Consider the following 57,671-nt stretch of genomic DNA (forward strand, 5'->3'; position numbering starts at 1 on the left):
CATCGTGCCATCAACCTCCCCGCAGATGGGGGTCCGGCACTCCATCAATTCCGGCCAATTGACTTGTAGATACCGGTTGTTGGCGATTTGCACTCGACGAACCTCCGCCGCCTTCCGTTACTCGGTAAATCGTTTGGTAAACTAATTACTGACGATTTCTTGACGCACCCTTGACTCAATCTCGACGGAGGAGCGATCCCATCGGACACGCAGAGACCCTCATAGCCATGGGTGGCGCCTTCCTGGCCGCCGCCGTTCTCGCCCGACTGGGCGGCCGTATCGGTCTGCCCACGATCCCCCTGTTCATCCTGGCCGGAATCCTCCTCGGCCCGCACACACCCGGCATCGTGCTGGTCAAGGACCCGCACGAGCTGGAGATGCTCTCCGCGCTCGGCCTGGTGCTGCTGCTCTTCTACCTCGGTCTGGAATTCCACCTCGACGACCTCAAGGCGGGCGGCCGGAAGATGGCGCTCGCCGGCGGCGCCTATCTCCTGCTGAACGTGGGCGCCGGGCTCGGCTTCGGCTTCGCGCTGGGCTGGGGCACCTCCGAGGCGCTGGTGCTCGCCGGTGTGCTCGGGATCTCGTCCTCGGCGATCGTCACCAAGGTGCTCGTCGACATGGGCCGTATCGGCAACCCCGAGACGAAGCCCATCCTCGGCATCATCGTGGTCGAGGACATCTTCCTGGCCCTCTACCTCGCCGCGCTCCAGCCGATCCTGTCCGGCGCGGACAGCGCGTCGGCGGCGGTCATGGACGGCGGGAAGGCGTTCGGCTTCCTGCTGCTGCTCGCCCTGGCCGCCCGGTTCGGGACGAAGGTCGTCGGCCGGTTCATGAACACCAAGGACGACGAGCTGCTCGTCATCACCTTCCTCGGCGCGGCGGTCCTGGTGGCCGGTGTCTCCGAGTGGTTCGGGGTCGCGGACGCCATCGGCGCGTTCATGGTCGGCCTGATGCTGGGCGCCACCACGTCGGGCGACCGGATCCGGGAGCTCGTCCACCCCCTGCGGGACGCGTTCGGCGCGATCTTCTTCTTCGCCTTCGGCCTGTCGATCAACCCCGGTGATCTGCCGACCGTCCTGTGGCCCGTCCTCGCCGCCGTCGTCGTGACGCTGGTGATGAACGTCGCCGCAGGGGTGAGCGCGGCGAAGATCTTCGGCTTCGGCGCGGGACCGGCCGCCAATATCTCCACGACCCTGCTCGCGCGCGGCGAGTTCGCGCTGATCCTCGCCACCATGGCGGCGGGAGCGGGCCTCGACAGCCGGCTCGCGCCCTTCATCGCGGGGTACGTCCTGCTCCTCGCCGTCCTCGGCCCGCTGGCCGCCGGCCGCTCGCACTGGCTCGCCCGGATCCTGCCGGGCGGACGCCAGGACGGGGACGGTGACGGACCGGGGAACACCCCGGGCGCCGGTGGCGCGTCCCGCGCCGACGGCCGGGGCAGCAGGGACGGCCTGGACACAGAGGCAGCCGTGACGAGCTGACCGGCGATGCCCGCACTGTTACCGGATACCTGTTTACCGGACACCTGTTCCGTTACGGATGTCCCTGTCCACCGAACCATCACGCCGGCGTCCACCGGACGACCACACCGGTATCCACCGGACGACCACACCGGCTCAGGCCGGGAGGCCGGGCGGGCTCGACGGAGTCTGCCCGGCCTCTCTGCAGATCAGGAGCAGTGCGCGGTCGTCGTTCACGTCCTTCGCCACCGCCTCGATGAGATGCCAGGCCGCGCCGTCGAACCCCGGGGCGACATAGCGGTCGGCCTCGCCGGTGAGGCGGTCGATGCCCTCGCCCAGATCCCGGCCCGGCGCCTCCACCAGTCCGTCCGTGAAGAGCATCAGCACGTCGCCGGGGCGCAGGGAGCCCTTGACCGGGTCGAACTGCGCCCCTTCGTACACACCGAGCAGCGGGCCCTCCCCCGACTTCTCCTCCCAGCGCCCGCTGCCCGCGTGGAGCTGGAGCGCGGGGAGATGTCCGGCGGAGAGCAGCTCGTAGTCGCCGGAGTCCAGGTCGAGGACGAGGTGGATCGAGGTGGCGAAACCCTCGTCCCAGTCCTGGCGGAGCAGATAGCCGTTGGCGGCGGGGAGGAAGGCGTTCGGCGGGAGCGAGCCGAGCAGCCCGCCGAAGGCGCCGGACAGGAGCAGGGCGCGCGATCCGGCGTCCATCCCCTTGCCGGAGACATCGGTGAGGACGACCTCCAGGGTGCGTCCGCCGTTGGTCCTGGCGGCGACCACGAAGTCGCCGGAGAAGGACTGGCCGCCGGCCGGGCGGAGCGCCATCTCGCGGTGCCATCCCGTCGGCAGCCAGGGCAGCGCGCTCTGTACGCGGATCCGCTCGCGCAGGTCGAAGAGCATGGTCCCACCGCGCCGCCAGGGCACCCCGACCCGCGCCCTGAACTGGGCGATCAGCAGCCCGAAGAGGCCGCAGGCCGCCACCACCAGGACCGTGCCCGGCGTGACCGTGGCCGCTCCGTCCGGGTACGGGCCGAGGACCATCGACTCGACGATCAGCGCGGCCGCGGCCGCCGCGTACAGGCTGAGCAGGCTCGCGGGGCGCAGCACCAGGCCGCCCGCCACGATCGGCAGGACGAGCGCGGAGGGCGCGCACCAGACGGGTATCGCGATCGTGGTCAGCGCGATGGCCGGGACGGTCAGCAGCAGCCCGACGAGCGCGATCCAGTCGGAGCCGTCGCCGCGGAAGTAGTCGACGGCGGATCTGCGCACACCGATCCGGGCCCGGTGCAGCCTCCTGCGCATCCGGGCCGAGTACGCATCCGCTCTTGCGACACCGGCCATCGTGGTGGACCCTACCGAGCCGCCCGGCCGCCGCGCAGGGGGACCCCCGTGACATTGTGTTCGAAATCGGGTCGCCTCGGCGTCCGAGGCCTGGTACTGATGGCATATGACACTGGATCTGAGGGTGCCGAGCCAGTCCGAATACGCCTCCTGGCAGGGGGCGTTGGAGCTCGCGTTCGGGGGTGTTGAGGGAGGTATCGGGGACCCGGACCTGCTGCGCGATGTGGCCGAGATCGAGCGGGCGATCGGTGTCTGGGACGGGGACGAGTGCGTGGGGACGGCCGGGGCGTACAGCTTCCGGCTCTCGGTGCCCGGTGGCGCCCAGGTGCCGACGGCGGGCGTGACGCGGGTCAGCGTCGCGCCCACGCACCGGCGGCGCGGGGTGCTCACCTCGATGATGCGGCGCCAGCTCGACGACGTCCGGTCCTGGGGCGAACCGCTCGCCGTGCTGACGGCGTCGGAACCGATGATCTACGGACGGTACGGTTACGGCGTCGCGAGCCACGCGCTCACCGCGGAGATCGACACGTCCCGGGTACGGATCCAGGCGCCCGGGGGCGGTGACGGGCAGGGCGACGAGATACGTCTGCGCCGGGTACGGCCGGACGACCCGGAGGTACGGGAGGCGTGCGAGGCGCTGTACGCGGCGGAGGTCGCGCGGCGCCCGGGGATGCTCGGCCGCCGCCCCGGCTGGGAGCGGCTGCCCGTCGTCGGCACGGGCGTGGCGCGCGACGGCCTCTCCCCCCTCCAGTGCGTGCTGGCGGAGCGGGACGGCGAGGTGGTCGGGTTCACGCTCTTCCACAACCGCCCGGAGTGGGACATGGCGGGTCCGAAGGGCACGATCGAGCTGCAGGATCTCCACGCGGCCGACCCGGTGGCCTACGCCGAGCTGTGGCGTTTCCTCTTCGGGATCGACCTGACGTCGGCGGTACGGGTGCGCAGCCGGCCCGTGGACGATCCGTTCCGGTATCTGGTCTCCGACCTCCGCCGGTGCGCGCTGCGGATGCGGGACGACCTGTATCTGCGGCCGGTGGAGCTGGCCCCGGCGCTGGAGGCGCGGACGTACCGGACACCGGTGGATGTGGTGCTGGAGGTGACGGACGCCTTCTGCCCCTGGAACGAGGGGCGCTGGCGGCTCAGCGGCGACGCGAAGGGCGCGACCTGCGCGCGGACCGCCGACGCGCCCGACCTGGTGGTCTCGGTGAACGAGCTGAGCGCCGTCTACCTGGGCGATACGTCCCTGACCGCGCTGGCGGGCGCGGGGCGGGTGCGGGAGATACGGGCGGGCGCGCTGGACGCGGCGTCGGTCGCGTTCGGGTCGGATGTCGCGCCGTGGCTGCCGCACGGATTCTGAGCGCCTGCCCCTCCTGACCGGGGGGCGCTACCTCCGCTGGCAGCCGGGGCACCAGAAGAGGTTGCGGGCGGCGAGCGTCGCGGTGCGGATCTCGGCGCCGCAGAGCAGGCAGGGCATCCGGGCGCGGCGGTAGACGTAGACCTCGCCGCCGTGGTCGTCGACGCGCGGCGGGCGGCCCATCGCCTCGGGGGTGTGCTCGGGGCGGACGGTGTCGATGCGGTTGTGCCGTACGCCCTCGCGCATGAGGGCGACGAGGTCCGCCCAGATCGCGTCCCACTCGCGGCGGGTGAGGTCCTGGCCGGCCCGGTACGGGTCGATGCCGTGGCGGAAGAGGACCTCGGCGCGGTAGACGTTGCCGACGCCCGCGATGACCTTCTGGTCCATGAGCAGGGCGGCGACGGTCGTACGGGAGCGGGAGATCCGCGCCCACGCCTTCTCGCCGTGGCCGTCGGCGGCGCCGTCCCGGACGCGCAGCGGGTCGGGGCCCAGCCGGTCGTGGACGGCCTGCTTCTCCGGAGCGGTGATCAGGGCGCAGGTGGTGGGGCCGCGCAGGTCCGCGTAGTGGCCGCCGCCGGTCAGGCGCAGGCGGACGGTGTCGGCGGGCGGCGGGGCCGGGTCCGTACCGAAGCCGAGTTTGCCGAAGAGCCCGAGGTGTACATGGACCCAGCCCCAGCCGGCCGCCCCGGTGCGCCCGGCGTGCTCCGGCTCGTCCGCTCCTCCGCGATCGCCCGTTCCTCCGAAGCCGAGGAAGAGGTGTTTGCCGTGCGCGTCGACGCCGGTCATCACCTGGCCGTCGAGGAGGGCGGCGCTGTCGGAGAACTTGCCCTGCGGGCTGGAGACCCGTACCGGCCGGCCGCCGAAGCGGGCGAGATGGTCCTCGGCGAGGCGGTGGATCGTATGCCCCTCGGGCACGGTGGCTCCTCGGCTTCCTCTGTGGCGCGGCATGACTGTGCCGCCGGGGGCGGTCCCGGCGGCACGGGTGGGGCTACTTCTCCGGCTGCGGGTGGTGGGCCGGGACCGGGGGCAGTTCGCGGGTCGTCTCGTACGCGGTGAGCATGTCGATCCGGCGTGTGTGGCGCGCCTCGCCGGAGTACGGGGTGGCGAGGAAGGTCTCGACGAACTTGGTCGCCTCGTCCTGGGTGTGCATCCGGCCGCCCACGGAGATGACGTTGGCGTTGTTGTGCTCGCGGCCGAGCGCGGCCGTCTGCTCGCTCCAGGCGAGGACGGCCCGGACGCCCTTGACCTTGTTCGCGGCGATCTGCTCGCCGTTGCCCGAGCCGCCGATCACGATGCCGAGGCTGTCCGGGTCCGCGGCCGTGCGCTCCGCGGCGCGCAGGCAGAACGGCGGGTAGTCGTCCTGGGCGTCATAGATGTGGGGGCCGCAGTCCACCGGGTCGTGGCCCTGGGCGGTGAGCCACTCCACGAGGTGGTTCTTGAGTTCGAAGCCTGCATGGTCGGAACCGAGGTACACGCGCATGGTGCGAAGTGTGGCACGCGCGGCGGGGCCCGCGCATGGCTGGGGCAGGGATGGGTAGCGGTGCTCCAGATCAACGCTCCATTACGGAGCGCCGGGCCCGGGTAAAGATACGGAATTGCCACTTCCGTCAACAGCGAGGCAAACGCTTGAATGCGGGAGCTCGTCATTCGGGTTACCAGCAGACGTAAGGATTCTCGCATGACCTCCCTGCCGTCCCCCACGAAGGAAGGCGGAATGCCCAGCGAGCCTGGGAATCCGAACTCCTCCGACGGCCTGCACGCCGGTCTCAAGAACCGGCACCTGTCCATGATCGCGATCGGCGGTGTGATCGGCGCCGGCCTGTTCGTCGGTTCCGCCTCCGGCATCGCGGCCGCCGGACCGGCCATTCTGCTCTCGTACGCCCTGGTCGGCGCGATGGTCGTGCTCGTCATGCGCATGCTGGGCGAGATGGCCGCCGCGCGGCCCAGCTCGGGCTCCTTCTCCGCCTACGCGGATCAGGCGCTGGGCCGCTGGGCGGGCTTCTCGATCGGCTGGCTGTACTGGTTCTTCTGGGTGGTGGTGCTGGCGGTCGAGGCGACGGCGGGCGCACAGATCCTGGAGGGCTGGATTCCCGCCGTTCCGCAGTGGGCGTGGGCGCTGATCGTGATGCTCGTGCTGACCGGGACCAATCTGGCGTCGGTCTCGTCGTTCGGCGAATTCGAATTCTGGTTCGCCGGGATCAAGGTCGTGGCGATCACCGGATTTGTCGTCGTCGGGCTGCTTGCGGTCTTCGGGCTGCTGCCGGGCTCGGACAACCCGGGTGCCGGATTCGGGCATCTCACGGACGCGGGCGGGTTCTTCCCCCAGGGGCCCGGCGCGATCCTGACCGGGGTGCTGATGGTCGTGTTCTCCTTCATGGGCAGCGAGATCGTCACGCTGGCCGCCGGCGAGTCCTCGAACCCGCAGCGCGCCGTCGCCAAGGCGACCAACAGCGTGATCTGGCGGATCGCCGTCTTCTACCTGGGCTCCATCTTCGTGGTGCTGACGCTGCTGCCCTGGAACGACAAGTCGATCACCAAGGACGGCTCGTACGTCGCGGCCCTGAACTCGATCGGGATCCCGCACGCGGGGCAGGTCATGAACGTCATCGTGCTCACGGCGGTGCTGTCCTGTCTCAACTCCGGCCTGTACACGGCGTCCCGGATGGCGTTCTCGCTCGGCCGGCGCGGGGACGCGCCCGCGTCGTTCGCGCGGACGAGCGGGCGCGGCGTGCCGCAGGCGGCGATCCTGTCGTCGGTGGCCTTCGGCTTCGTCGCCGTCTTCTTCAACTACCAGTGGCCCGACACGGTCTTCGCGTTCCTGCTGAACTCGTCGGGCGCGGTGGCCCTCTTCGTCTGGCTGGTGATCTGCTTCACACAGCTGCGGATGCGCGCGATCATCCTGCGCGAGTCGCCGGAGAAGCTGGTCGTACGGATGTGGCTCTTCCCGTATCTGACCTGGGCGACGATCGCGATGATCTCGTTCGTGCTGGTCTACATGCTCACCGACGAGGCGGCGCGGGAACAGGTGCTGCTGTCGCTGCTGGTGGCGGCCCTCGTGGTGGCGGTCGCGCTGGTGCGCGAGGCGCGGCAGCGGCGGTCGGACAGCGAGGCCACCGTGGCGGCCGGTGAATAGCTGACGGCTTCTGTCAGGTATGGCGTCGAGGCTCTCCGCATCGCATCTGTCGCACCCGAGCGAAGCGGAGAGCCTCACCCATGTCCGAAACCCCTCGCGCCGCCGCTGTCCTGCGCCCCGGCGATCCCGGTTACGACGCCGAACCCGCCGCTCTCCCGACCGGTTTCCCGGTCCGTCGCGAGCTGCTGGCCGGCGCCGTCCCGTACCCGCTGGGTGGCGGTCCTGGCTGCTGAGGCATCCCCTGCGGTCCGTCAGCCCTTGTTGCCGAGGAGCTTCCAGGCGGCGGGCAGCGCGCCCATGGCCAGCGCCGCCTTGAGCGCGTCGCCGAGCAGGAAGGGCACCAGGCCCGCGGAGAGCGCGGCGGCCGGTGACATCCCGGCGGAGAGCGCGAGGTAGGGGACGCCGACCGCGTAGATCACGGCGGAGCCCAGCACCATCGTCCCGGCGGTGCGGAGTACGGAGCGGTCGCCGCCGCGGCGGGCCAGGGCGCCCACCACCGTGGCGGCGAGCAGCATGCCGAGGACATAACCGAAGGAGGCGCCGCCGGGGCCCGAGGAGCCCGCCGAGAACCAGGGGACCCCGGCCATGCCGACCAGGGTGTAGACGGCGAGGGAGAGGAAACCGCGGCGGGCGCCGAGCGCGGTGCCGACGAGCAGCGCGGCGAAGGTCTGGCCGGTCACCGGGACCGGGGAGCCGGGGACGGGCACGGCTATCTGGGCCGCGAGGCCGGTCAGGGCGGCGCCGCCGAGGACCAGGGCGATGTCCCGGGTGCGGCTGGCGGGGAGGAGGTCGGCGAGAACCGCTCCGGTACGGGGGGCTGCGGCAGCAGTGCTCATGGGGACTCCGCGGATCGGGCGTGGGCGTGGCGGGGCGCCGTGGTGGGCGCCGGGGACAGCCCGACCGTAACCCACGCGTGCCCGGCGTTTCACCGTCAGCCGTCCACAAAGCGGAGGTCAGCGCGTTGTCGGAGGTGTCACACCCGCGCACCCGTTGCGCCGGGGGCGTTCCGTGCGCCGGCGGCGATGTCACGCGCCTCCTTCACCCCCTCTTGCTGCTAGCGTGCAGTTGCATAAGATGTGCAATAAGAGAGCCGGAGGGGCCCGCCATGGCCGTGTACACACTTCCCGAGCTGCCGTACGACTACGCGGCGCTCGAACCGGTCATCGATCCGCAGATCGTCGAGCTGCACCACGACAAGCACCACGCGGCCTACGTCAAAGGCGCCAACGACACCCTCGAACAGCTGGAGGAGGCGCGCGACAAGGAGTCGTGGGGAGCGATCAACGGGCTGGAGAAGAACCTCGCGTTCCATCTCTCCGGCCACATCCTCCACTCCATCTACTGGCACAACATGGCGGGCGACGGAGGCGGTGAACCGCTCGCCGCGGACGGCGTCGGCGAGCTGGCGGACGCCCTCACCGCGTCCTTCGGTTCCTTCGCGGGCTTCAAGGCGCAGCTCACCAAGGCCGCCGCCACCACCCAGGGCTCGGGCTGGGGCGTGCTGGCGTACGAGCCGGTCGGCGCGCGGCTGATCGTGGAGCAGGTCTACGACCACCAGGGCAACGTCGGCCAGGGCTCCGTGCCGATCCTGGTCTTCGACGCCTGGGAGCACGCCTTCTACCTCCAGTACAAGAACCAGAAGGTGGACTTCATCGAGGCCATGTGGAACGTCGTGAACTGGCAGGACGTGGCGAAGCGTTACGCGTCCGCCAAGGAGCGCGCCCACAGCCTCCTGCTCGCGCCGTGACGGTCTAGGGACCTGACGGTCCAGGCACCCATGGACGTCCTGCTCGTGATCGTCTTCTCACCCTTCACGCGCGGACGGAAGGACGAAGGGCCCCCGGCGAGGACATGACTCGCGGGGGCCCTTCGGTGATCGCGGACGGGCGGTGAAGCGGCTACTCGAAGCTGGGGGCCGCCGTGCGGGTGCGCTTGATCTCGTAGAAGCCCGGGATCGACGCGACCATCAGCGTGCCGTCCCAGAGCTTCGCGGCCTCCTCGCCCTTGGGCGCCGGCGTGACCACCGGGCCGAAGAAGGCGATCTGCTCGCCGTCCGCGCCGGGGACCGCGATGACCGGGGTGCCGACCTCCTGGCCGACCTTGTCGATGCCCTCCTTGTGGGAGGCGCGCAGCTCGGTGTCGTACGCGTCGGACTCGGCGTACTCGATCAGCTCGGCGGGCAGCCCCACGTCCGCCAGGGCCCCGGCGATGGACTCGCGGTTCGTCCCCTCGCCCCGGTTGTGGATGCGCGTGCCGAGCGCGGTGTACAGCTTTCCGACCACCTCGTCGCCGTGGAGCTGCTGCGCGGCGACGACCACGCGGACCGCCCACCAGGACTTGCCGCCGGGGAGCATGTTCTCCCGGTACTCCTCGGGGAGCTGGTCGAGCTTGTCCTCGTTGAGCACCCCCAGGCTCATCACGTGCCAGCGGACCTCGATGTCACGCACCTTCTCCACTTCGAGGACCCAGCGGGAGGTCATCCAGGCCCAGGGGCACAGGGGGTCGAACCAGAAGTCGACAGGAGTCTTCGCGGACATTTCTCTCCTCATATGGCGGGTGGACGCACCTCGAAGTCGTCAACGCGTGGCCCGGCCGAGGTCATTCCCCGCTCCCCGCGCCGCCCCGTTGTCGGCGGCCCGTGCGAGGATCGTTGCTGTTTCGGAGAGCGAGACCCGCGACGAAGCACGCAACAGAGGAGAGACCCGTGCCCGGTGAGAACCTGTCCCGCGACGAGGCCCGCGAGCGGGCCGACCTGCTGTCCGTAGACGGGTACGAGGTGGCCCTCGACCTGCGTTCGGCGGTCGGCGAGGCGGACGGGGACGGGCCACGGACCTTCCGCTCCGTGACCACGATCCGCTTCCGCTGCGCCGAGCCGGGCGCGGCGACCTTCGCCGACCTGATCGCGCCGAGCGTGACGGCGGTGACGCTCAACGGCCTCGACCTGGATCCGGCGGCCGTCTTCGACGGTTCGCGGATCACACTGGAGGACCTGCTCGCGGAGAACGAGCTGACGGTGGACGCGCGGTGCGCGTACAGCCGTACGGGTGAGGGCATGCACCGCTTCGTCGACCCGGAGGACGGCGAGGTCTATCTGTACACGCAGTACGAGCCCGCCGACGCCCGTCGGGTTTTCGCCAACTTCGAGCAGCCGGACCTGAAGGCGCCGTACCGCTTCGAGGTGACCGCGCCCGAGGGGTGGACGGTACGGAGCAACGGGGAGGGGACGCTCACCGACGGTAGGTGGCGGTTCGCGGAGACGAAGCCGATCTCGACGTACATCACGGCCGTCCTGGCGGGTCCGTACCACGAGGTGACCGACTCCTACCGGCGTACGTTCGCGGACGGCACGGTGCTGGAGATCCCGCTGGCCGCGCTCTGCCGCAAGGGGCTGGCCCGGTACTTCGACGCGGAGGACGTCTTCCTCGTCACCAAGCAGGGGCTGGACTTCTTCCACGACCACTTCGACTACCCGTACCCCTTCGGGAAGTACGACCAGGCGTTCGTGCCCGAGTACAACCTCGGCGCGATGGAGAACCCGGGGCTGGTGACCTTCCGCGAGGAGTACATCTTCCGCGGCCAGGTCACCTCGGCGTCGTACGAGCGCCGGGCCAATGTGATCCTGCACGAGATGGCGCACATGTGGTTCGGCGATCTCGTCACGATGACGTGGTGGGACGACCTGTGGCTGAAGGAGTCCTTCGCCGACTTCATGGGCTCCTTCTCGATGGTGGAGGCGACCCGCTTCACCGACGGCTGGATCACCTTCGCCAACAACCGCAAGTCCTGGGCGTACCGCGCCGACCAGCTGCCCTCCACGCACCCGGTCACGGCGGACATCCGCGACCTGGAGGACGCGAAGCTGAACTTCGACGGGATCACGTACGCCAAGGGCGCGTCCGTGCTGAAGCAGCTCGTCGCGTACGTCGGACGGGACGCGTTCCTGGAGGGCGCCCGGCGCTACTTCAAGCGGCACGCGTACGGCAACACCCAGCTGGGCGATCTGCTCGCCGTCCTGGAGGAGACGTCCGGGCGGGAGCTGGCGGGCTGGTCGCGGGCCTGGCTGGAGACGGCCGGCGTCAACTCACTGACGCCGCAGCTCACCTGTGACGCCGAGGGCCGGATCACGGAGCTGGCCGTCGTGCAGGACGCGGCCCCCTCCCGAGCGCGGGTACCAGGGCACGCGACGCCACGGGGGAACTCGGAGCAGACCCTGAGGCCGCACCGGGTGGCGGTCGGGCTCTACCGGCGGACGGCCGACGGCGACCTGGCGCGGTACGCGCGCGCCGAGGCCGATGTGGACGGGGCGCGTACGGTCGTCAAGGAGCTGGCGGGGGCCGAGCGGCCCGAGCTGGTCCTCGTCAACGACGACGACCTGACGTACTGCAAGATCCGCTTCGACGCCGGGTCGCTGGAGACCCTCCGCGACCACCTCGGCGATCTCACGGACCCGCTGGCCCGCGCCCTGTGCTGGTCGGCGCTGTGGAACCTCACCCGGGACGCGCTCATGCCGGCCCGGGACTTCATCGGGCTGGTGTTCCGGCACGCGGGCCGCGAGTCCGACATCGGCGTGCTCCAGATGCTGCACGCGTGGGCGCGGTCGGCGCTCACCCATTACGCGGCGCCCGCCTGGCGCGAGGAGGGCGCGCTGCTGCTGGCGCAGGGCGCGCTGAGCGAGCTGCGGACGGCGGAGCCGGGCAGCCAGCACCAGCTCACGTGGGCGCGCTTCTTCGCGGCGGTCGCCGAGTCGGAGTCGGACCTCCAGCTCCTGCGGGGCCTGCTGGCGGGCACGGCGAAGATCGACGGGCTCAGTGTCGACCAGGAGCTGCGCTGGGCCTTCCTGGAGCCGCTGGCGGCGCACGGGCAGGCCGACGAGTCGGTCATCGACGCCGAACTGGCGCGGGACGACACGGCGTCGGGCAAGCGCCACCAGGTGCGCTGTCTGGCGGCGCGCCCGTCCGCGGCGGTCAAGGCGCAGGCGTGGGCGCAGGTCGTCGAGTCGGACTCGCTGTCGAACGCGCTGGTGGAGGCGACGATCGCGGGCTTCGCCCGGCCCGGTCAGCGCGAGCTGCTGGCGCCGTACGCGGAGAAGTACTTCGCGGCGATCGAGCGGGTGTGGACGGAGCGTTCGATCCAGATCGGCATGTACGTGGTGCGGGGGCTCTTCCCGGCGCTCCAGGACGACCGTACGACGCTGGAGGCGACGGAGTCCTGGCTCGCGGCGCACCGGAACGCGGCCCCGGCGCTGCGCCGGCTGGTCCTGGAGGCGGCGGACGACATGGCGCGGTCCCTGCGCGGCCAGGAGTGCGACGCGGCGGCCGCGGGCTGACGGACAACGCGGCGGGCGGAAAGACGGTCTGTCTGATCGGCAGTCGAACACCCTTACTTTAGTACGAGGTTGTCCGGATTTGCCGACAGATTCGTCACGGCGGTTAGTCCCCCCGCCTCGCGGGGGGAGACACCCGGACATGAACAACAACACCCCGGTCTCCCCCCGCCCCTTCCCTCTCAGCCCCCTCCCCCGGCTCTCCGCCGATGTGCGCTCCCGGGTCCTCTCGTCGGCGCAGCTCAGGGAGTACGGCGTACCGGCCGGGCGGGCGGCCGCGCGGTGCCGGGCCGGTGGTCCCTGGCAGCAACTGCTGCCGGGGGTCTTCCTGTTGCACGCGGGGCCGCCGACCGCGGAGGAGCGGCTGCACGCGGTGCTGCTGTACGCGGGCCGGCCGACCGCGGCGGCCGCCGGGGAGGTGCCCGTACAGCCGGGGCCTTCCGCCGCGCAGGACACGGCTCCGGCCACGGCCCCGTACAGCACGGTGATGATCACGGGGCTCGCGGCGCTGGCGCTCTACGGGTTCGCGTCCGCTCCGCCGCTGCTCGCGCTGGAGCGGATCGACGTGCTCGTGCCGCGCACCCGGCGGCTGCGCTCCACCGGGTACGCCCGGCTGATCCGGGCCCATGTGCTGCCGCTGCCCGAGCTGATCGGCGGACGGCCGGTGGCTCCCGTGGCGCGCGCGGTGGCCGACGCGGTCGCGCATCTCTCGGACGCGCCCTCCGTGGTGGAGGTACTCGCGGAGGCGGTACGGAGCGGGCGCTGCGACCCGGCGACGGTCGTACGGGAGCTGAGCCAGTCCGGACTGCTCTCCCGGCAGCATGTGGTGGACGCCGTGGACACGCTCCTCACGGAGGGGCGGGCGCTGGCCGAGGGGCGGCTGTACGAACTGGTGCGGTCGTACGGGCTGCCGGAGCCGGTGTGGAACGTCGATCTGCGGCTGCCCGGCGGCCCCCACCTCGGCGGGGTGGACGCCTACTGGCCGGAGCGGGCGGTCGCGATCGAGCTGGACACGCGGGCGCCGCGGCCGGGCGGCCGTCCGGGCCCCGGGCGGGAGTTCCCGGGGCCGGACCTCCCGGTGTCCGGTCTCGCGGTGTCCGACCTCGCGGTGTCCGACCTCGCGGTGTCCGGTCTCGCCGGACCTGACCTGCCGGGATCCGATCACCCGGGGCCCGATCTCTCGGACGACGAGCAGTGGTCGGCGACCGTACGCAAGCGCGAGCACCTGGAACTGCTGGGCATCACCGTCGTCCATCTCACGCCGAAGAAGCTCCGTGAGTCGCTGGAGCAGCAGGCGACCGTGGTCCGTACCGCGCTGATGGCGGCGGACGACCGGGATCCGGCGGCGCGGGTGGTGGTCCTGCCGCGGTGAGCCCCGCGCCGGGGAGGGCCTGCCCCCCGGCGGGCCCTCAGCCGCAGAACTCGGCGTCGTTGACCTTCTGGATGTCCCCCGCCCAGTCGCCGTTGAAGTTGAGGGCGAGCGCGTGCCGGCCGTCCTCGGTCGTGACCGCGCTGGACTGCGAGCCGTGGATCTCTCCGTCGTGGCCCCAGACCTCCTTGCCACAGGAGAGCTCCAGCCGCATCAGGCCGAGCCCGTAGCCCGGTCCGGAGGTGTTCGGCTTCCCGTCCGTCACCGACACGGTCTCCCTCATCTCGGCGAGCTGGCGCGCGGGCAGCAGTTCGCCCCTGAGCAGTGCGGTGACGAAGGTGTTCAGATCGGCCGTGTTCGAGATCATCTCGCCGGCCGCGCCCGCGACCGAGGGGTTGAGCCCGGTGACGTCCTCGACCTTCGGCACCGGGCCGGCGGCGAGGACGGCGTAGGCGCGGCCCGAGGGCATGGGCAGCCGGACGGCGGTGTCCGGCAGGCTGGTGGCGCGCAGCCCGAGCGGGCGCAGGATACGGCGCTCGACCTCGTCGGCGTACGGGTGTCCCGTCACCTTCTCCACGATCATCCCGGCGAGGACGTAGTTGGTGTTGGAGTACTTCCAGCCGGTGCCGGGGGCGAAGTACGGCCGGTGTGCCAGGGCGAGGTCGGCCAACTGGCGTGGCGTCCAGGTCTCGTAACGGTGCACCAGGAACTTCTCGGTGAAGATCCTGTCGCGGAACTCCGGGTCGGCGGTGTAGTTGAAGAGCCCGCTGGTGTGGTTGAGGAGTTGGCGGACGGTGACGGCGCGTCCGTCGTTGCCGTTGCCGCGCACCACGCCGGGGAGCAGCGATTCCACGGTGTCGTCGAGATCGATCCGGCCCTCCGCCTCCAGTTGGAGGACGACGGTGGCGACGAACGTCTTGGTGAGGGAGCCGACGCGGAAGCGGTCCGGCGCCCGGCGTTCGCGGCCGGTGGTCAGATCGGCGGTGCCCGCGACGCCGTACCAGGCGCCACGCCGGTCTCCGACCTGCGCCACCACCCCGGGGACGCCCTCCTCGACGAGGTCGTCGAGGGCGCGCTGGGTGGCACGGTGCCCGGGGCCGCCGGGGCCCGTTCCGCCGGTCCCGGGGGGTGGCGCGGCCACGGCGGTGCCCGCCTGCGCGGTGCCCGCGAGGACCGCGGCCACCAGTGTCACGGCGGAGGCGATACGGACCGTGCGTAATCTCACGTGAACTCCTCGTGTCTGCGAGCGCGGTCGGCGATCAGGACCCGGTCGGTGTCCGACCGGTTGCCGGCCCATTCGAGGTTGACCTGGTTTCAGCCGTTTTCCGCCGAGCCCGGTTCGGCGAGGGTGTACTCCGAACCGGTGGCCCGGCCGAGGGCCGGCCGTTCGCGCCAGAGGCGTACGCCGACGTCGACGAGTTCGACCCGGTCGAGGGCGTCGAGGGCGTCCAGCGCGTGCCAGGCGGCCAGATCGGTGGACCCCCGCTCCTCGGGGCGGAGTTCGCCTCCGGTGATCCGGCCCTCGTAGACGATGCGCAGCCCCTGGAAGTCGGCGAAGGCGCCCAGCTTGCGCGGGTAGCGGCGGCGGATCGAGTCCACGCCCAGGAGCGCCGTCATCTCGCTGAGGTGGCCGGTCTCCTCCTCGACCTCGCGGACGGCCGTGTCGACGGGGTCCTCGCCGTGGTCCATGCCACCGCCCGGGAGGGTCCACCGTTTGGTGCCGTCCTTCGCCACCCAGCGCGCGAGGAGGATCTGTCCGTCATGGACGCACACGGCGTACGCGGCCACTCGTAGCTCCTGGTTCATTCCGTGAGCCTAGTACCCCTCCCCCAGCGGGCCTTGCCGGTCGCGGCACCCGGGGCGCGACCGGCCGGGCACGCGGCGCCGGTCGCCCTGGTACCGATCGCCCGTTTGTTCCACCCTTTGGCGCAAGTGACGCGGTGGCGGATCTCCGCCATGACTCAAACGCGCCCCTGGCAGCTCTCCACAAAACCCCGACTTATACGAAAAGCTGACTGGTCATCCGGTACCGAAATCCGGACTGCCTCTTTCACCGAACAAGGATGCTGATGACCTCCGAATCCGACAGCTCCATATCCGGGCCGAGACGCGTGGCCCGGGTCGCGGCGGCAGCCGGCCTGGTGGCCGCGCTGATGGCCGCCGGCGCGGTACCCGCGTTCTCCGCGACGGGCGCCGACGACCCGGCAGCCCCCGCGCCCGTGAAGTCGTCCGCCGGCTCCGACAAGCTGGGCGCGGCCGACGCCGATCTGCTCGCCAAGGCGAAGGCCGAGGGTGAGAAGAACGTCACCGTGATGATCGCCACGGCCCCCGGCGCCACCGAGCAGGTCGTCGGCCAACTGGACGCCGTCGACGGCGTCGTGGTCGGCAAGACGTACGACAAGCTCGGCTACGTCCGCGCGACGCTGCCCACCGGCAAGGCCGACGCGGCGATCAAGGCGGCGCAGAAGCTCTCGTCGGTCCACGGCATCGATCTCCAGCAGGAGATCGAGCTGGACGACCCGCGGCCCGCGGCGGACACCGCGCCGGGCTCCACGGCCAAGGGCTCCGCGAAGAGCCCGGCCGTGCGGAAGTACCCGGCGCCGGACCGGAGGACGCCCGCGAAGAACCCGTACAACCCGTCCTTCGAGACCGGCGCGGTCGACTTCGTCAAGAAGCACCCCAAGGCCGACGGGCGCGGCGTCACGATCGGCATCCTCGACACCGGCATCGACCTGGGCCACCCGGCGCTCCAGAAGACCACCACCGGTGAGCGCAAGGTCGTCGACTGGGTGACCGCCACGGACCCGGTCGCCGACGGCGACCGCACCTGGCTGCGGATGGACGGCGCGGTCACCGGCCCGTCGTTCACGGCGGCCGGCCGTACGTGGAAGGCCCCGGCCGGCGCGTACAAGTTCACCACCTTCGCCGAACGGGCCACCCTCGGCGGCGACATGGCCGGTGACCTCAACCGCGACGGCGACACCACCGACGAGTGGGGCGTGCTGTACGACCCGGCGACCGGCACCGTACGCGTCGACCTGGACAACGACGGCGACTTCACGAACAACGCCGCGATGAAGCCGTACAAGGACGGCTTCCAGATCGGCTACTTCGGCACGGACAACCCGGCCACCCCGGTGGTCGAGCGCATCCCGTTCACCGTCGAGATCCGCGAGGACGTCGTCTACAACGCCGACGGCGCGACCTCCGACTACGTCAACATCGGCGTCATCGAGGGCTCGCACGGCAGCCATGTCGCGGGCATCACCGCGGCCAACGGGCTCTTCGGCGGCACGATGAACGGCGCGGCGCCCGGCGCCAAGCTGGTCTCCTCGCGCGCCTGCACCTGGAGCGGCGGCTGCACCAGCGTCGCGCTCACCGAGGGCATGATCGACCTCGTCGTCAACCGCGGCGTGGACATCGTCAACATGTCGATCGGCGGTCTGCCGCCGCTCAACGACGGCAACAACGCCCGTGCCGAGCTGTACAACCGGCTGATCGACACCTACGGCGTCCAGCTCGTCATCTCGGCGGGCAACGACGGCCCCGGCACCAACACCATCAGCGACCCGGCCCTGGCCGACAAGGTCATCTCCGTCGCCGCGTCGATCTCCAAGGAGACCTGGGCCGCCAACTACGGCTCCGGCGTGTCGAAGAAGTACGCGCTGCTCCCCTTCTCCTCCCGGGGCCCGCGCGAGGACGGCGGCTTCACGCCGACCCTCACCGCGCCCGGCGCGGCCATCAACTCCACCCAGACCTGGGCGCCCGGCGGCCCGGTCGCCGAGGCGGGGTACGCGCTGCCGCCCGGCTACTCGATGCTCCAGGGCACCTCGATGGCCTCCCCGCAGGCCGCGGGCGCGAGCGCGCTGCTGATCTCCGCCGCGAAGCAGAAGAAGATCGAGCTCTCCCCGGCGAAGCTGCGCACGGCGCTCACCAGCACCGCGTCGAAGATCTCCGGTCTCCAGGCGCACGAGCAGGGCGCCGGCCTCATCGATGTCGTGGACGCGTGGAAGTCGATCGAGCGCGCCTCCGGCACGCACGCGGTCGCCGCGCACGAGTACGCCGTGAAGGCACCGGTCGACACCGCGCTCGACCAGTTCCTGAAGGCCCCGGGCTTCGGCACCGGTGTGTACGACCGCGAGGGCGGACTGAAGGCCGGCCAGAGCCGTACGTACGACGTCACCATCACCCGGACCACGGGCGGGCAGGGCGCGCTGGAGCACCGGCTGAAGTGGAAGTACGACGACGGTACGTTCCGGCTGCTCGGCAGTGACCGGGTCAAGCTGCCGCTGAACCAGCCGGTGACCGTCAAGGTCCGGGCCAGGCCCGGTTCCGCCGGGGTGCACAGCGCGATCCTGGAGGTCGACGACCGGCGTACGGAGGGTGTGGACAAGCAGATCCTCGCCACCGTGGTCGTCGCGAAGGAGCTGACGGGCGCGTCGAAGCCCGCGTACACCGTCACGGCGAAGGGCTCGGTGCAGCGCAACAGCTCGACGTCGTACTTCGTCACCGTGCCGGAGGGCGCCAGGACGCTGGAGGTGGCGCTCGGCGGGCTCGCCAAGGACAGCCAGACCCGCTTCATCTCGCTGCACCCGTACGGCGTGGCGATGGAGAACAGCTCGACGGTCAACTGCTACCCGAACTACCCGAACCCCAACAACACCTGCCGCCCCGACGTGCGCTCGTACGCGGACCCGGCGCCCGGTGTCTGGGAGATCGAGGTGGAGTCGCGCCGTACGTCGCCGCTGCTGGACAACCCGTACACCCTGGACGTGACGCTGATGGGCGCCTCCTTCGACCCGGCGGTCACCTCGATCCCCGAGGCGAAGATCGGCACCGCGACGCCGGTCACCTGGAAGGTCACCAACGGCTTCGCGGCGATCGACGGGGCGCTCGGCGGCGGCTCGCTGGGCTCGGCGAAGGTCACCCGCCCGACGATCTCGGACGGTGACCGGCAGACGACGACCGTCACCCTCGGCGCGGGCGTCGAGCGGCTCGACGTGGCCATCGGCGGCACCTCGGACAACGGCGCCGACCTGGACCTCCTGGTCTACCGGGACGGCGTGCAGCTCGGCGCGTCGACCTCGGCGGGCTCGGAGGAGGCCGTCAGCCTGGCCGACCCGGCCGCCGGCACGTACACGATCGTGGTGGACGCCTACTCGGTCCCGGCCGGGTCCACGGCGTACGACTACCGCGACGTGTACTACTCGGCGTCCCTGGGCTCGGTCACGGCCGACGCCTCCAAGCCCGTGAAGCTCCCCACCGGCGCGTCGGCGGAGGTCTCGGCGAACGTCCTGGTGAGCAGCGCGGCCCCGGCGGGCCGGCAGTTCTTCGGCGAGGTCAAGCTGCTGAACGCGCGCGGTACGGCCGCGGGCACCGGCAGCGTGATCATCGAGAGCGTCACACCGTGACCTCTGCGTGACAGCCGGTAAGGGGCGGGCGTCCGGACGGGCGCCCGCCCTTCGCGTCGCCGACGGCCCTCCCTTCGCGCCGTCCCCGGCCCGCCCGTCCCGCTCCTCGGACAATGGATTGGACAAACCGACCGGGGACATACGCATCATGAGAGAACGCGTTCCCGGGACAGTCGCGAGTGAAGGAGCCCCAGTGAAGGTCGGAATCGTCGGAGCCACCGGTCAGGTCGGCACGGTCATGCGCAGCATCCTGGCCGAACGGAACTTCCCGGTCACCGAGCTGCGGCTGTTCGCGTCCGCCCGCTCCGCGGGCTCCACCATCGAGTGGGGAGGCACCCCGATCACCGTCGAGGACGCCGCCACGGCCGACTACGCGGGGCTCGACATCGTGCTCTTCTCGGCCGGCGGCGCCACCTCGAAGGCGCTCGCCGAGAAGGTCGCCGGCCAGGGCGCCGTCGTGATCGACAACTCCTCCGCCTGGCGCCGTGACCCCGAGGTCCCGCTCGTCGTCTCCGAGGTCAACCCGCACGCGATCGCGGACCGCCCCAAGGGCATCATCGCCAACCCGAACTGCACCACGATGGCCGCCATGCCCGTGCTGCGCCCGCTGCACGCCGAGGCCGGGCTGACCGCGCTGGTCGCCACGACGTACCAGGCCGTGTCCGGCTCGGGGCTCGCCGGCGTCGCCGAACTGCACGGCCAGGCGCAGAAGGTCGTCGCCGACGCGGACAAGCTGACGCACGACGGCGGGGCCGTGGACTTCCCGGAGCCCGCCGTCTACCAGCGCCCCATCGCCTTCAACGTGGTGCCGCTCGCCGGCGGCATCGTGGACGACGGCTCCTTCGAGACCGACGAGGAGCAGAAGCTCCGCAACGAGTCCCGCAAGATCCTGGAGATCCCCGAGCTGAAGGTCTCCGGCACCTGCGTGCGCGTGCCGGTCTTCTCCGGCCACTCCCTCCAGGTCAACGCCCGCTTCGCCCGTCCGCTGAGCGTGGCTCGCGCGTACGAGCTGCTGAAGGACGCGCCCGGCGTGGAGCTGTCCGAGATCCCGACGCCGCTCCAGGCCGCGGGCAAGGACGTGTCGTACGTCGGCCGCATCCGTACCGACGAGACGGCGGAGAACGGGCTGGCGCTCTTCCTCTCCGGCGACAACCTGCGCAAGGGCGCGGCGCTGAACGCGGTGCAGATCGCGGAGCTGGTGGCGGCCGAGCTGTCGGCGTGATGGCGTAGGCCCTGTCCGGCACGGCGCCCGGCCGCGGGGCGGCCCGCGGCGGACGCGGTGGCCTGCCGAGACTCTTACGGCGGCGGGGCGGGTGCCTCCGTGCCGCCCGGTCTCAGTGACCGGTGGTACGGGGCACCCGCCCCGCCGCCATTCCCACCCCCAGGACGACGGCGAGCGCGGCCAGCGCGCCGCCGAGCCCGAAGGCCCCGGCGACCTCGTGGCGGTCCACGGCCCGGCCGCCGAGGAGCGCGCCGAGGGCGATGGCCGCGTTGAACACCCCGGTGAAGAGCGCGGAGCCCGCCTCCCGGTGCTCCGGGACCACCGTCATCAGCCAGCTCTGGGCGCTGACCGGCACCCCGCCGTACGCCACGCCCCACACCAGCAGCAGCGCCACGGCGCCGGCCGGCGAACCGCCCGCCGGGACGGTCAGCAGGACCGTCGTGGCCAGCAGCGCCGCGAGGCCGAGCAGCGCCCGGCGCGGGGCGCGGGCGGCGGCCACGCCGGCCAGGAAGGTCCCCGCGAGGGCGGCGGCCCCGTACCCCAGCAGCAGCCCGCCGACCGGCCCCGGGCCGATCCCGGCCACCCGCTCCAGCGCCGGACGCACATAGGTGTACGCGGCGAAGTGCCCGGTGACCAGCAGCCCGGCCGTCACCAGGACGGCCCGTACCCCCGGCGTACGGAACAGCCGCGCGACCTCCCCGAGCCGAACCGCCTCCCGCGCGGGCAGCGGCGGCAGCACGGCGAGCAGCGCGGCCGCCACGACGGCCAGCACCGCCATCGCGCCGAACGCCCAGCGCCATCCGGCGAGACCCCCCATCAGCGTCCCGGCCGGCACCCCGAGCACGGACGCCACCGCGGTCCCGCTGAAGATCACGGCGGTGGCCCGCCCCACCCCGGCCCCGCCGACCAGGCGCGCGGCGAGCCCGGCGGCGATCGCCCAGACGCCCCCGACGCAGACCCCGACCAGGCCGCGCGCCAGCAGCAGCCAGCCGAAGGCGGGCGCGAGCGCGGAGAGCACATTGGCCGCGGCGAGCAGGAGCAGCAGCGCCCGGAGCACGGTCCGCCGGTCGGCGCGGCGCGCGGCGACCGGCAGCAGGGGCGCGGCGAGCGCCGCGACGAGCCCGGGCAGGGTGACGGCGAGTCCGGCCGTACCGTCGGAGGCCCCCAGCCCCCGCCCGAGGGGGGTGAGCAGTCCGACGGGCAGCATCTCCGTCGTGACGACACAGAAGGTGGCGGCGGCGACGGCGAGGACGGACGGGGGTAACGCGCTCTTCTCCGGGGGCGGTCCTGGTGCCTGATCCATCCGATGCATAGGACAAGCGTTCGCCTGCCGGCGCCCCGGATCAACACCCGCGCGCCCCCGGCCCACCGTCGGGCTCCCCCGGCCCGCCGCCGGAGCCCGGGCAGCCATATGCCACCGCATCTCCCGTACCGGCCGTGGAAGGATGACGCCAAACGTCACATACAGAGGAGATGAACCGGGTGCCTGGCACAAATCTGACCCGCGAAGAGGCACAGCAGCGCGCACGCCTCCTCAGCGTTGACTCGTACGGGATCGACCTCGATCTCAGCGGCGCGCAGGAGGGCGGCACCTTCCGGTCCGTGACCACCGTGCGGTTCCGCAGCGCCGAGGCCGGGGCGGAGACCTTCATCGATCTGGTGGCGCCCGCCGTGCACGAGGTCGTGCTGAACGGCACCGCGCTGGACACCGCCGCCGTCTTCGCCGACTCGCGGATCGCGCTCAAGGAACTGCACGAGGGGCCCAACGAGCTGACGGTCGTCGCGGAGTGCGCGTACACCAACACGGGCGAGGGGCTGCACCGCTTCGTCGACCCGGTGGACGAGCAGGCGTACCTCTACACGCAGTTCGAGGTCCCGGACGCGCGGCGCGTCTTCGCGTCCTTCGAGCAGCCGGACCTGAAGGCCACCTTCCAGTTCACCGTGAAGGCGCCCGAGGGCTGGACCGTCATCTCCAACTCGCCGACGCCGGAGCCCCGGGACCACACCTGGGTCTTCGAGCCGACGCCGCGCATCTCGTCGTACATCACCGCGCTGATCGCCGGCCCGTACCACTCGGTGCACAGCTCGTACGAGAAGGACGGGCAGTCCGTGCCGCTGGGCATCTACTGCCGGCCGTCGCTCGCCGAGTACCTGGACGCGGACGCGATCTTCGACGTCACGCGCCAGGGCTTCGACTGGTTCCAGGAGAAGTTCGACTACGCGTACCCCTTCGCCAAGTACGACCAGCTCTTCGTCCCGGAGTTCAACGCGGGCGCCATGGAGAACGCGGGCGCGGTGACCATCCGCGACCAGTACGTCTTCCGCTCGAAGGTGACGGACGCGGCGTACGAGACGCGGGCCGAGACGATCCTGCACGAACTGGCGCACATGTGGTTCGGCGATCTGGTCACCATGGAGTGGTGGAACGACCTGTGGCTGAACGAGTCGTTCGCCACGTACACGTCGATCGCCTGCCAGGCGTACGCGCCGGGCTCGCGGTGGCCGCATTCCTGGACGACGTTCGCCAACTCCATGAAGACCTGGGCGTACCGGCAGGACCAGCTGCCCTCCACGCACCCGATCATGGCGGAGATCCGCGACCTGGACGATGTGCTGGTCAACTTCGACGGCATCACGTACGCCAAGGGCGCCTCCGTGCTGAAGCAGCTCGTCGCGTACGTCGGACAGGACGAGTTCTTCAAGGGCGTGCAGGCGTACTTCAAGGCGCACGCCTTCGGCAACACGCGCCTGTCGGACCTGCTGGGCGCGCTGGAGGAGACCTCCGGGCGCGATCTGAAGACCTGGTCGAAGGCGTGGCTGGAGACGGCCGGCATCAACATCCTGCGCCCGGAGATCGAGCTGGACGAGGCGGGGAACGTCACGTCGCTGGTGGTACGGCAGGAGGCCCCGGCGCTCCCGGCCGGCGCCAAGGGCGAGCCGACACTCCGTCCGCACCGGATCGCGGTGGGCTGCTACGACCTGGACGAGGACGGCAAGCTCGTCCGTACGAGCCGGATCGAGCTGGACGTCGACGGTGAGCGTACGGAGGTGCCGTTCCCGGCGGACACCCCGCGCCCGGCCGTGATCCTGCTCAACGACGACGACCTGTCGTACGCGAAGGTCCGGCTCGACGAGGAGTCGCTGCGCGTGGTCACCGCGCACCTCGGGGACTTCACGCAGTCGCTGCCGCGCGCGCTGTGCTGGGCGTCGGCGTGGGACATGACGCGCGACGGCGAGCTGGCGACCCGCGACTACCTGGCGCTGGTGCTGTCCGGCATCGCGAAGGAGTCGGACATCGGTGTCGTCCAGTCGCTGCACCGCCAGGTGAAGCTGGCCCTCGACCTGTACGCGGCGCCCGCGTGGCGCGAGGCGGGGCTGGCGCAGTGGACGGAGGCGACGCTGGCCCACCTCAGGGCGGCGGAGCCGGGCAGCGACCACCAGCTCGCGTGGGCACGGGCCTTCGCGGCGACCGCCCGCACGCCGCACCAGCTCGACCTGTTGCAGGGGCTGCTGGACGGCACGGAGTCGGTCGAGGGTCTGGCGGTCGACACGGAGCTGCGCTGGGCGTTCGTCCAGCGGCTGGCGGCGGTCGGGCTGCACGACGAGGAGGAGATCGCGGCGGAGTACGAGCGCGACCGCACGGCGGCGGGCGAACGCCACGCGGCCGCCGCCCGCTCGGCCCGGCCGCTGGCCGAGGCCAAGGCGGAGGCCTGGGCGTCGGTCGTGGAGAGCGACAAGCTGCCCAACTCCCTCCAGGAGGCGGTGATCGGCGGCTTCGTCCAGACCGACCAGCGCGAGCTGCTGGCGCCGTACGCGGAGAAGTACTTCGCGGCGGTCGCGGGCGTCTGGGACGCGCGCTCGCACGAGATGGCGCAGCAGGTCGCGATCGGCCTCTACCCGGCGATCCAGGTCTCGCAGGCGACCCTGGACGCGACGGACGCCTGGCTCGCCTCGGCGGGCCCGAACGCGGCCCTGCGCCGGCTGATCTCGGAGTCCCGCTCGGGCGTGGAACGCGCCCTGCGGGCCCAGGCGGCGGACGAGGCGGCGGGCGCGTAACCGGCTGACGCCGGGGGCTCGTGGCCGTGAGCCGAGCCCGGCGAGCCCGGCGTGCCTGATGTGTCCGGTGGTCACCTGCGGGTGGCCACCGGGCATGGTGCCCATAGGTACCTCGCGCGTTGCCCGGCGGGGCGCGGGCGGTGCCCGGCAGGGCTCTGAGCTGGGGTTGTTGCGAATCCGAGGCGTTTTCATGGAACCGATTCGCTGAGACAGAACCCGGACATCGGCGGGATCATTTCAGGATCGAGCCGACCCTAATGTCGTCGGTGTCAGCAGGAAACACCGCAACCGACAGCCGCTGGAGATCAAGATGCGTTCGCGTCTCGCCGCCCGTTCCGCCCGCCTCGTCCTCGCCGCCGCCACCGTAACGGCCCTCGCCGCGACCATGACCGCCTGCGGCCCCGAGGAGGACGGCGCCACGGACGCCGCGGCCACCTCCTCCGCCACTTCCGGCTCCAGCGGCGGCAGCTCCACCACGGGCGGTTCCGGCGACTCCGGCTCCGACTCCGGTTCCAAGGACTCCGGCTCGAAGGACTCCGGCTCCTCCGACTCGGCCGCCGACTCCGACGACTCCAAGAAGGACGGCTACGGGCAGTCCTGCGGCACCAACGACGTGAACTTCAAGGTCACTTCGGAGACCCAGGCCGGCGGCTACTACCTCATCACCGTCTCGGCCAAGTCCGGCATCACCTGCTACCTGGACCCCAACACCCCCAGCGTGTCCTTCGGTTCCAACAGGAAGGGCGTCGCCTCCCCCATCGGGCAGGGCGGCGAAGACCCCATCAAGCTCACCGGCTCCGTCGTCGCCTACGCCGGCGTCAACCCCAAGACCACCCAGGACGACAACGGCGTGGAGTTCGAGAACATCATCATCGCCACCTCGGAGGACGACCCCGACCCGGCCGAGATCAAGCTTCCCGACACGGCCACCGTCGACAAGCCGGTCGTCACCAACTGGGACGACGAGATCTCCGGGGCCGTCCCGAACCTCGTCTGACCCACCCTCGGTTCCCCCGCAGGCGGTGGTCCGGGCGGGTGCCGGTCCCGGCCCGGCATCGCCGGCCGCCCCCGGCCCCGGCCCCGGCCCGGACCACCGCCTACCCAGTTCAACTCCCCTGCGGTGTTTATGAGATGGTCCGGTCGTGAATCAGCTGCGTACCACTGACCCCACCAAGCTCGGCCACCACACGATCCTCGCGCGCATCGGTGCGGGCGGCATGGGACAGGTGTACCTGGGGCGTTCGCCCGGGGGACGGCTGCTCGCCATCAAGGTGGTCAGGGAGGACTTCGCCGAGTCCGCCGACATCATGGCCCGGTTCCGGCGCGAGGTGGAGACCGTGGGGCGGGTGCGCAGCGCGTACACGGCGGCGCTGGTCGACGCGGAGGTCGACGCCCGGCCGTACTGGCTGGCGACGGAGTACGTGCCGGGCCCCACGCTCGCCGCGGTGATCCGGTCGCAGGTGCCGGGCGGGCTGCCGCACCGGTTCTGTCTGCTGCTGTTCGCCGCCCTCGCCGAGGCGCTCGCGGACGTGCATCTGCGCGGGGTCAGCCACCGCGATCTGAAGCCGCAGAACATCATCCTGTCGGCCGACGGGCCCCGGCTGATCGACTTCGGCATCGCCCGTACGACGGACCAGACCGCGCTCACCCAGGTCGGACAGACGGTGGGCAGCCTCGGTTACACCGCGCCCGAGGTGATCACCGAGAGCCTGGTCGGCCCGCCGGCCGACGTGTTCGCCCTCGGCGCGACCATGGCGTACGCGGCGACCGGACGCGGCCCCTTCGGGGACAACGCGGCGGGGGTGGTCTACCGCAGCCTCAACGGGGAGATCGACGTCGACGGCGTCGATCCGGACCTCGCGGAACTGATCACCGCGTGTGTCGAGGTGGCGCCCGAGCGGCGGCCGGATCCCGCGGAGATCATCCGGCGGTGCGATGTGCGGTCCGCTCTCACCGAGGATCCGGTCTACCGGCAACTCGTCGCCGCGCAGAGCCCCACCCCGACGGTCCTGGACGGGGTGGCGGGCCACCCGGATCCCTCGCGCTCCCCGGACTCGCCGCCCGTCGCCGCCGCGCACACACCGCACACACCGCGGACTCCGCACGAGGACCCGACGGTCGCCGCGGCGCCCCGGACGCTGCTCGCCCCGGCACGGCTCGTCCCGGCGCCTCCCCCCGCGCGGGACGCCGGGCGGCGGGCCGCCCTGGTGTCGGCGAGTGCCGCCGTGCTCGTGGCGCTCGTCGGGGCGGTTTTACTGGTGGTCAGACCCAGCTGGGGTGACGACACCGTCGACGCGAGCGGGCCGTCGTCGCCCACGGGGGCGGTCGAGTCCCCCGTCGAGCTGGTGCCCAAGGAAACCGGCCCCGCGGAGCCGGAGGGCGCGGTGACCGGGATGGACGCCAAGTGCCTGCACGTCGCCAACTCCGACACGGAGAACGGCGCCGGGCTTCAGCTGTGGACCTGCAACAACACCGACGCCCAGCGCTGGAAGGTGCTCGGCGGGGGCCAGATCCAGGCGCTGGGCAAGTGCATGGACGTGGAGTGGAGCGGCACCGACAACTGGACGCCCGTACGGCTGTGGGACTGCAACGGAACCCCCGCGCAGCAGTGGGAGAGCCAGGCCGACGGGACGCTCAAGAACGTGGGGTCGGGCCGGTGCCTGGACCTCGAAGAGGGAAAATCGGAGAACGGCACGCCGCTCATCATCTTCGACTGCCACACCGGCGTGAACCAGCAATGGCAGCTCCCCACGTAGGGCCTGCCGCCCTCGGGTCACCGGACACGCGCGAAGGCGCCGCCCGGGCACCGAGCTGTGGTGCGGGCGGCGCCTTCGGAGGCGGAGGCGTCAGGCGTGCTGCTTGCGGGACTTGTCGAGCACCATCACCAGACCGGTGATGACCCCGAAGATCACCAGCGGCGCGACCACGAACAGGCCGAGGGTCTCGGCCACACTCAGGCCCGGGCCGGGGTCGTCGCCGTCGTCCCGGGTCAGCGCGAGGGCCGGGGACGTCATGAGCAGCATCATCAGCGTCGTACCGGCCGCCAGGGCGCCGGCGCGCAGAGTGTTCTTCTTGTCCACGGTGCAAACGTAGCGAACGCCCCTGAGCCCCGCGCGGGCGGGGTGCCGTACGAGCCTGTCCACCGGGCCGTACGAGCCCGCCCGCCGGGTCCGTACGCACCCGCCCCCGCGGTGCCGGACGGGCCCGTCCGCGGGTGGCGCCCGGGCTCATCCGGACCGCAGCACCTCCGTCAGACGGTGCAGGCGCGGCGAGGCGGCCAGCTCCTCCAGCGTCATCGGGCGGCCCCGCGCGTCCGCGACGGGCAGCCGCCAGTTGGGGTACTGGTCCCAGGTGCCCGGCAGGTTCTGCGGGCGGCGGTCGCCCACGGCGTCCGGCAGCCAGACGCCGACCATCCGCGCCGGGGTGCGCAGCAGGAAGCGGTAGACCGCGCGGATGGCCTCCTCCTCGTCCTCGTCGCCGCCGTAGCCACCGGGCAGCAGCCCGAGCCGGGCGAGGCAGCCGAGCCACTCCGCGACCTCCGCGTGCTCCTCCGACTGCTCCCGCGCCAGCGGGCGGGTGAGCAGGCCGAGGCGGTGGCGCAGTTCCACGTGCTCGCCGGTGAGCCGCGCGGCGGTGGACGGCAGGTCGTGGGTGGTGGCGGTGGCCACACACCCCTCGCGCCAGCTCTCGGGCGGCAGCGGACGCCCCGTACCGGCCCAGTCGCGCTCGAACCAGAGCACCGAGGTGCCGAGCACGCCGCGCCGCTCCAGCGTCTCGCGCACGCCGGGCTCGACCGTGCCCAGGTCCTCCCCTATGACCACGGCGCCCGCCCGGTGCGCCTCCAGGGCGAGGACGGCGAGCATGGCCTCCGCGTCGTAGCGCACGTACGTGCCGTGCGTGGGCGGCCGCCCCCGCGGCACCCACCAGAGCCGGAACAGTCCCATGACATGGTCGATCCGCAGCGCCCCCGCGTGTCGCAGCAGGCCCTGGAGCAGTCCGCGGTACGGGGCGAAGCCGGACGCGGCCAGGATGTCCGGGCGCCAGGGCGGCAGCCCCCAGTCCTGGCCCAGCGCGTTGAAGGCGTCCGGTGGGGCGCCGACGGAGATGCCGTCCGCGAAGGCGTCCTGCTGCGCCCAGGCGTCGGCGCCGTCCGGGTGTACCCCGACGGCGAGGTCGTGGACGATCCCGACGGGCATTCCGGCGTCCCGGGCGGCGCGGGAGGCGGCGGCGAGCTGTCCGTCCGTGAGCCAGGCGAGGCGGCAGTGGAAGTCGACGCGGTCGAGCAGCCGGGTCCGGGCGGCGGTGGTCTCGGCGGAGCGCGGGTCGCGCAGCCCGTCCGGCCAGTCGCGCCACCGGGGGCCGTGGACCTCGGCGAGGGCGCACCAGGTGGCGTGGTCCTCCAGGGCGCGGCCCTGGGCGGCGAGGAAGTCGCAGTAGTCGGCCTGCCGGCCGGGGCCGAGCGGGACGCGGTCGAGGATCTCCAGGGCGGCGCGCTTCAGCTCCCACACGGCGTCACGGTCGATCAGCCCGCCGCCCTCCGGGGCGTCGGGGCCGGAGGCTCGGCCCTTCTTGCCCAGAACGGCCTCGCGGAGCGCGGCGCCCTTCTCCGCCAGCGCGTCGAGCCGCTCACGGTCCGGGCCGCGTACGTACGCGTACTCCGGCACGGCCTCGATCCGCAGATGGACCGGGTCGGGGAAGCGGCGCGAGGAGGGGCGGTACGGGGAGGGGTCGGCCGGGGCGCCGGGCACGGCGGCGTGCAGCGGGTTGATCTGGACGAAGCCCGCGCCGAGGGACCGGCCCGACCAGGTGGCCAGTTCGGCGAGGTCGCCGAGGTCGCCCATGCCCCAGGAGCGGGTGGAGAGGAGGGAGTAGAGCTGCACCAGGAAGCCGTGGGTACGGGCGGGGGCCTCCGGCACCCGGTCGGGCGCGACGACGAGCACGGCCCGTTCCGTACGGCCGTCGGGGGCCTCGACGGAGAGCCGGTGCACGCCGAGCGGCAGCCGGGCCCACCCGGAGGGGGTGGCGGGCACGCAGGTCGCCGCGGGCGCGGGGGCCGCGCACGGCAGTTCGACCGTCTCCCCGCGCGCGCTCCGCCAGTACTCGACCTCCACGCGGAGCGTCGAGCCCGCGGGGAGCGCCGTCAGGGCGGCCGGCAGCGGCCGGTCCGCGCCGGCACCGCCGCTGTCGCCGGCGTCGTCGACACCGTCGGCACCGTCTGGGGGGACAATCCCGGATCCGCGCGACGGGTGCCAGAGGACCAGCGTGGGCGGCAGCAGACGGCTCCCGGCGGCGGACTCGGCACGGCTCAGGGCGGCGCTCACCGCCGCGGGCGTGGACGCGTCGACGCCCAGCGCGGCGAGCACGGAGACGACCGTGTCGTCGGGGACCGGGACATCGGTGCCCGGTGCGGGTGAGTACGCGGTGGCGACACCGTGCAGCTCGGCGAGCCTGGCCAAGCCCATGCGGACTCCTTGGTTCAGACGGTCATACCCCTGGGGACTCCGTACCGCCGGCGGTGCCGGGCGCGGTCGGCTCACTGGTCAGCGGGGCGGTGTCGGCGAGGGGCGGTTCGCTGGTGAGAGGGGCGGCGTCGGCGAGCGGGGGCTCACTGGTCAGGGGGCCCGCGAGGTCGGCGGCGAGCGGAGGCTCGCTGGTCAGCGGCGCGGGCCCGGTCTGTTTGGAGAGTGCGGAGAGCAGGAGCTGAGCGGATGCGGCCATGACGGCGCCTCCAGATGACGGGGAACAGGACACCGCAGCCCTACCCAGCGGACGGGACCGCAGACGTCCACCCCCCGTAAACGTGTGTCGAGTCACGATCTGTTCCTCGAACCCGCGGGCCCGCTCGAACGTATTGGCGCCCAGTGGTTGATCAACGCCGCGATGCGGGGTCCTGCTTACCACAACGGGCAAATGCGACACAACGGCCGCATGCATTGACACCCTCACCACGGGGGTGGTGGGCTCGTGAGCGCTCGGCGCCGGGTTGCGACCCGGTTGCCGGACCGACTCCCACAGGACGGTGACGGAACGGCGTTGGCGGACTTACGGCAGGCTCTCGGCACGGCGCCGGGGCCAGACAGCGGTACCGGTGGTACCGGGAAGCAGCAGGAGGGGAGTCGGGCATGCAGCTCGGGCACAGCGCGCACCGGAGGGGGACCGCGACCGCCGTGGCCGTCGCCGTGATCGGCGGTCTTCTCGGCACCGCGCCGGGTGCGCTCGCCGCCCCCCGGGATCCGGGGTCCCCCGCGGCCTTGTCACCCGAACGGGCGAGCCGGGACAAGGTTCCCGCCGTCTGGCCCCGGCCGCAGACGATCCGGGCCGCCGGGAAGGCCGTACCCCTCGGGGACGGGGCGACCGTCGTCGCGGACGCGGGAGCCGATCCGTACGCCGTGCGGGAGCTGGCGGCGGTGCTGCGCTCCGCGGGGGTCCGTACCGTGCACAGCGTGACGGCGTCCGTCACCGGAGCCCTTCCCGGGAAAGGCCCGGTCGTCCTCGCGGGCGGGGCGGGCGCGCGGGCCGCGCTCGACGCGCTGCGCGCCCCCGAGCAGGCCGACATCCCCTCCGGGGGCTACCGGCTCGCGGTGGGCACCGTCGCGGGCCGGGGCACCGTCGCCCTGGACGGCATCGGCCCCGACGGCCTGTTCCACGCGGCCCAGACCCTGCGCCAGCTCATCTCCCCGAACGGCACGGGCAACGACGACGAGCGGCCCGCCGTTCCCGGGGTGGTCGTACGCGACTGGCCGGGCACGGCCGTACGCGGTACGGCGGAGGGTTTCTACGGCCGCCCCTGGAACCACACACAGCGCCTCGCGCAGCTCGACTTCATGGGACGCACCAAACAGAACCGCTATCTGTACGCGCCCGGCGACGATCCCTTCCGGCAGGCGCGCTGGCGCGATCCGTACCCCGCCGCGCAGCGCGCGGACTTCCGCGAGCTGGCGGAGCGCGCCCGGCGCAACCATGTGACGCTCGCCTGGGCCGTCTCCCCCGGCCAGGCCATGTGCATGTCCTCCGAGCAGGACCTCACGGCGCTCCAGCGCAAGATCGACGCGATGTGGGCGCTGGGCGTGCGCGCCTTCCAGCTCCAGTTCCAGGACGTCAGCTACAGCGAGTGGCACTGCCGGGCGGACGCGGAGACGTTCGGCTCCGGCCCCGAGGCGGCGGCCAGGGCGCAGGCGCAGGTGGCGAACGCGGTCGCGGCCGGGCTGGCCGAGCGGCACCCGGACGCCCAACGGCTCACGGTGATGCCCACGGAGTACTACCAGGACGGTGCGACGGAGTACCGCGCGGCGCTGGCCGGGGCGCTCGGCCCGCGCGTCCAGGTCGCGTGGACGGGCGTCGGGGTCGTGCCGCGCACCATCACCGGCCGGGAGCTGAAGGAGGCACGGACCGCCTTCAAGCACCCTCTGGTCACCCTGGACAACTATCCGGTCAACGACTACGAGCAGAGCCGGCTCTTCCTCGGCCCGTACACCGGCCGGGAACCGGCGGTCGCCACCGGCTCGGCCGCGCTGCTCGCCAACGCGATGGAACAGGCGTCCGCCTCGCGCATCCCTCTGTTCACGGCCGCCGACTACGCGTGGAATCCGCGCGGCTACCGGCCCCAGGAGTCCTGGCGGGCCGCGATCACGGATCTCGCGGGCGGCGACGGCCGGGCCCGTGACGCGCTGGGCGTGCTGGCGGGCAACGGGGCCTCGTCCATCCTCGGCGAGCCGGAATCCGCCTATCTGCGTCCGCTGCTGGACGCGTTCTGGCGCGCGCGCACGAGTTCGGACGGCCGGGCGCGCACGGCCGCGGCGACCGCGCTGCGGAGCGCGTTCACGGCGATGCGCGAGACCCCGGAACAGCTCTCGGGCACGGCCGGCGGCCTGCTGGAGGACGAGGTACGGCCCTGGCTCGACCAGCTCGCGCGGTACGGCGAGGCGGGCGAGCTGGCGGTGGACATGCTGAGCGCCCAGGACCGCGGCGACGGCGCGGGCGCGTGGCGGGCCTCGGTGGACCTGGCGCCGCTGCACTCGGCGGCCGGGGCGAGCAAGGCGACCGTCGGCAAGGGTGTGCTGGGCGCCTTCCTGGACCGGGCGGTGAAGGAGGCCTCGGCGTGGACGGGCGTGGGGCGCGCGAAGGACCAGTCGGTCACGGAGGACACCGATGAGGACGGCCGGCGCACGTACACCGTCAGCGTGGGGCGGCCCCGGCCCGTCGAGACGCTGAACACACTGACCGCGCCGGGGACCGGCGCGGGCGCCGCTGTCGAGGCCCATGTGCCGGGGCAGGGCTGGCGGCCGCTGGGGCCGCTGTCGCCGAGCGGCTGGACCGAGCCCGCCGGGACGGCGCTGAAGGCGCTGAAGGGGAAGCCGGTGGACGCGGTACGGATCGTGTGGTCCGGCGGCCGGGCCGGTCCCGCCGGGTCCGCCGCGGCGACCCCGCCGGCCGATGTCGCGTTCGTACCGTGGTTCGCCGACGAGCCCCGGGCCGGTCTGACCCTGGCGCGGGGCGAGACGGACGCGCGGATCGGCGGCGGTCCCGAACGGGTGGAGGCGCGGCTGACGTCGCTGCGCCCCGGCGGGGTGAAGGGCGACCTGACCGCGAAGGCACCCTCCGGCATCAAGGTGACGGCGCCGAAGGGGACGACGGTGCCGCGCGGCTCACAGCGGACCGTTCCCGTCGAGGTCAGCGTCCGTGCGGGCACTCCCGCGGGCACGTACGAGGTGCCGCTCTCGTTCGCGGGCGAGGAGCGCACGCTGACGGTACGCGCCGCACCGGACACCACGGGGCCGGATCTCGCCCGTACCGCCACGGCGTCGTCCTCGGGCGACGAGACGCCCGACTTCCCGGCCTCGGCGGCGGTGGACGGCGACCCGGCGACGCGCTGGTCCGCCCGGGTCGAGGACACCGCCTGGCTCCAGCTGGAACTGGCCCGCCCGGCGCGGGTCGGCCGGCTGGTGCTGCGCTGGGAGGACGCGTACGCGAGCCGCTACCGCGTCCAGGTCTCCGAGGACGGGCGCAGGTGGCGTACGGCGGCGACGGTGAAGGACGGCAGGGGCGGCCGGGAGGCGGTCGGCCTGGACGCGAAGGACACCCGGTACCTCCGGATCCAGGCCGATGCCAGGGGCACCCGCTTCGGGTACTCGCTGTTCTCCGTCGAGGCGTACGCGGTGCGGAGCGGGCCCGCCGATAAGGAGCGGGCCCGCGATTGAGCGGCTGCTACAGGAAGGAGTCGATGCGGGCCACCGCGTCCTCCGCTCCGTACGGCTGCAGGTACGGCATCCAGCGCGGGTCGCGGTGGCCGGTGCCGATGATGCGCCAGGCCAGGCCGGACGGCGGGGCGGGCTGGTGGTTGAGCCGCCAGCCCAGTTCCCTCAGGTGGCGGTCCGCCTTGACGTGGTTGCAGCGGCGGCAGGCCGCCACCACGTTGTCCCACACGTGCTGCCCGCCACGGCTGCGCGGAATGACGTGGTCGACGCTGGTTGCGACGCCACCGCAGTACATGCAGCGTCCGCCGTCACGGGCGAAGAGCGCCCGGCGGGTCAAGGGGACGGGCCCCCGGTAGGGGACCCGCACGAAACGCTTGAGCCGTACGACGCTGGGGGCCGGGATGACTCGGGTCTCGCTGTGCATATAGACGCCGGATTCCTCAAGACAGAGGGCCTTGTTCTCCAGAACGAGGACGAGCGCGCGGCGGAGCGGTACGACGCCGAGCGGCTCGTACGACGCGTTGAGGACCAGGACATGCGGCACGGATGCCTCCTTGTACGCCGGCGGCACGTGGCTCGCGCCGGGACGATCTGCTCTCAGTCTCTCCTCATGCCTGGTCGAAACGCCACCACGTCCAGGTAACGGGCTCGGAGTGTTTTCTGCCACAGGAGCCACCGGGAGGCCCCGTGGCAGGGGTCCTGCCCGCCCCGGGCCGCACCGGGGCCGTACGGGCACGCCGCGGGGCCCACGTGAGGCGCGTCTCTCCGTCGCGCGGGGCGCGGGACGGGCCGCGTTGCCCCGTTAGTGTGGTTCATCCGGTCGCCCGCACGTGGCCGGATGTCGCGTTTCCGCCGTACCGCTCGCGCCGCACCACCGGCCGGCCCGCATCTGGAGGTTCCCCGTCGTGTCCTGGTCCGTCCCACTGGCCGCCGGCTCCGCGTCCGACCCCGTCACGCTCGACGAGGCGGCGGACCGGGCGGGGGACGCGGCGAGCTGGGTGGAGGAGAACTGGGTCACCTGGCTGAGCATCGGCCTGCGGATGACGCTGATCCTGGTGATCGCGCTGGTGCTGCGCCATGTGATCCGCCGGGCGCTGACCAAGCTGATAGACCGGATGAACCGCAGCGTCCAGACCGTCGAGGGCACCGCCCTGGGCGGGCTGCTGGTCAACGCCGAGCGGCGCAGGCAGCGCTCGGAGGCCATCGGGTCGGTGCTGCGGTCGGTGACCTCGTTCCTGATCCTGGGCACGGCGGCGCTGATGATGCTCGGCGCGCTGAGCATCAACCTGGCCCCGCTGCTGGCCTCCGCCGGGGTCGCCGGGGTGGCGCTCGGCTTCGGCGCGCGCAACCTGGTGACCGACTTCCTCTCCGGCGTCTTCATGATCCTGGAGGACCAGTACGGCGTCGGGGACACGATCGACGCCGGGGTCGCCTCCGGCGAGGTGATCGAGGTGGGGCTGCGCGTCACGAAGCTGCGCGGCGACAACGGCGAGATCTGGTACGTACGCAACGGTGAGGTCAAGCGGATCGGCAACCTCAGCCAGGGCTGGGCGACGGCCGCCGTGGACGTGATGGTCCGGCCGACGGAGGACCTGGAGCGGGTCCGTACGGTGATCCAGCAGGTGGCCGAGAAGCTCGCCAAGGACGATCCGTGGAACGAGCGGCTGTGGGGCCCGGTGGAGGTGCTGGGCCTGGACTCGGTGCTGCTGGACTCGGTGACGGTCCGGGTCTCCGCGAAGACCATGCCCGGCCAGGCGCTCCGGGTGGAGCGTGAGCTGCGCTGGCGGATCAAGCTGGCCTTCGACGAGGCGGGCATCCGGATCGTCGGGGGCGTCCCGGCCCCGGTGGAGGAGGAGTCCGCGCCGGACCCGTCGGCGGGCGTCGCGGCCCCGTCGGCGCTGGCCAGCCCGACGTCCCCGCAGTCCGTGGCCGCGTCCCCGCTCGCGCCGCCGCCGAATCTGGCCAAGTAGGGGCCGTGGAGCAGGCGCGTGGGTCAGGCGCGTGGGTGCGGGGAACGAGGGGTACCGGGGGAAGAAGTCGGGTAGCCCGGTCGTGAGTCATCCGAAGGCGTACGAACTGCCGTGAAGGGGAACCGATCACCGGGCCCCGGCGTATTCATGGTGGGGAGAGCGGGCGGCTGCGCCGGGCGGTTCGTCAATCAAGATCCAGTCAGCTCTTGCGCAGTTGTCGGTACCTGCGGCCATACTGCTGGCCGAGAGCTGTCCCCCGGCCCGCAGGGGGCGGGCCGCCGTCGTCCATGACCGAGGGGGAGGTCACGTGACATACCCGCCGAATGTGCGCACAGCGCCACCGTCGGCTCCGCAGCACGCGCCGGCGCCACCGTCCGCGCCACCGGGCACGCCGCGACCGCCGGCGCGGCGCGCGGTGTGGTGGGAGACGACGGACCGGCTGCGCGCCGCGGCGACGACGGAGCCGGGCCGGCTGCGGATCATCGGCGCGGCCCTGGCGCTGCTGGTGGTGGCGTTCGGCGCGGTGACGGCGTGGGAGGTCACCGACCGGCACTCCGCCGCGGGCGACGTGGTGAGCCGCAGCCAGCCGCTGAGCGCGGACGCGGCGAACATCTACCGCTCGCTGGCCGACGCCGACACGGCCGCGGCGAGCGGCTTCCTGGCGGGGGCCCAGGAGCCGGCCGCGGTGCAGAAGCGGTACCGGGAGGACATCGAGACGGCGTCGGGGCTGCTGATCACGGCGGCGACGCACACGGACAGCGGGAGCGAGTCCGGCCGGCAGATAAGAACGCTCAACGAAGGACTGCCGCGCTACACCGGACTGGTCGAGCGGGCCCGCGCCAACAACCGGCAGGGGCTGCCGCTGGGCGGCGCCTATCTGCGGTACGCCAACGAGCAGATGACCAAGGAGCTGCTGCCGGCCGCCGAGAAGCTGTACGCGGCGGAGACGGAGCGGCTGGCGCGGGACAACGACGACGCGCGGCTGTGGCCGTTCGTCTCGCTGGCGGTCGGTGTCGTCGCGCTCGGCGTGCTCGTGTGGGCGCAGCGGCGCAACTTCCGCCGGACCAACCGCGTCTTCAACCACGGCCTCCTCGCGGCCACCGCCGGGGCCACGGTCCTGCTGCTGTGGCTGGCCGTCGGCCAGACCGTCGCGCGGACCGAGCTGAACAACGCCCAGACGCAGGGTCAGGAATCGCTGAAGGTCCTCAACGAGGCGAGGATCAACTCGCTCAAGGCGCGCGCGAACGAGAACCTCACCCTGGTGGCCAGGGGCGCGGTCCTCACGGCGGACGGCAAACACGACAAGTACGAGACGGACTACACAACGGGCATGGACAAGCTCAGCACCGCGCTCGGCGAGGCGAAGAAGCTCGCCGACGACAGCGCGGGCGGCAGACCGGTGGACGAGGCGATCTCGGCGGTCACCCAGTGGCGCGAGCGCCACACGTCGGTCAGCGAGACCGACCAGGCCGGTGACTACAGCGCGGCGGTGCGGAAGGTCATCGGCGACGACGGTTCGACGGGGCAGTCGTTCGACACGGTGGACAAGGCGCTGCGGACGGCGGTCGCGCAGGAGCAGAAGGAGTTCAAGCGGGCGGCGTCGGACGGCAGGGACGCGCTGACGGGGCTGGCGGTCGGCGCGGGGGTGCTGGCCCTGCTGGCGGCGGTGGGCGCGATCCTGGGCATAGGCCGCAGGCTTTCGGAGTACCGGTGAGAGGGAGCGGGATGACTGCGAGGGACAGGCTCAGCCGGTTCCGCGGGACGCGCGGTGCCCGGCCGTTCGACAGGCTGCGCGGCTGGGGCGGTGTCTCGGCGATGGCGGGCGCCTGTGTGCTGACGGCGTCGCTCACCCTGCTTCCGCTCTCCCACTCCGTCGCGGAGCGCCCCGACGGCGGGGCGGAGCGCACGGCCACGGCCGTTCCGGCGGCGACAGCCGAGGAGTGCCAGGAGCCGGAGCGCAGCGTGCCGGCCTCGAACGAGGACGGTCCCTCCATCCAGGAGATCAAGGCGCGGGAGAACCGGAAGCTGGTCATCGGGGTGGACCAGAACAGCTACCGGTGGGGTTATCTCAACCCGGACACCAAGGAGCCCCAGGGCTTCGACATCGATCTCGCCCGTGCCATAGCGAAGGACATCCTCGGCAGCGAGAAGGACGTCATCTTCCGCGCCATCCCGACCAATCAGCGGGTCGCCGCGCTGGACAACGGCACGGTCGACCTGGTCGTCAGGACGATGACGATCAACTGCGACCGCATCAAGCAGGTCGCGTTCTCCACGGCCTACTTCGAGACGGGGCAGCAGGTGCTCGCCCCGAAGGGCTCATCGATCACCGGGTTCAACAGGACTCTCGCGGGCAAGCGGGTCTGCACGGCGAACGGGTCGACGGCGTACAAGGCGCTGGAACAGGAGTCCTACGGCGCGATATTCAAGGACGAGCACGACAACACGGCCGGCGACAAGGACCAGCTGACGGTGCCCAACCAGCTCGACTGCCTGGTCAGGCTCCAGCTCGGCGAGGTCGACGCGGTGGTCACGGACAACGCGCTGGCGGCCGGCCAGGCGGCCCAGGACCCGGCGGTCGAACTGGTCGGGGAGCCGCTCCAGCCGGAGTACTACGGCGTGGCGGCCAAGCTCGGCAACGATGATCTGGTGGCCCGGGTGAACAAGGTGCTCGACGGGTATCGCGCGGGTGGGGCGAACAGCCGCTGGATGCTCTCGTACGACAAGTGGCTGAAGGCGGCGCTGCCGGGCATCAGCGCTCCGCCCGCGGCGAAGTACAAGGACGGCTGACGGCCGACGGCTGATGGAGCCGGGGAAGCACCCGGCGGCGGACGACAGTCCCGACGGACGGCAGCGGCAGCGGCAGCGGACGACGGTGGCAACGGCGGCGGAACGGGATCGGACAGCGCCGGCAGGCACGCGCCACGGCGGCGTACGGCGGAGCGGAGAGGTGATCGATGGGCGGCACGGGCTCCTTTCCCGAGGCGACGGGAAGGCCACCGGGACCGGTGATGGACCGGGACGAGGTGGACCGTGCCCTGGCGCGCCTCGAAGCGGAGCACGAGGCGATCGAGAGTTCGCTCCTCGCCCTCCAGGACCACGCGGGGCGCCGCCTCCTCGAAGGGGCCGAGCTGACCGGGGTCACGAAGGACCGCTGGGCCACCGCCGAAGGCGCGATCACCCTGCTCTGGTCGTACTTCGACAGCTACACCGCCGCGCTGACCGGCGCCCGTGAGGCGCGCGCCCGGCGGCGCTGGCCGAATCGCGACGACCTGGTGGAGCTGACGGAGACGCTGCGCGGCCGGGGTGTCACCGTCGCGGGCTCCGCCCGGCCGCTGCCGCACCTCACCGGCCCGGCCCGGCTCTCCGAACACTTCACGCTCGCCGAACTGGTGACGCGGATGAACGAGCTGTACGCGAGCTCGCTGGACATGGTCGTGACCGCGGACTCCGTGTGGTCGGCGCTGCCCGCCCGGATCGACCTGCTCTCCGCGGAGTTGCGGCGCACGCGTTCGCTGGCGCACTCCGTGGGCGTACGGCCCGGGGAGCATCCGGCGGGCGACGACCTGGAGTCGATCACCCACGAGCTGTCCACGCTCCGCGCCCAGGTGATCTCCGATCCACTGGCCTTCTGGCGGCCCGCGCCCGGCAGTTCGGCCCCGGGCGGCGGCCGGCCCGACACCGAGCGGTACGACCGGGCGGCCCGCGCGCTGGAGGACGTGCGCGGCGAGATCGAGGCGGTCCTGCGGGTGCGCCAGGACTCGGAGGAGCGGCTGATGCGGCTGCGCGACGTGCTGTCGCGGGCCGACCGTACGCTCGCCGAGGCGCGCACGGCCCGCGGTGAGGTGCTGGCGAAGATCGCCGCGTCCGAGGTGCCCGCGGTGAGCGGTCCGCCGACCGTGCTCCACGAACGGCTGTCGGCCGCCGCGGAGTACCGCAGGCACGCCCAGTGGCACCGGCTCTCGCCGCTCCTGGAGTCGCTGGAGCGGGAAGCGGAGGACGAACTGCTGCGGGCCCGCGAGTCCCTGACCGCGGTCACGGCGCCGCTCGCGGTCCGCGCCGAACTGCGCGGCCGGCTCGACGCGTACAAGGCGAAGGTCGCCCGGCACGGCATGGCCGAGGACCCCTTCCTGATCGAACGGTACGACGCGGCGCGCCGCATGCTGTGGAGCGCGCCCTGCGATCTGCGCGTCGCCGAGCAGGCCGTCCTGCGGTATCAGCGGGCCGCGGCGGACGTCCTCGTGCCCGGCCCGCCGGGGCCAGCGGACCGCGGGGGTGGGGCGTGAGGGTGAACGGCTCCGGCACGGAGAGCGGCATGACAGCAGGCGAGCAGGGGGACGGATGAGCGGGAACACGGCGTGCCAGCGCCCCGGCTGCGAGGGCTCGTACGAGGACATGGGCGGCGGTGAGCTGTACTGCGACACCTGCGGTCTGGCCCCCGTCGTCTCCCCCAACGGATCGCTCACCTCGCCGCCCACGGGCATCACGGGCGGCGGCGGGGACGGCAGCGGCTCCGGAGGCGGCTCTGGAAAGGGCTCGGGCAGCGGGGACTCCTCGCGCTCGTCGGGTTCATCGCGTTCTGGGCGCTCGGCGCGTTCGGCACGTTCGTCGACGGGGCGCTCCTCCCGGTCCTCGACCTCCCGCCGGTCCGTCTCGGGCCGGCTCTCCCGCTCGCTCTCGGGGCGGGTGTCGTCGCGGTCGGTCTCGGTCCGCAGCTCCGGCTCGTCCACCAGCGCCTCGGGACGCAACCGGCTGGGCGCTGGCCTGGTCTCCGTGCCGGACGTGCCGCGCCCCGATCCGCGCTCCGCCGTCATGGAGCGCCCCGAGGTGCCGGAGCGCAAGCGGTACTGCTCACGCTCGGACTGCGGGGCGCCCGTCGGCCGGGCGCGCGGTGACCGCCCGGGCCGTACGGAAGGGTTCTGCACGAAGTGCGGGCACCCGTACTCGTTCGTGCCCAAGCTCCACGAGGGCAATGTGGTGCACGGCCAGTACGAGGTCGTGGGGTGTCTGGCGCACGGCGGTCTCGGCTGGGTCTATCTGGCCATCGACCGCGCCGTGTCGGACCGCTGGGTGGTCCTCAAGGGCCTGCTGGACACGGGCGACCAGGACGCCATGGAGGCGGCGATCTCCGAGCGGCGCTTCCTCGCCGAGATCGAGCACTCCAACATCGTCCGCATCTACAACTTCGTCGAACACCTCGACCAGCGCACGGGCTCCATGGACGGCTACATAGTCATGGAGTACGTGGGCGGCAAGTCGCTCAAGGAGATCGCCAACGAGCGGCGGACGAGCGCGGGCAAGCGCGACCCGCTCCCCGTCGAGCAGGCGTGCGCGTACGGCATCGAGGCGCTGGAGGCGCTGGGCCATCTCCACAGCCGGAACCTGCTGTACTGCGACTTCAAGGTCGACAACGCGATCCAGACCGAGGACCAGCTCAAGCTGATCGACATGGGCGCGGTCCGCAGGATGGACGACGACGAGTCGGCGATCTACGGCACTGTGGGCTACCAGGCCCCCGAGGTCGCCGAGACCGGCCCGTCGGTCGCCTCCGACCTGTACACGGTCGCCCGCACCCTGGCGGTGCTGACGTTCGACTTCCAGGGCTACACCAACGTGTTCGCGGACTCGCTCCCGGACCCGGACAACATCGACGTCTTCCGTACGTACGAGTCGTTCTACCGGCTGCTGGTACGGGCGACGGACCCCGATCCGGCCCGGCGGTTCTCCTCGGCCCAGGAGATGGCGGAGCAGCTCACGGGCGTGCTGAGGGAGGTCGTGGCGCTCCAGACGGGTCGCCCGCGCCCCGCGCTGTCCACGCTGTTCGGCCCGGAACTGAGGGTCACGGACACGGAGTTGTTCGCGGAGCTGACCGAGGACGTCTCACGGCTGGGGGTACGGGCGGAGCCGAAGGGCGGCCTGTTCGGCCGGCGCGTCAAGGCGGCGGCCGGTCCGGCCGCGCTGCCGGCCGCGCCCGCGGGACCGCCGGCGCCCGCACCGCTCGCGCTGCCCGCGCTGCCCGCGCAGACGGCGCACTCCGCCCTGCCCGCGCATTCCCCGCTGCCGGCACAGCCCCCGCGTCCCGCCGGAGCCGCCTTCGGCACGGAGACCGCCTTCGGCGCGCCCGCGGGCGGGAGCGGCGCGCCCCGGCTCGCGCCGCTCGACGCGGCGGCGACCGCGCTGGCCCTGCCCGTGCCGCGGGTCGACCCGAACGATCCGAACGCCGGGTTCCTCGCCGGTCTGCTGGCCTCCGCGCCCACGGAGCTGATCACGGCGCTGGCCGCGGCTCCCACCGACTCGGTGGAGCGCGGGCTGCGCGAGCTGCGGGCCCGGCTGGAGATGGGCGAACTGGCCACCGCCGCCGAGGCGCTGAACGTACTGGAGGAGCGCCGCCCGGACGACTGGCGGGTCGTCTGGTACCGGGGGATCGCCTCGCTGGCGAGCGGCGACCACGAGGTCGCGGCGCTCTCCTTCGACGCGATCTACGACGCGTTCCCCGGCGAGCCCGCGCCGAAGCTGGCGCTCGGCGTCTGCGCCGAGGTGCTGGGTCAACTGGACAACGCGGCCGAGTACTACCGTCTGGTGTGGACGACGGACCCGAGCTATGTCAGCTCGGCGTTCGGGCTGGCGCGGGTGCAGCTCGCCGCCGGGGACCGGACCGGCGCCGTACGGACCCTGGAGTCGGTGCCCGAGGCGTCGATCCACTACACGGCGGCACGCGTCGCCGCCGTACGGGCGCGGCTGCGCGAGCGGGGCGTACCGACGCCCGCGACCGCCGTCGCCCCCGGTCCGGGTCAACCGTCCGGGCCGGGGCGGGGCTTCGGTACGGAGCCGGCGCTGATCGACGATCTGACGGCCGCGGCGCAGCAGGTCTCCGCGCTCCAGCAGTTCGATCTGGACGCCGTGCGGCGGGAGCAGTTGTCGACGGAGGTTCTGGGCACCGCTCTGGACTGGGTACTCTCCGGTGGACCGGGGTCGGGCCCCGCCCGGAGCGCGCTGCTCGGCAGCGAACTGGACGAGCGTGGTCTGCGTCTTGGACTGGAACGCTCGTACCGGGTACTCGCCCGGCTCGCTGAGCCCGGCGAGGAGAGGATCGAACTGGTGGAGCGGGCCAACCGTTTCCGCCCCCGGACGTGGGTGTGATTGATGTCCCAGATGCACCGGTCGGCCGACCAGCCGACCTGCCCGAGCTGCGAGGAGCCGCTGGAGTCCGGCGACCTGTTCTGCGGCGGGTGCGGCTACGACCTGTCGGCTGTCAGGGAGCGCCCGGACGATCACCCCACGCTGGTCATGCACGGCGTGGGGCTGACGGAGCCGCGCGCTCCCGGCACTCCGGCCGCGTCGGCCGGCACCGGCGCACCGGTGGGCGGGGTGGAGTGGCCCCCGGCGACCGGCGTGGACAGCTCCGGTACGCCCGTACCGGTCCATCTGCCCGAGGAGGTGCCGGGTGTCGACTCGACGGGGTCGCGGCTGCCCGAGCACCCGGGCGACTTCGAACTCCCCGCGCCCGCGGGGGCGAGCGGCGCCCCGCCCGTCCCGGCCGCGGCGCCGGCGCCGTCGGCCCCGCAGCCCCCACCGGTTCCCTCGGCCGATCCGCGCAGGGGCGCCGCGGCGGCACCGGCCGGGGTGAAGATCTGTGTCGCCTGCCGCGCGGGCCGCGTCGACACGGACGGCTACTGCGAGAACTGCGGCCACGCCCAGCCGCGCGAACGCGACCACATGGAGCAGGAGCTCTGCTCGGTGGCCGCGGTCAGCGACCGCGGGCTGCGCCATCACCGTAACGAGGACGCGTTCGCCGTGTCGTCGGCCGCCCTGCCGGACGGTTCGCCCGCCGTGGTGGCGGTCGTCTGCGACGGGGTGTCGTCGGCGACCCGCCCGGACGAGGCGTCGGCCGCGGCGTCGTCGTCGGCCAACGAGTCGCTGCTCGGCGCCCTGGAGCGCGGTACGCATCCGCAGCAGGCGATGCATGACGCGATCGTGGCCGCCGCAGAGTCCGTCAACTCCCTTGCCGGGTCGGTGCCCACGGAGCACGAGCACCACCACCAGAACGCGCCGGCCTGCACGATCGTCGGCGCGGTGGTGGCGAACGGGCTGCTGGTCATCGGCTGGATCGGCGACAGCAGGGCGTACTGGGTCCCCGACGACCGCGGCGGACCGCCCGCCCGGCTCACCGAGGACGACTCGTGGGCCGCCCAGATGGTCGCGGCAGGGCTGATGAGCGAGGCGGAGGCGTACGCGGACGAGCGCGCCCACGCGATCACGGGGTGGCTCGGCGCCGACGCGTACGAACTGGAGCCGCACACGGCGTCGTTCAAGCCGGACCGGCCCGGCGTGGTGGTGGTCTGCACGGACGGGCTGTGGAACTACGCGGAGGGCGCGGACGAGATGGCGCGGGCGCTGCCCGCCGACGCGGCGGAGCGCCCGCTGCACGCCGCCCAGGTGCTGGTCGGGCACGCGCTCGACGGCGGGGGCCACGACAACGTAACAGTGGCCGTCGTGCCGTTCGCCGTACCACCGCAAGGGGCAGGATCCGCCTGAGCGCGGTGCGGGCCCCGCGCTGCCCGCGCCGTCACCGCACCCGCCGTACGCGCCTCACGCTCCGCCCTTCCCTCTTGACTCCTCCTGACTCCCCTTGACTCTTTCCTTCTCCCACCGATCCCACTCACCGACTTCTCCCACGGATCTCCGCTGTGTGGAGCGTCAAGGAGCCGATACAGATGGCGAACTTCTCCAAGTCGAACGTGCCGCAGTTCTCCGTCGACGTGTACCAGAACGCCTATCTGCCGGAGGGCGGGCGGGAGGTCAACGCGATCGTCACGGTCACGTCGACGGGTGGCGGGACCACCGGTGGCGTGACGTTCGCGGGAGCCTCGCCGGCGTCGGCCGCCCTTCCCGGGCAGAGCCCGAACGCGGCCGTGGTGATCATGGTCGACTGCTCGGGTTCGATGGACTATCCGCCCACGAAGATGCGGAACGCGCGGGACGCCACGGCCGCCGCGGTCGACACGCTGCGCGACGGTGTCGCCTTCGCGATCGTCGACGGTACGCATGTGGCCAGGGAGGTCTACCCCGGCGACGGACGGCTGGCGGTCGCAGACGCCCGCACCCGGGCGGCGGCCAAGGAGGCGTTGCGCAGGCTCGCCGCGGGCGGTGGTACGGCGATCGGTACCTGGCTGCGTCTCACCGACCGGCTGCTGGCCTCGGCCGATGTGGCGATCCGGCACGGCATCCTGCTCACCGACGGCCGCAACGAGCACGAGTCGCCGGAGGATCTGCGGGCCGCGCTCGACAGCTGTGCGGGCCGGTTCACCTGTGACGCCCGGGGTGTCGGTACGGACTGGGAGGTGAAGGAGGTCACGGCGATCGCCTCCGCGCTGCTCGGGACGGCCGACATCGTCGCGGATCCGGCCGGGCTGGCCGCGGACTTCACGCAGATGATGGAGAACGCGATGGGCAAGGAGGTCGCGGATGTCGCCCTGCGGCTCTGGACGCCGGTCGGCGTGGAGATCGTCTTCGTCAAGCAGGTGGCACCGACGGTCGAGGAACTGACCGGCAGGCGTACGGAGTCGGGACCGCGGGCCGGGGACTACCCGACCGGTTCCTGGGGCGACGAGTCCCGTGACTACCACGTGTGCGTACGGGTCCCCGAGGCGGGCATCGGCCAGGAGATGCTGGCCGCGCGGGTCTCGCTGATCCTGCCCGCGCCGGGCGGCGGCTCCCCGGAGGTGCTGTCCCAAGGGCTGGTACGCGCGGTGTGGACGGACGACATGGCGGCCTCCACCTCGATCAACCCCCAGGTCGCCCACTACACGGGCCAGGCCGAGCTGGCCCAGGTCATCCAACAGGGCCTGGATGCCCGTAAATCGGGCGATTTCGATGGCGCCACCGCCAAGCTGGGACGAGCCGTCCAGCTCGCCGCGTCCTCCGGAAACGCCGATACCGCGAAATTGCTTTCGAAGGTGGTGGACGTGGTCGATGCGGCGACAGGTACTGTGCGACTGAAGGCGAAAGTCGCGGATGCGGACGAGATGACCCTCGAAACGCGCTCCACCAAGACGGTTCGCGTCAAGAAATGACCGCCGGCAGCGGCCTCGTGGCCCGACCGGACAGTGGCCTGCGGGCCCGATGAGAACGCGGCCCGAGGGCCGGACGAGAGGAGGAAGCGCCGACATGCCGACCTGCCCGAACGGACACCAGTCGGGTTCCGAGGACTGGTGCGAGGTCTGTGGCCATCGCATGGCCGGCCCCGGCGCCCCGGCGGGCGCCGCCCCGCCGCCGCCTCCCCCACCACCCCCGGCGCCCGGCTACGGCTATCCGCCGCCGGGCGGTGCCGCCGCCACCGGACAGGCGGAGCTGTGCCCGCAATGCCGCACGCCCCGGGAGCAGATGGCCCCGTTCTGCGAGGAGTGCCGCTGGAACTTCCTGACGAACACGGCGACGTCGTACACCCCGCTGGCCCCGCAGCACCAGAACCCCGGCGGTTTCGGTGGCCCGAGTGGTCCCGGTGGTCCCGGCGGAGCGGGTGGCCCGGTGCCCGGGCTCAATCTGCCGCCCGGCTTCCAGGCGCAGCCGCCGTCCCGGCCGCAGGAGCCGTTCGAATACCAGAGTTCGCGCCCCTCGCAGCTCAACCGCCCCGCCGAGCCCCTGTCGCCCGACCAGTCGGCGCCGCCCGGCGGAGCGCCCGCCGGAGTCCCCGCGCCGCCGCGGCCCGTGCCGGACTACGCGCGTCCGGACTACCCGCAGCCGGGCCCGCCGCCCCCGTCGCCGTACCAGCAGCAGTCGCCCTCGCCCTACCAGCAGGAGGGCGCACCGTCGCCGTACCAGCAGGAGAGCGCGTCGCAGCTGCCGGTCTCGCCGATCTTCCAGCAGTCGTCCGCTCCCCCGGCCCCGCCGGGACCCCAGCGGAGCGACGACGACTGGATGCTGCCGCCGCCCTCCTCCTCGGTGTCGCAGCCTCCGGCGCCCCAGGGCCCGCAGGAGTCCCAGCGGCACGAGGCGGCGCCGCAGTACCAGCGCCCGGCGACCTGGACGGCGGTCATCGGTCCCGACCGTGACTACTTCATGGCGATGATGCAGCGCAGCGGCCCCGAGGCCACCGGGCTGAACCTGCCCGCGTACTCCCCCGAGCAGCGTCTGTCGCTGGCCGGCAACCAGATCGCGATCGGCCGCCGCCGGCACTCCACCGGCGAGTCGCCCGACATCGATCTGTCCGTGCCGCCGGAGGACCCGGGTGTCTCGCACCAGCACGCGGTCCTGGTGCACCAGCCGGACGGGAGCTGGGCGGTCGTCGACCAGAACTCCACCAACGGCACGACGCTGAACGGCGCCGAGGATCCGATACAGCCCTTCGTCCCCGTCCCGCTCAAGGACGGTGACCGGGTGCATGTCGGCGCCTGGACGACGATCACGATCCGCCGCGACTGAGCCCTCCGGTCCCCGGTCCGTACGTCTGCCCGAGCGGCCAGACGTACGGGCCCGCCGGATCGTCCAGCCAGGCCCACTGGCCGCCCTCGCCGACGGTGACGCCGTACCGCTCCCGTTCCGGGCGCCGCTCACGCTCCCAGAGCGAGAGCGCCTCGCGCGGATCGAGCCGGCCCGCGGTCAGGGTCAGCAGGAAGCGGAACAGATCGTTCTCGCTCGTGCGGCGCGGGAGCCCGCCGAGGGAGCGGTACGTGCCCGCCCGCCTGGCCGGGACGCCCCTCAGCGGTACGAAGTAGGCGGAGGTGTGCAGGAAGCGCCCCTCCGCGTACCGGCCGTGCGGCGAGTCCGTGACCTCCAGCGCGATCAGCCCGGTGGCGAGCGGGGCCAGGATCCGGGCCCCGGGACGGCACTGCGCCGTCCAGACCTGCGGCACCGACGGCAGGGTGCAGGTCGCGATGATCCGGTCGAACGGCGCGCGCCCGGGGCAGCCGCGCGCCCCGTCGCCGGTGACGACGGTGGGCCGGTATCCGGCCGTGGCGAGATGGCCCCGGGCCGACTCGGTGATCTCCGGTTCCAGATCGATGGTGGTCACGTTCGCGTCGCCGACCCGGTGGGAGAGCAGGGCCGCGTTGTAGCCGCTGCCCGCGCCGATCTCCAGGACGCGGTGGCCGTCCCGTACGTCCAGCTCCGCCAGCATCCTCGCCATCAGGGAGGGCTGGCTGCTGGACGAGATCAGCTCGCCGTCGCGGACCCGGGTGGCGAGCGGGGCGTCCGCGTACGCGCCGCGCAGCCAGCGCCCGCGGCGCCCGGGGTCGGGGTCACCGCTCCAGAGCCGGTCCCAGCCGCCGGGACGGCTGGTGAAGTAGTACGGCACGAAGAGGTGGCGCGGCACTTCCTCGAACGCCGCCCGCCAGGCCGGATCGTCCAGCGCGCCGGTCGCCGCGATCTCCCGGACCAGCCCGGCGCGCGCCTCGGCGGCGGCCGCGTCGTCGGGGCCGTACGGCTCTGCCCGGTGTGCGCCCATCTCTCCACTGTCCTGGCTGACGGCCCGGGAAGCGAGCGGACCCGCGCGGTACGCGGCCGGTGGTCCCGGGCCCGGGGCCACCGGGATCGGTGGTCCTAGGTCCGGGGTCCTCGGCCGTCGCGTCTGAGACGATGGACGGGTGAACGATATTCCGCACGGCACGCTTCAGGAGCAGACCTTCTACGAGCAGGTCGGCGGCGAGGAGACCTTCCGGCGCCTGGTCCGCCGCTTCTACCAGGGGGTCGCGGAGGACCCGCTGCTGCGGCCGATGTACCCGGAGGAGGACCTGGGCCCGGCCGAGGAGCGCTTCACGCTCTTCCTCATGCAGTACTGGGGCGGCCCCCGCACCTACAGCGACCAGCGCGGCCACCCGCGGCTGCGGATGCGGCACGCCCCGTTCGCGGTGGACAGCGCCGCGCACGACGCCTGGCTGCGGCACATGCGGGTGGCGGTGGACGAGCTGGGGCTGTCGGAGGCGCACGAGCGGCAGCTCTGGGACTACATGACGTACGCCGCCGCCTCGATGGTGAACACCGCGGGCTGACCGTCCCGGCCCGTGCCCGCCCGTGCCCGCCCGTGCCCGCTCTCCGGGAGGGCGGGCTCAGGCGGGCGTGACCGTCAGACCACCGAGTCCGGAGCGCCGTACCGCGATCGAGCCGAAGGCGGTACGGAGCCGGAGCCAGCCGCCGGACTCCAGCAGCGCCCACGGCTCCTCTGGGGCGGCTCCCGCGGGCACCAGCGCGCGCACCGGGCGCAGGAAGCCCAGCGACTGCGCCGCGTGCACGGCGCGCAGCGGCAGATGGGTGTCGCCGAGGGTGCGGGACCAGATCTCCCGGCCGATCCGGTCGCGCGCGGAGCGCGTCCGGTCGCCGGGCGCCAGTTGTTCGTCCCTGGCGCGGAACTCCGCGACCGCCACCGCCAGCGCGCGCCGGACGGACTCGGCGCCGGGGAGCCCGGCCACCTGGCGCCAGCCGCCGCGCGGCGGCAGCACCCCGGCCCACGGCGGACCGGTGACGGCGGCCGGGACGACCGCCGTGCGCACGGTGTCCTCGGCGGAGCCCGCGTCGATGGCGTCCAGGAGTTCCCCGGCGGAGACCGTGACGTCCAGCGGGGCCTGCGCCTGTGGGGCGTCCGGGGCGCCGAGCCGGGCCGTACGGATGGCCAGCACCTCGAAGGAGGCGGGGCGGCCGAAGACCGCGAGCGCGCCGCCGCCCGCGGCCCCGCCGCCGGCCTGGAGCCGGACGGCGGCGGCACGGTCGTAGTGGATCAGCCGGGCGAGGAAGGCACCGAGGTCGTCGGCCTCCCGCGGGTCGGCGAACTCCAGGGTTCTGACAGGCATGGTCATGCCGCGAGAGCGTCCTTGCCGTCGTCGTCCTTGCGGTCGGCGCCGTCGCCCTCGCCGCTGTCGTCGCCGTCGTCCAGGTAACGCTGGAGGTGAGCCTTCTCCTCGGCGCTGATCCGCCGGGGCCTGGCCGCCTCCAGGTCGTAGGGCACGACGACCGTCGAGGCCCGTACGTACACCTGGTCGCCGTCCTTGATCTCGTACGCGATCGTCAGCGACGCGGCGTTGATCTTCGTCACCCAGGACTCGACGGTCACCGGCTGGTGCCGGTGGACGAGCGGGCGCTTGTAGTCGATCTCGTGCCGGGCGACCACGGACCCGCCGGAGAACGACGGCGAGCCGTCCCCCGGCGCGAGCCGGAACATGAAGTCGATGCGGGCCTCTTCGAGGTAGCTGATGAAGACCGCGTTGTTGACGTGCCCGAAGGCGTCCATGTCCGACCAGCGCAGGGGGCAGCTGTAGAAGTGACGCGCCATCTCAGCCCCGCGTGAGCTTCTTGTAGGTGGCCCGGTGCGGGCGGGAGGCGTCGGCGCCGAGCCGCTCGACCTTGTTCTTCTCGTACGACTCGAAGTTGCCCTCGAACCAGAACCACTTGGAGTCGCCCTCGTACGCCAGGATGTGCGTGGCGACGCGGTCCAGGAACCACCGGTCGTGGGAGACGACCACGGCCGCGCCCGGGAACTCCAGCAGCGCGTTCTCCAGCGAGGAGAGGGTCTCGACGTCGAGGTCGTTCGTCGGCTCGTCGAGGAGGAGCAGGTTGCCGCCCTGCTTGAGGGTGAGCGCCAGGTTGAGGCGGTTGCGCTCACCGCCGGAGAGCACCCCGGCGGGCTTCTGCTGGTCCGGGCCCTTGAAGCCGAAGGCGGAGACGTAGGCGCGCGAGGGCATCTCGACGTGGCCGACGTTGATGTAGTCCAGCTCGTCCGAGACGACCGCCCACAGCGTCTTCTTCGGGTCGATGTTGCCGCGGCCCTGGTCGACGTAGCTGATCTTGACGGTGTCGCCGACCTTGATGGTGCCGGAGTCCGGCTCCTCGAAGCCCTGGATCATCTTGAACAGCGTGGTCTTGCCGGCGCCGTTCGGGCCGATGACCCCGACGATGCCGTTGCGCGGCAGCGTGAAGGACAGGTCGTCGATGAGGACCTTGTCGCCGAACGCCTTGGAGAGGTTCTCGACCTCGACGACGACATTGCCGAGCCGCGGGCCCGGCGGGATCTGGATCTCCTCGAAGTCCAGCTTCCGCATCTTGTCGGCCTCGGCGGCCATCTCCTCGTAACGGGCGAGACGGGCCTTGGACTTGGCCTGGCGGCCCTTCGCGTTGGAGCGGACCCACTCCAGCTCGTCCTTGAGCCGCTTGGCGCGCTTGGCGTCCTTCTGGCCCTCGACCTTGAGGCGGGTCTGCTTGGTCTCCAGGTACTTGGAGTAGTTGCCCTCGTAGCCGTGGAGACGGCCGCGGTCGACCTCGCAGATCCACCCGGCGACGTTGTCGAGGAAGTACCGGTCGTGGGTGACGGCGACGATGGTGCCGGGGTACTTGGCGAGGTGCTGCTCCAGCCACTGCACGGACTCGGCGTCCAGGTGGTTGGTGGGCTCGTCGAGGAGGAGCAGGTCGGGGGCTTCGAGCAGCAGCTTGCAGAGCGCGACGCGGCGGCGCTCCCCACCGGACAGGTTGGTGACGGGCCAGTCGCCGGGCGGGCAGCCGAGCGCGTCCATGGCCTGTTCGAGCTGGGTGTCCAGGTCCCACGCGTTGGCGTGGTCGAGGTCCTCCTGGAGCTTGCCCATCTCCTCCATGAGGGCGTCGGAGTAGTCCGTCGCCATCAGCTCGGCCACCTCGTTGAAGCGGTTGAGCTTGCCCATGGTCTCGGCGGCGCCGTCCTGGACGTTCTGCAGCACGGTCTTGGACTCGTCGAGCTCAGGCTCCTGGAGGAGCATGCCGACGGTGTACCCCGGGGTCAGGAACGCGTCGCCGTTCGACGGCTGCTCCAGACCGGCCATGATCTTCAGGATGGTGGACTTTCCCGCGCCGTTGGGTCCCACCACACCGATCTTCGCACCCGGCAAGAAGCTCTGCGTCACGTCATCGAGGATGACCTTGTCGCCGTGCGCCTTACGCGCCTTGCGCATCGTGTAGATGTACTCAGCCAAGAGAAACCGTCCGGCAATCGAGAAGGGCCAATGTGCGGCTCCGCCGCGGGAGGGCAGATACACCCCATCTTGCCGTACGTCCATCCCCCGAAGGAAACCAGTACCGCTGCGCGGACAGCTCCGGCGCGGCCGTCCGGGCGCGTACGCCGGTGGGTTCCCCGTGGCGGCACGAGAATGGCCCCCGGGACGTCCGTGCGTCCGGGGGCCATCACCTGCGGCGGGTCACTCAGAGCCCGCGGTCGTTCACTCCGCGCCGCTCATACTCCGCCGTTCACTCCGCGCCGTTCACTCTCCGGCAGGGGCGTTCTTCTTACGGAGGAAGTAGACGGCTCCGCCGCCGACGAGGACGAGCGCGATCGCGACGCCCGCGATGACCGGGGTGGCGGCGGAGGAGCCGGTCTCGGCGAGGTCGCCCGTGGCGGTCACGGCGCCGGCGGCGCCGGCCGTCGCGGTGGCGCCCGTCGAGGAGCCGCCGGCCGAGAGCGGGACGGGCTGCCCGGACGCCTGCTGGGTGACGGTGCCGGAGTCGCCGGTGGTCACACAGTCCAGGACGCCGTCGAAGGTCTTCGAGAAGCCGTTGGTGCCGGTCACGGTGATGCCGTACGTCTCGTCCTCACCGACCGGGACGACGACCGTGGTGGACCCGCCGGGCGTGACGGTGTGCTCCTCGCCGCCGATCTCGAAGACGAACGGCTCGTCGCCCTCGTTGTCGGCGGTGATGTCGACCCCGCTCTTGGCGCAGTTCTTGCGCGCGGTGACCGCGGGTATCGGCCCTCCCGCGGCCCAGTTGGCGGTCGCCGTCGCGGAGACCGTGGAGTCGCTGGACCCGGCGAGGATCTGGGTCTGGCTCCTGGTCACCCCGGCGAAGGCGCGGCCGACGGGCACGGAGGTGGTGGCCTGCACGCCGAGGGAGGCGGTGCCGTCTGCGGTGTCCTCGGGCACGTCGAAGTACAGCTCGGTGCCGTCGACCGCGGTGGCGAGGGGTGCGCCGTCCTTGTCGGTGATGCGGATGCCGGTGGCGGCGGCGTCGGCGGGCGGGGTCACCGTGACCCCGGCGGCGTCCGTGCGTACGGTCACGGGGCCCAGCCGCTCACCGGCCCGGCCGGAGACCACACCGGGATCCAGGGTGAGCGACGCCTTGGGCTCGGCGCTGTCCCGCGCGCTCTTCTCCAGCCAGTCTGCGAGCTTCTCGGCCGCCGGGTCGCTCGCGTCGACGTCGGCCCCGTCGGAGTACCGCCAGATCGCGACCTGCGTACCGGCCGCCGCGGTCCGCTGGGTCAGCGGGCCGGTCCCCGCGGTCTCGGCGAGCGCCGCGAGGTCGTCGACCTGGGGGTAGGAGTGCTCCAGGATCCAGCGGATCCTTCCCGCGTCCGGGTTGGTGTTGAGCGAGGTCTCGGCCCAGGGGGTCTCCAGGTACTTCGCCTGGTCCTGAGTGGGGTTGTGGATGTCGATGCAGTACGTCTTGAGCTTGCCGCCACCGTCGACGGTCATCTCGAACAGCCCGGCGGGCAACCGCTGTTCCTTGCCGTCCGTGTGGAGTACGGCCTCGTCGTAGGTCTTCAGCCCGTCGAGGGTCGCGGCGGCGCCCCCCTGGTAGTGGGAGCCGTCGTCGGCCACGGCGGTACCGGCACCGGTCAGCGAGGTCAGCGCCACCAGACCCGAAGCGAGAACCGCGGCGGCGAGACGAGCCACGACCCGCCGCCGCGCGGAGGACTCAGATATCGCAGAAAACACAGAATTCCCCTTCGGGCGAGGCACTTTCGCGCGGAACGCGTGGGGGGTTGCCTCGCCTGCAGACTCAAGTGCCCAGTGAGTACCCGTGAATCCTATGGACGCCGAGAACCCCGGAAGGCGCCCGCGCCCCTGGGCCACCGTTCCGAATCGGAATCGTTATCCAGTGGCCGATTCACACATGAGAGGTGACCGAGAGTATCGAAAAATCTCCACAACCGCCGCTCAGGGAACGGGAGTCGGGACGGCGACCGGGTCGGGCGTGCTCCGTGGCGGTCCGTGCCGCGCCTCTTCCCCGGGCCGCTGCTGGCCCGTCCCCTGCCGCTCCGGTGCCGGTCCGTGACGCTCGGTCAGGGCCGGGGCCGTCCTGGTCAGCCGCCTGAACGCGGAGGTGCCCCGGCTGAGGTCGTGGCCCACCGCCACCGCGTCGATCTCCACGGACGTCCGGCGCTGCCCGTCCCACTCGTCCTCCCGCACCCGCAGCCTGCCGTGCACCACCAGCGGTTCGCCCACGGCGACCGACGCCGCCAGGTTGACTCCCAGTGTCCGCCGCGCCCACACCGTGTAGAAGCTCGTGGGCCCGTCCGTCCACGCGCCGCGCGCGCGGTCCCAGCGGCGCGAGGTGGCCGCGAATCGGAACCGCGCGGCCCCGCCCGTCTCCGACTCCCTGAATTCCACCCCTGTGGCGACATTCCCCACCACCGTAACCACCGTGTCGTTCATAATCTGCCTCCCGTCCGGCCGCATTCGACTGATCCCATGCTGGACCGGACGGAAAGAATGTGCTGACGCCTGTGTATTACCTGTCAGTTGTGGAAAACCCCGTCACCCGATCCAGTGACGGTGCCCCTCTCTCTCCTCCCCCCGTTCATGACCCGCGCGCGGCCCGCCGACGTGCTCAGCCGCCGCCCCGGGAGACCGTGACGTACTGCTCCCGCACCTCCCGGTAGCGCATCAGCTCGGCCGAGATCGGGTCGAGCACCTTCGCCCGTCCGCATCCCGCCGCCGCCTCCCGCAGCCGCCGCTCGGCGTCCTGCCCGTACCGCCGCGCGGGCCCCCTGGCCGCCGCGCCGCACGCCCACTCGACGAACGGACCGCCGACGATCCCGGCGAGCATGACCAGCACGGGCGGCACCAGCCCCGGTTCCAGCACGCCGATGATCTGGCCCATCAGCCAGAGCGCGCCGAAGATCTGGAGCAGGGTCATGGCCGCCTGCGCCAGTACGGCGGCGGGCCACCAGGCCGGGCGCGGCGGCCGTCCCGGCGGCGGGCCCGCCGTCACCGCCAGTTCGTCCAGTTCCTCCGGCAGCCCCTCGGCGCCCCGTACGGCCGCCTCGCGCACGGAGTGCGCCCACGGCTCGGGCAGCCCGGCCGACGCCTCCTCCACGACGGTGCGCACCGCCTGTTCGACACGCTGGCGCGCGGTCAGCTCGTCCTCGACGACGACCGGGGCGGCCGGGGCCGCGCCGCCGCCCGGGGTGCGGGTCCGCTCGTACCACCGCCACAGGCGCAGCCACGGTGTGCCGCACGCGCGCCCGGCGTTCCTGCGCCACTCGCGCTCCGCCGCCTCGCCCGCGGCGACGGCGCCGACCGCCCAGGCCAGCCGGTCGGTGAACTGCTCGCGGGAGCGCTCCCCGAGCCCGGCGCGCCCCTCGGCGACGTACGCGGAGCGCAGTTTGCGGGCCGCGGCGTCCACGTCCGCGGTGATCCGCAGCACCGCGGCGTCGCGCTCCCGCACGAACCGTCCGAGCAGGTCGCGCAGTTCGCCCACGCCCTGCCCGGTCAGCGCGGAGACGGCGAGGACGGTGGCGCCGGGCTCGCCGTGTTCTCCGAGGGCCATGCCGTCCTCGTCGAGGAGGCGGCGCAGATCGTCCAGCACCTGGTCCGCGGCGTCGCCGGGGAGCCGGTCGATCTGGTTGAGGACGACGAAGGTGATCTCGGCGTGCCCGGCGAGCGGCCGCAGGTAGCGCTCGTGGAGTGCGGCGTCCGCGTACTTCTCGGGGTCCACGACCCAGATGACGGCGTCGACGAGGGCGAGCACCCGGTCCACCTGGTCCCGGTGGCGTACGACCGCCGAGTCGTGGTCGGGGAGGTCGACGAGGACGAGGCCGTGCAGTTCCTCGTCGCCGTCGCCGCCCGCGAGCGGCCTGCGGCGCAGCCGTCCGGGGATGGCGAGCCGGTCGAGCAGCCCGGCCGCGCCGTCGGACCAGACGCAGGCGATGGGGGCGGAGGTGGTGGGCCTGCGCAGGCCGGTCTCGGAGATCGGCACCTCGGCCAGCGCGTTGAACAGCGTCGACTTGCCGCTGCCGGTGGCGCCCGCGATGGCGACGACGGTGTGGAACGCGGAGAGCCGCCGACGCGCCGCCGCCTCGTCCAGTACGCGGCCCGCCTCGGCGAGGACGGTGCCGTCGACCCGGGTCCTGGACAGCCCCACCAGCTCGCCCAGCGCGTCGAGCCGGGCCCGCAGCGGCCCGCTGTCGGCGCCGCCGATGGGGGTGTGTGCCCCGCTGCCGCCCGCGGAGGCGCCGGGTGGCCCGTCCAGCTCCTCGAAGGAGGTGAGGCCCTCCAGCCCCTCCAGGTCCGCCAGGTCCTCCGTGGCGCCCTTCCCCGCGGCGCGCCGGGCGATCAGCCCGTCGTCCCAGGAACCGGCGGAACCGGCGGGCACCTCGCCGCCCGGCTCCGGAGCGTCCGGAAGGGTCCCCGGAGCGGCCTCCTGAGCGCTCTCCCGGGAGGCTTCCGCCCTGGAGTCCCTGGAGTCCCCGGAGTCCGCGGCACCGTGGGGATCCTTTCTGAAGCCCCTGGTCCGCCGCGGAGCCCTCGACGCCTTGGACGCCTTCGACGCCTGCGCACCCTTTCCGTCCTTCTGCGCGTCCTCCCTGTCCGGCACGCCCTGCGCGTCCTTCGTGTCCTTCGCGTCGGTCACCTGGATCACCTTTCCCTCTGGAGTACGGACAGCGCGGCGATCAACTCGGCCTGCGGTTCCGGGCTCACCTCAAGTGCGTCGAGGGGCGCCAGCCGCCGGTCGCGCTCTTCGTGCAGTACGCGGTCGATGTACGTGGTCATCAGCGCGCCGCCCCGGTCACGCAGCCGCAGCGCGCCCTGTGCCCCGATCCGCTCCGCGAGCCGCTCCCCCGCGAGCCGGGCCCGCCGGCCGCCGAGGAGCGCCGCCGCGAGGAGGGCGGCCACCGTCTCGGCGTCGGGTGCGGCGTTGCGTTCGTGCTGCCGTACCTCCTCGTCGGCCAGCTCCTCCAGGACGCGGCGCCAGCGGCGTACGGCCATCCCGACCCGCTCCACGGCCTCCCCGTCGATCGCGGGCGGGGGAAGTGCCCCGGCGGCCGGTTCGTGGCGCCAGGCCGCCTCCACGCGCTCCTCGGCGGCGGCCACGGCGCACTGGAGGAGCGCGCCGAGGCTCTCCACGAGCGAGTCGAGCAGCTCCCGCGCCGAGCTGTCGCGGGGGTAGCTCCGCCACCGGGTGCGCGCGTCCCCGGCGAGGACGGCGCCGCGCTGGAGCTGGCGGCGTACCCGCTCCCCCTCGGCGGCGTACGCGTCCTCCACGGCGCCCGTCAGCCGTACGGCGGCGGCGTACTGGGCGGCGACGGCCCCCGCCAGTTCCGGCATGCGCGCGTTGAGCGAGTCGATGACCCCGGCGGCGGTACGGACCAGGGCCTGCTGGCGGGCGGCCGGGTCCTGCACCCGGTGCGCGAGCCAGGCGAGCAGCGGCGCGACGGCGGTGGTGGGCAGCAGCCCGCGCCCGCCGCCGGCCGACTCGGGCAGCTCGGGGATGGTGAACCGGGGCACGTCGCCGAGCCCGGCCCGCCTGAGGAGCGCCCCGTACTGCCGGGACACCTCGTCGATCACCTGGTGCGGTACCCGGTCGAGGACGGTGACGAGGGACGCGTCGTACTCCTTCGCCGTACGCAGGAGGTGCCACGGCACGGCGTCCGCGTACCGCGAGGCGGTGGTCACCATCACCCACACGTCGGCGGCGCAGATCAACTCCGCCGCGAGCAGCCGGTTCTCCACGACGAGGGAGTCGATGTCGGGGGCGTCGAGCAGGGCGAGCCCGCGGGGCAGCGCGGTGGCGGTGTCGATGCGCAGCGCGTTCTGTTCCCCGCCCGGCGGGCCGTCGCCGCCGGGTCCCGCTCCGGGGTCCTCCTCCTGCTGGGGCAGCCAGACGCGGGTGAGATGGG

Annotated in this window: 42 protein-coding genes (1 of these 42 only partly in view); 22 read left to right on the forward strand and 20 right to left on the reverse strand. The window is 72.7% G+C overall.

The window, feature by feature from the left end; translation table 11 throughout:
* Window positions 1–227 precede the first annotated feature (227 nt).
* The gene (locus tag AB0P17_RS23475) at window positions 228–1,478 is read left to right on the forward strand and encodes a cation:proton antiporter (protein WP_365813834.1); all 1,251 of its coding nucleotides are present in this window, start codon (window positions 228–230) and stop codon (window positions 1,476–1,478) included.
* A 135-nt stretch (window positions 1,479–1,613) separates the two neighbouring features.
* On the opposite strand, the gene AB0P17_RS23480 is transcribed toward AB0P17_RS23475, so the two are convergent.
* The gene (locus AB0P17_RS23480; protein WP_365813835.1) at window positions 1,614–2,795 is read right to left on the reverse strand and encodes a PP2C family protein-serine/threonine phosphatase; all 1,182 of its coding nucleotides are present in this window, start codon (window positions 2,793–2,795) and stop codon (window positions 1,614–1,616) included.
* 106 nt (window positions 2,796–2,901) lie between these two features.
* On the opposite strand from AB0P17_RS23480, the gene AB0P17_RS23485 reads away from it, so the two are divergent.
* Window positions 2,902–4,149 (forward strand): GNAT family N-acetyltransferase, encoded by a 1,248-nt coding sequence (locus tag AB0P17_RS23485; RefSeq protein WP_365813836.1) that lies wholly within the window; start codon window positions 2,902–2,904, stop codon window positions 4,147–4,149.
* Window positions 4,150–4,176: 27 nt separating this feature from the next.
* On the opposite strand, the gene AB0P17_RS23490 is transcribed toward AB0P17_RS23485, so the two are convergent.
* Entirely contained in the window at window positions 4,177–5,061 is an 885-nt protein-coding gene (locus AB0P17_RS23490) for a DNA-formamidopyrimidine glycosylase family protein (RefSeq protein ID WP_365813837.1), read from the reverse strand.
* A 73-nt stretch (window positions 5,062–5,134) separates the two neighbouring features.
* On the reverse strand, window positions 5,135–5,626 hold the full coding sequence (locus AB0P17_RS23495; protein ID WP_365813838.1) for a ribose-5-phosphate isomerase: 492 nt from the start codon (window positions 5,624–5,626) through the stop codon (window positions 5,135–5,137).
* 234 nt (window positions 5,627–5,860) lie between these two features.
* On the opposite strand from AB0P17_RS23495, the gene AB0P17_RS23500 reads away from it, so the two are divergent.
* Both AB0P17_RS23500 and AB0P17_RS23505 read left to right on the forward strand, forming a co-directional pair.
* Window positions 5,861–7,279, forward strand: coding sequence for an amino acid permease (locus tag AB0P17_RS23500; RefSeq protein ID WP_365813839.1), 1,419 nt, complete (start codon window positions 5,861–5,863; stop codon window positions 7,277–7,279).
* Window positions 7,280–7,359: 80 nt separating this feature from the next.
* Window positions 7,360–7,512, forward strand: coding sequence for a hypothetical protein (locus AB0P17_RS23505; protein ID WP_365813840.1), 153 nt, complete (start codon window positions 7,360–7,362; stop codon window positions 7,510–7,512).
* 18 nt (window positions 7,513–7,530) lie between these two features.
* Here the strand turns inward: AB0P17_RS23505 and AB0P17_RS23510 are convergent, their stop codons facing one another.
* The gene (locus AB0P17_RS23510; protein WP_365813841.1) at window positions 7,531–8,115 is read right to left on the reverse strand and encodes a biotin transporter BioY; all 585 of its coding nucleotides are present in this window, start codon (window positions 8,113–8,115) and stop codon (window positions 7,531–7,533) included.
* A gap of 269 nt (window positions 8,116–8,384) precedes the next feature.
* On the opposite strand from AB0P17_RS23510, the gene AB0P17_RS23515 reads away from it, so the two are divergent.
* On the forward strand, window positions 8,385–9,026 hold the full coding sequence (locus AB0P17_RS23515) for a superoxide dismutase (RefSeq protein ID WP_365813842.1): 642 nt from the start codon (window positions 8,385–8,387) through the stop codon (window positions 9,024–9,026).
* Between the two features lie 151 nt (window positions 9,027–9,177).
* Here the strand turns inward: AB0P17_RS23515 and AB0P17_RS23520 are convergent, their stop codons facing one another.
* Window positions 9,178–9,816 (reverse strand): DsbA family protein, encoded by a 639-nt coding sequence (locus AB0P17_RS23520; RefSeq protein WP_365813843.1) that lies wholly within the window; start codon window positions 9,814–9,816, stop codon window positions 9,178–9,180.
* A 167-nt stretch (window positions 9,817–9,983) separates the two neighbouring features.
* Between AB0P17_RS23520 and pepN (AB0P17_RS23525) the strand changes: the two genes are divergently transcribed.
* Both pepN (AB0P17_RS23525) and AB0P17_RS23530 read left to right on the forward strand, forming a co-directional pair.
* Window positions 9,984–12,605 carry an aminopeptidase N gene (gene pepN / locus AB0P17_RS23525; protein ID WP_365813844.1) on the forward strand — a complete coding sequence of 874 codons (2,622 nt, stop codon included), beginning with the start codon at window positions 9,984–9,986 and terminating at the stop codon, window positions 12,603–12,605.
* A gap of 139 nt (window positions 12,606–12,744) precedes the next feature.
* Window positions 12,745–13,974 (forward strand): hypothetical protein, encoded by a 1,230-nt coding sequence (locus AB0P17_RS23530; RefSeq protein ID WP_365813845.1) that lies wholly within the window; start codon window positions 12,745–12,747, stop codon window positions 13,972–13,974.
* Between the two features lie 37 nt (window positions 13,975–14,011).
* Here the strand turns inward: AB0P17_RS23530 and AB0P17_RS23535 are convergent, their stop codons facing one another.
* Complete coding sequence (locus tag AB0P17_RS23535) at window positions 14,012–15,112, reverse strand: serine hydrolase domain-containing protein (protein WP_365813881.1); 1,101 nt, start codon at window positions 15,110–15,112, stop codon at window positions 14,012–14,014.
* Window positions 15,113–15,285: 173 nt separating this feature from the next.
* The gene (locus AB0P17_RS23540) at window positions 15,286–15,777 is read right to left on the reverse strand and encodes an NUDIX hydrolase (protein ID WP_365813846.1); all 492 of its coding nucleotides are present in this window, start codon (window positions 15,775–15,777) and stop codon (window positions 15,286–15,288) included.
* Between the two features lie 257 nt (window positions 15,778–16,034).
* Between AB0P17_RS23540 and AB0P17_RS23545 the strand changes: the two genes are divergently transcribed.
* Together AB0P17_RS23545 and AB0P17_RS23550 are read left to right on the forward strand one after the other, a co-directional pair.
* On the forward strand, window positions 16,035–19,382 hold the full coding sequence (locus AB0P17_RS23545; RefSeq protein ID WP_365813847.1) for a S8 family serine peptidase: 3,348 nt from the start codon (window positions 16,035–16,037) through the stop codon (window positions 19,380–19,382).
* Between the two features lie 193 nt (window positions 19,383–19,575).
* The gene (locus AB0P17_RS23550; protein WP_365813848.1) at window positions 19,576–20,604 is read left to right on the forward strand and encodes an aspartate-semialdehyde dehydrogenase; all 1,029 of its coding nucleotides are present in this window, start codon (window positions 19,576–19,578) and stop codon (window positions 20,602–20,604) included.
* Between the two features lie 112 nt (window positions 20,605–20,716).
* On the opposite strand, the gene AB0P17_RS23555 is transcribed toward AB0P17_RS23550, so the two are convergent.
* Window positions 20,717–21,907, reverse strand: coding sequence for an MFS transporter (locus tag AB0P17_RS23555; RefSeq protein WP_365813849.1), 1,191 nt, complete (start codon window positions 21,905–21,907; stop codon window positions 20,717–20,719).
* Window positions 21,908–22,086: 179 nt separating this feature from the next.
* On the opposite strand from AB0P17_RS23555, the gene pepN (AB0P17_RS23560) reads away from it, so the two are divergent.
* From pepN (AB0P17_RS23560) to AB0P17_RS23570, 3 genes are all read left to right on the forward strand, one after another.
* On the forward strand, window positions 22,087–24,660 hold the full coding sequence (pepN, locus tag AB0P17_RS23560; RefSeq protein WP_365813850.1) for an aminopeptidase N: 2,574 nt from the start codon (window positions 22,087–22,089) through the stop codon (window positions 24,658–24,660).
* Between the two features lie 310 nt (window positions 24,661–24,970).
* Window positions 24,971–25,657: a hypothetical protein gene (locus AB0P17_RS23565; protein WP_365813851.1), complete on the forward strand. Its 687-nt coding sequence runs from the start codon at window positions 24,971–24,973 to the stop codon at window positions 25,655–25,657.
* A gap of 145 nt (window positions 25,658–25,802) precedes the next feature.
* Window positions 25,803–27,416 (forward strand): ricin-type beta-trefoil lectin domain protein, encoded by a 1,614-nt coding sequence (locus tag AB0P17_RS23570; protein ID WP_365813852.1) that lies wholly within the window; start codon window positions 25,803–25,805, stop codon window positions 27,414–27,416.
* Between the two features lie 90 nt (window positions 27,417–27,506).
* Here AB0P17_RS23570 and AB0P17_RS23575 read toward each other — a convergent pair whose 3' ends face one another.
* The 3 genes from AB0P17_RS23575 to AB0P17_RS23585 form a co-directional block, all read right to left on the reverse strand.
* Window positions 27,507–27,740, reverse strand: coding sequence for a hypothetical protein (locus AB0P17_RS23575; RefSeq protein ID WP_365813853.1), 234 nt, complete (start codon window positions 27,738–27,740; stop codon window positions 27,507–27,509).
* A 147-nt stretch (window positions 27,741–27,887) separates the two neighbouring features.
* The gene (gene malQ, locus AB0P17_RS23580; protein ID WP_365813854.1) at window positions 27,888–30,122 is read right to left on the reverse strand and encodes a 4-alpha-glucanotransferase; all 2,235 of its coding nucleotides are present in this window, start codon (window positions 30,120–30,122) and stop codon (window positions 27,888–27,890) included.
* Window positions 30,123–30,144: 22 nt separating this feature from the next.
* Window positions 30,145–30,378, reverse strand: coding sequence for a hypothetical protein (locus AB0P17_RS23585; protein WP_365813855.1), 234 nt, complete (start codon window positions 30,376–30,378; stop codon window positions 30,145–30,147).
* Between the two features lie 404 nt (window positions 30,379–30,782).
* Here AB0P17_RS23585 and AB0P17_RS23590 point away from each other — a divergent pair, with 404 nt between their 5' ends.
* Window positions 30,783–33,857 carry a beta-N-acetylglucosaminidase domain-containing protein gene (locus AB0P17_RS23590; RefSeq protein WP_365813856.1) on the forward strand — a complete coding sequence of 1,025 codons (3,075 nt, stop codon included), beginning with the start codon at window positions 30,783–30,785 and terminating at the stop codon, window positions 33,855–33,857.
* A gap of 7 nt (window positions 33,858–33,864) precedes the next feature.
* On the opposite strand, the gene AB0P17_RS23595 is transcribed toward AB0P17_RS23590, so the two are convergent.
* Window positions 33,865–34,398: an HNH endonuclease gene (locus AB0P17_RS23595; RefSeq protein WP_365813857.1), complete on the reverse strand. Its 534-nt coding sequence runs from the start codon at window positions 34,396–34,398 to the stop codon at window positions 33,865–33,867.
* Window positions 34,399–34,759: 361 nt separating this feature from the next.
* On the opposite strand from AB0P17_RS23595, the gene AB0P17_RS23600 reads away from it, so the two are divergent.
* The 8 genes from AB0P17_RS23600 (at window position 34,760) to AB0P17_RS23635 (ending at window position 47,245) form a co-directional block, all read left to right on the forward strand.
* Entirely contained in the window at window positions 34,760–35,824 is a 1,065-nt protein-coding gene (locus AB0P17_RS23600) for a mechanosensitive ion channel family protein (RefSeq protein ID WP_365813858.1), read from the forward strand.
* 415 nt (window positions 35,825–36,239) lie between these two features.
* Window positions 36,240–37,538 (forward strand): hypothetical protein, encoded by a 1,299-nt coding sequence (locus AB0P17_RS23605; RefSeq protein WP_365813882.1) that lies wholly within the window; start codon window positions 36,240–36,242, stop codon window positions 37,536–37,538.
* A gap of 11 nt (window positions 37,539–37,549) precedes the next feature.
* Window positions 37,550–38,614: a glutamate ABC transporter substrate-binding protein gene (locus AB0P17_RS23610; RefSeq protein ID WP_365813859.1), complete on the forward strand. Its 1,065-nt coding sequence runs from the start codon at window positions 37,550–37,552 to the stop codon at window positions 38,612–38,614.
* Between the two features lie 167 nt (window positions 38,615–38,781).
* Window positions 38,782–40,110 carry a hypothetical protein gene (locus AB0P17_RS23615; protein ID WP_365813860.1) on the forward strand — a complete coding sequence of 443 codons (1,329 nt, stop codon included), beginning with the start codon at window positions 38,782–38,784 and terminating at the stop codon, window positions 40,108–40,110.
* Window positions 40,111–40,165: 55 nt separating this feature from the next.
* Complete coding sequence (locus AB0P17_RS23620; RefSeq protein WP_365813861.1) at window positions 40,166–42,964, forward strand: tetratricopeptide repeat protein; 2,799 nt, start codon at window positions 40,166–40,168, stop codon at window positions 42,962–42,964.
* 3 nt (window positions 42,965–42,967) lie between these two features.
* Window positions 42,968–44,359 carry a protein phosphatase 2C domain-containing protein gene (locus AB0P17_RS23625; RefSeq protein WP_365813862.1) on the forward strand — a complete coding sequence of 464 codons (1,392 nt, stop codon included), beginning with the start codon at window positions 42,968–42,970 and terminating at the stop codon, window positions 44,357–44,359.
* Between the two features lie 179 nt (window positions 44,360–44,538).
* Window positions 44,539–45,897, forward strand: a complete 1,359-nt coding sequence (locus tag AB0P17_RS23630) for a VWA domain-containing protein (RefSeq protein ID WP_365813863.1) — start codon at window positions 44,539–44,541, stop codon at window positions 45,895–45,897.
* A 94-nt stretch (window positions 45,898–45,991) separates the two neighbouring features.
* Window positions 45,992–47,245 carry an FHA domain-containing protein gene (locus tag AB0P17_RS23635; RefSeq protein ID WP_365813864.1) on the forward strand — a complete coding sequence of 418 codons (1,254 nt, stop codon included), beginning with the start codon at window positions 45,992–45,994 and terminating at the stop codon, window positions 47,243–47,245.
* Here the strand turns inward: AB0P17_RS23635 and AB0P17_RS23640 are convergent.
* Complete coding sequence (locus tag AB0P17_RS23640) at window positions 47,226–48,266, reverse strand: methyltransferase domain-containing protein (protein ID WP_365813865.1); 1,041 nt, start codon at window positions 48,264–48,266, stop codon at window positions 47,226–47,228. The two genes, AB0P17_RS23635 and AB0P17_RS23640, sit on opposite strands and share 20 nt — an antisense overlap.
* A gap of 139 nt (window positions 48,267–48,405) precedes the next feature.
* Here AB0P17_RS23640 and AB0P17_RS23645 point away from each other — a divergent pair, with 139 nt between their 5' ends.
* Window positions 48,406–48,810, forward strand: coding sequence for a globin (locus tag AB0P17_RS23645; protein WP_365813867.1), 405 nt, complete (start codon window positions 48,406–48,408; stop codon window positions 48,808–48,810).
* A gap of 57 nt (window positions 48,811–48,867) precedes the next feature.
* Here AB0P17_RS23645 and AB0P17_RS23650 read toward each other — a convergent pair whose 3' ends face one another.
* The 7 genes from AB0P17_RS23650 to AB0P17_RS23680 form a co-directional block, all read right to left on the reverse strand.
* Window positions 48,868–49,611: a hypothetical protein gene (locus tag AB0P17_RS23650; RefSeq protein WP_365813868.1), complete on the reverse strand. Its 744-nt coding sequence runs from the start codon at window positions 49,609–49,611 to the stop codon at window positions 48,868–48,870.
* The gene (locus tag AB0P17_RS23655; protein WP_365813869.1) at window positions 49,608–50,084 is read right to left on the reverse strand and encodes a thioesterase family protein; all 477 of its coding nucleotides are present in this window, start codon (window positions 50,082–50,084) and stop codon (window positions 49,608–49,610) included. The genes AB0P17_RS23650 and AB0P17_RS23655 overlap by 4 nt, the downstream gene beginning before the upstream one ends.
* Before the next feature lies 1 nt (window position 50,085).
* Entirely contained in the window at window positions 50,086–51,750 is a 1,665-nt protein-coding gene (gene ettA / locus AB0P17_RS23660; protein WP_365813870.1) for an energy-dependent translational throttle protein EttA, read from the reverse strand.
* Window positions 51,751–52,035: 285 nt separating this feature from the next.
* A complete protein-coding gene (locus AB0P17_RS23665) occupies window positions 52,036–53,442 on the reverse strand; it encodes a thioester domain-containing protein (RefSeq protein ID WP_365813871.1) in 1,407 nt (468 codons plus the stop codon).
* Between the two features lie 264 nt (window positions 53,443–53,706).
* Window positions 53,707–54,204 (reverse strand): single-stranded DNA-binding protein, encoded by a 498-nt coding sequence (locus tag AB0P17_RS23670; protein WP_365813872.1) that lies wholly within the window; start codon window positions 54,202–54,204, stop codon window positions 53,707–53,709.
* Window positions 54,205–54,379: 175 nt separating this feature from the next.
* On the reverse strand, window positions 54,380–56,146 hold the full coding sequence (locus tag AB0P17_RS23675) for a GTPase (protein ID WP_365813883.1): 1,767 nt from the start codon (window positions 56,144–56,146) through the stop codon (window positions 54,380–54,382).
* A gap of 263 nt (window positions 56,147–56,409) precedes the next feature.
* On the reverse strand, window positions 56,410–57,671 hold the 3' portion of the coding sequence (locus tag AB0P17_RS23680; protein ID WP_365813884.1) for a dynamin family protein. The gene runs 343 nt beyond the window's last position; 1,262 of the gene's 1,605 nt are visible here — the last part of the coding sequence; its start codon lies off the right edge, out of view; the stop codon is at window positions 56,410–56,412.

This window comes from Streptomyces sp. NPDC088124 (assembly GCF_040685895.1).
Lineage (GTDB): Bacteria > Actinomycetota > Actinomycetes > Streptomycetales > Streptomycetaceae > Streptomyces.

What these genes read in the sequence shown, in the direction of transcription:
- AB0P17_RS23475 (WP_365813834.1), top strand. Translation starts at nt 228, where the DNA reads ATGGGTGGCGCCTTCCTGGCCGCCGCCGTTCTCGCCCGACTGGGCGGC.
- AB0P17_RS23480 (WP_365813835.1), bottom strand. Translation starts at nt 2,795, where the DNA reads ATGGCCGGTGTCGCAAGAGCGGATGCGTACTCGGCCCGGATGCGCAGG.
- AB0P17_RS23485 (WP_365813836.1), top strand. Translation starts at nt 2,902, where the DNA reads ATGACACTGGATCTGAGGGTGCCGAGCCAGTCCGAATACGCCTCCTGG.
- AB0P17_RS23495 (WP_365813838.1), bottom strand. Translation starts at nt 5,626, where the DNA reads ATGCGCGTGTACCTCGGTTCCGACCATGCAGGCTTCGAACTCAAGAAC.
- AB0P17_RS23500 (WP_365813839.1), top strand. Translation starts at nt 5,861, where the DNA reads ATGCCCAGCGAGCCTGGGAATCCGAACTCCTCCGACGGCCTGCACGCC.
- AB0P17_RS23505 (WP_365813840.1), top strand. Translation starts at nt 7,360, where the DNA reads ATGTCCGAAACCCCTCGCGCCGCCGCTGTCCTGCGCCCCGGCGATCCC.
- AB0P17_RS23510 (WP_365813841.1), bottom strand. Translation starts at nt 8,115, where the DNA reads ATGAGCACTGCTGCCGCAGCCCCCCGTACCGGAGCGGTTCTCGCCGAC.
- AB0P17_RS23515 (WP_365813842.1), top strand. Translation starts at nt 8,385, where the DNA reads ATGGCCGTGTACACACTTCCCGAGCTGCCGTACGACTACGCGGCGCTC.
- AB0P17_RS23520 (WP_365813843.1), bottom strand. Translation starts at nt 9,816, where the DNA reads ATGTCCGCGAAGACTCCTGTCGACTTCTGGTTCGACCCCCTGTGCCCC.
- AB0P17_RS23530 (WP_365813845.1), top strand. Translation starts at nt 12,745, where the DNA reads ATGAACAACAACACCCCGGTCTCCCCCCGCCCCTTCCCTCTCAGCCCC.
- AB0P17_RS23540 (WP_365813846.1), bottom strand. Translation starts at nt 15,777, where the DNA reads ATGAACCAGGAGCTACGAGTGGCCGCGTACGCCGTGTGCGTCCATGAC.
- AB0P17_RS23545 (WP_365813847.1), top strand. Translation starts at nt 16,035, where the DNA reads ATGCTGATGACCTCCGAATCCGACAGCTCCATATCCGGGCCGAGACGC.
- AB0P17_RS23555 (WP_365813849.1), bottom strand. Translation starts at nt 21,907, where the DNA reads ATGGATCAGGCACCAGGACCGCCCCCGGAGAAGAGCGCGTTACCCCCG.
- AB0P17_RS23565 (WP_365813851.1), top strand. Translation starts at nt 24,971, where the DNA reads ATGCGTTCGCGTCTCGCCGCCCGTTCCGCCCGCCTCGTCCTCGCCGCC.
- malQ (WP_365813854.1), bottom strand. Translation starts at nt 30,122, where the DNA reads ATGGGCTTGGCCAGGCTCGCCGAGCTGCACGGTGTCGCCACCGCGTAC.
- AB0P17_RS23585 (WP_365813855.1), bottom strand. Translation starts at nt 30,378, where the DNA reads ATGGCCGCATCCGCTCAGCTCCTGCTCTCCGCACTCTCCAAACAGACC.
- AB0P17_RS23590 (WP_365813856.1), top strand. Translation starts at nt 30,783, where the DNA reads ATGCAGCTCGGGCACAGCGCGCACCGGAGGGGGACCGCGACCGCCGTG.
- AB0P17_RS23610 (WP_365813859.1), top strand. Translation starts at nt 37,550, where the DNA reads ATGACTGCGAGGGACAGGCTCAGCCGGTTCCGCGGGACGCGCGGTGCC.
- AB0P17_RS23615 (WP_365813860.1), top strand. Translation starts at nt 38,782, where the DNA reads ATGGGCGGCACGGGCTCCTTTCCCGAGGCGACGGGAAGGCCACCGGGA.
- AB0P17_RS23620 (WP_365813861.1), top strand. Translation starts at nt 40,166, where the DNA reads ATGAGCGGGAACACGGCGTGCCAGCGCCCCGGCTGCGAGGGCTCGTAC.
- AB0P17_RS23625 (WP_365813862.1), top strand. Translation starts at nt 42,968, where the DNA reads ATGTCCCAGATGCACCGGTCGGCCGACCAGCCGACCTGCCCGAGCTGC.
- AB0P17_RS23630 (WP_365813863.1), top strand. Translation starts at nt 44,539, where the DNA reads ATGGCGAACTTCTCCAAGTCGAACGTGCCGCAGTTCTCCGTCGACGTG.
- AB0P17_RS23635 (WP_365813864.1), top strand. Translation starts at nt 45,992, where the DNA reads ATGCCGACCTGCCCGAACGGACACCAGTCGGGTTCCGAGGACTGGTGC.
- AB0P17_RS23640 (WP_365813865.1), bottom strand. Translation starts at nt 48,266, where the DNA reads ATGGGCGCACACCGGGCAGAGCCGTACGGCCCCGACGACGCGGCCGCC.
- AB0P17_RS23650 (WP_365813868.1), bottom strand. Translation starts at nt 49,611, where the DNA reads ATGACCATGCCTGTCAGAACCCTGGAGTTCGCCGACCCGCGGGAGGCC.
- AB0P17_RS23655 (WP_365813869.1), bottom strand. Translation starts at nt 50,084, where the DNA reads ATGGCGCGTCACTTCTACAGCTGCCCCCTGCGCTGGTCGGACATGGAC.
- AB0P17_RS23670 (WP_365813872.1), bottom strand. Translation starts at nt 54,204, where the DNA reads ATGAACGACACGGTGGTTACGGTGGTGGGGAATGTCGCCACAGGGGTG.